Here is a 57,671-nt window from a genome sequence, read left to right on the forward strand (position 1 = left end):
CGGTGCAGCATCCCGGCTGCCGGTGTCCTCCGGGTCGGGAGCCGCAACGTCGATCAAGGCGATGGACCGTGCAGCGGGCGGGGCCGGGACGACGACGGTGAAAGCGCCAGTGGGCCGCTCCACCTGGACCCTGGTGATGGGCTCGCCCGGAGTTTCCGGGAACACCTCAGCGCTGTGAAGGTCACTGGTCCGCACCGGCACCCGGGTCAGGGGCGCGTCGTCGGCATCCCGCACCTCGGCGTAGCGGCCGGCTCTCACCTCCGGGTGTGCATCAAACCCGGTGACGGCGACATCGACGGGTTGCTGCAGAATCAGCCGGACGTCGTCGCCGTCGTACTCGAAGATCAGCCTGATCGCACTGGGCGTGGGCTGGGGGTTATCGGTCATGGCGGTCTTCTTCCGGTGGGTCTGGCCTTCGTCCTATCCTCCCGTCACGGGCGTTACTCGGCTGTTACCGTCAATCAGCGGTCCAGGCTGTTGCCGCCCGGTGCTTCTCGAGTAACGCCGCAGTAACGTCGGCGGCGTTACGTTGGGTCTTTATCCCATAGGAACCCAGAGGTAGAGTGCCACCATGATTGAATCTGAGTCCTCAGGTAGCCGACCCCGCGGTCAGGAACCGGAGACCACCGGTCGTTTCATAGTTGTTTTCGCCGACGCCGAGGAGAACGCTCCAGGGTTGCTTCGGTCTGCTGCTGGCATGTCCCATGTCGCTGATTCCCGCGACTTCGGCACCCGTGCCGCATCTCCAGCCGACACCGAGGGAGCGGATGCCACGTATTATTCCCACCTCGGGGTTGCTGTCGTGTCCGCGGATCCGCAACAGCAGCGGGCACTCAGCTCGTCGTCCGACGAGGGCACCGTCATCTCCGTCTCCCCGGAACTCATCCACCATGTGCTCACCGACGAGCCCGGGGGAGCCTCGTCGTCGTTCCAGGACAGCGCGCAGCTCACCTGGGGGCTTCAGGCCGTCGCCGCGGACACATCCCCCTTCAGCGGCGAGGGTATCCGGGTCGCGGTGCTGGACACCGGGTTCGACTCAAGCCACCCGGACTTCGCCGGCCGGCAAATCACCGTTGAGTCTTTTGTACCCGGTGAGACGGCCCAGGACGGGCACGGACACGGCACCCACTGCATCGGGACCTCCTGTGGCCCGCGGTCGCCATCCGAAGGCCCGGCGTATGGCGTGGCCTACGAGGCGGAAATTTTCGCGGGGAAGGTACTCGGCGACTCGGGGTCGGGCAGCGACGGCGGCATCATCGCCGGAATCGACTGGGCCATGGCGAACGGGTGCGCCGTGATTTCGATGTCGCTTGGGGCCGACATTCCGCAGGTGCACCCGCCGTATACGGCGGTCGGCCGCCGGGCGCTCGACCAGGGTCACCTGATCATCGCCGCCGCCGGGAACGGCGCGGACCGCCGGCAAGGGGACTTCGGCTTTGTCGGGGCGCCCGCAAACAGCCCGTTCATCATGGCGGTGGGCGCGCTGGACCAGCACCTCGAGATGGCCTTCTTCTCCGCGAGGACGCTCCCCATCCGGGGCGGGCAATTGGATGTGGCTGGCCCGGGTTTCCAGGTGCGTTCGTCCTGGCTGATGCCCGACCGGTACAACACCATCAGCGGCACTTCGATGGCCACGCCGCACGCTGCGGGAGTCGCAGCCCTCTGGGCGCAGGCATCAGGCTACCGGGGGCGGGAGCTGTGGTCCCTGATGGCTCAGGAGAGCCAACGGTTGCTGCAGGCGTCGGTCGACGTCGGCTCCGGTCTGGTGATGGCACCGCAGGAATGAGGGGTCATGATCTTCACCGTCACCGTTGATGACCTGCATCGTTCCGCGATCCAGGAGGTCGCGGAACAGTTGCGGTCCTGCGGGTTGGAGGTTGACCGGGTGCTCGACAACGTGGGCATGATCACCGGCTCAGCGCCGGAGAACTGCCGGCCGGATCTGGAAGCGGTCGAGGGGGTGTCCTCCGTGGACGGTGAGACCCGCTTCCTCCTACCTCCGCCCGACAGCGACATCCAGTAGCAGCGACGTCCAGTAGCAGCGGCGTCCGGGACCAGCGGCGTCCGGGACGCACTCCCGGCTGGCGCCGCGCAGTCGGCTACGGCCCGTTGGTGTTCGCGGTGCCACCGGTTTTGCCGCCGACGTCGTCGAGCACGTTTTGCGCCTGCCGGTCCACCAGCCCGGTGAACAACTGTTGGGCGGCGCCGAAGGTGATCGCCCAGGCCACGATCTGGGCGGGATTGTCCAGGTCGCTCAACCCGGGGACGAAGCCGCCGCGCATGAGCTGCAGTCCCAGTACTGCCGTCAGCGCACCTGCAGGGAGCTTCAGAATTGCCAGGGCCAGTGGGAGACCGAAGGGGGTCGAGGTACCCCTGACATGGCGGAGCGAAGCGGCACCTGAGACGGCCGCCGCTATCAGTCCGAACGATTCGATGAAGAACACATCCCAGGGCCGGGGCCTGTCGCCCGTGGGGCAGGCAACGCCCTCGGCTGGTTCGAAACACAGCCGCAGCTCCTCCGGCCGGATCCAGCCAGCGACGGCGAGGGCCGTCGCCAGTACGGTCAGGACGAGCGCGCCCATGATGAGCACGTTGCGGAAGCTGCGCACCCGCGAGAATTCCTCCCGGGACTCGAGGCAGGACGCCCTGAACGCAGCCACCAGGGTCATCCGCCCGGATTCATCCAGGGGGGTGCCAAGTGACGCTGCCACGACGTCTTCGACAGCGACCCGGTGCGGGTCTCCCCGCTTCAGGTGCTGCCGGGCGTGCGCCTGGATCCCCGGCAGTTGCGACTGGACGTAGTCCAACGGTGCCCGCAGCAGAAGTGCCACCTGAGCGGCGTCAAGTTGGCTGAGGACCCGTTCCACTACGGCTCCGTTGAATGAGGTCTGAATGGCCGGCGACTTCTGCTCCGCGACGGTGGACGCTTCGTTGAGGTGCCACGTGATTGCGTGGTCCAGGGCGGTCTTCGCGCTGGCCTGGCCTGGCGGCGCCCCCGCTGGGGGGTCGATGAGGCTGACCCATTCCGCGAGGGTCCGCAACTGGGCGGCGGTGGTGATCGCCTGTTCCCGCCAGGTGCGGTTCGTCGGTGGCGCGAGGGGAGGGGGTGACGGGGGTTGCGGGCCGGCAGCAGGCTCTGACATGGCTGGACCTACTCGAAGGACGGGTGCAGGATGGCGCTGAAGGTGGGCGCTGGTTCCGCGCGCACTGTGGGCTCCTGCGCCTGGAGCAGCGGACGGATGAGGTCCGTGATCCGGGTGGACGGCCTGACCCCGCACTCCCGGTTGAGGGTCGTCAGATAGGTGCGATAGCTGCGGATTGCCGAACCATGGTTGCCAGCCGCCAGATGAATCCGCAAGAGCGTCCGTTGCACGCTCTCCAGGAGCGGGTCCAACGCGACAGCGGCCGTCGCCGCGTCGAGGGCGGGCGAGAGCTGGCCCTGAGCCAGGTAGGCGTTGGCCAGGTCCTCCAGGGCGGCGAGCCGCTGCCTGAAGAGCCTGTCCTGATCTACCCGCAGCCAGTCTTCATCCCAGCCCGGCAGGAGGTCCGCCGTCTGAAGGTCGCCGGCCAGCCCCTCCCTTACCGGTGCACCGACGTCGAGCAGGCCCGGTCGGTTGACCCGATCCACGCGGACGAGCAGCTCGTCGACGTCGATCACAATTCCCGGGGCGAGGGCAAGCGGATCGCTGGCTGGCTGCAGGAGACCGGGAAGCTGGTGGGCAATGTTCCACAGGCAGGCACGCAGGCTTCCCGAGGCTTGCGCATCGGTACGGTCGGGCCACAGGAGCCCCGCGATGTAGCTTCGTCGGCGGCCGCCGCGCAGGGCCAGCGCAGCGATGAGGCGCTGCTGCCGGAACGCGACAGTGACCGGCTGGTGCTCTCGTTCTAGACGCCAGTACCGCAACAATTTCAAATTCCATTGGACCGGAATGCTCGTAGACATACCCGTCCCCACTTCCTGCATCATCGGGGAGAGGCGCCCCCTATCCGCTGAAACGGTGAACCGCTGTGAATGCCAGCATCCTCAGACTTTCGAACCTTGTCAATGCTCCCGGCAATAGTTCACCCACTCCGGGGTTGCGGGGCCCTTTCGCGCAGAAACGGGGGCCTTTTGGTGCAGAGACGGGGGCCCTTTCGCGCAGAAACGGCCCTCCGGGTCAGGACCGCCGCTTGCAACCGGCGGTCCTTCCTTCGGGGCCGTTTCAGGGGCCGGCTGGGCGGTCTACGGCCGGGGTCTGCAGGTTCGTCAGCGGAGGTCGCGGATGATGTTGGTGATCCGGGCGGTGGAGAGCCGGCGGCCGTCGTCGTCGGTCATCACCACTTCGTGGGTGGTCAGCGTGCGGCCCAGATGGACGGCTGTCGCGGTGCCGGTAACCAGGCCCGACGACGCCGACCGGTGATGGGTTGCACTGATCTCAATCCCCATCGCCTGGCGGTCCCGGCCAGCGTGCAGGCCTGCGGCGAAGGAGCCCAGCGTTTCGGCCAGGACCAGATGCGCGCCCCCGTGGAGGATTCCGGCAACCTGCTCGTTCCCTTCGACCGGCATGGTGGCAACCAGCCGGCCAGCGGTCATCTCGGTGAACACAATTCCCATTTTCGCGGCGAGGCGACCGATGCCGTGGCCGCTGAGCCAGTCGTGCATCTCTTCAGGCACACCGGCGGCGGCCAGCTCGGCAGCGAACGGGTTGGCGGGCGGTTCCTGTCCGGACGACTCCGGAGTGTAATTGTCGGTCATGGGAACTAGGCTGGCACCTGTGAGTCAAACAACCAAACCCGATGTTCCCGTAGCCGCCACGACTCTGACGGACGCCCCGCCGACGGCCACCGGGCCGGCCGACGGATCCCGTCAACGCCTCCTCGTCATTGATGGCCACTCGATGGCCTACCGGGCGTTCTACGCCCTGCCGGCCGAGAACTTCTCCACCGACACGGGGCAGCACACCAATGCCGTCTACGGGTTCACGGCGATGCTGATCAACCTGATCAGGGACCAGAAGCCCACCCATGTGGCGGTGGCACTGGACCTGAGCACCCCAACGTTCAGGACCGAGGAGTACACCGAGTACAAGGCGGGTCGCGCGAAGACGCCGACGGAATTCCATGGCCAGGTGGACCTCATCATCAAGGTGATGCAGGCGATGCACATCCCCACCCTGTCGATGGAGGGGTACGAGGCCGACGACATCATCGCCACCCTCTCGGTCCGGGCCGCCGCCGAAGGCTGGGACGTTCAGGTGGTCAGCGGTGACCGCGATGCCTTCCAGCTGGTCAACGACCGCGTCACCGTGCTGTACCCGAAGCAGGGTGTCACCAACATTCCGCAAATGGATGCGCAGGCTGTGGAGGAGAAGTACCTCGTCCCGCCGGACAAGTATTCCGACCTGGCCGCGCTGGTCGGGGAAACCGCCGACAACCTGCCGGGAGTCCCAGGAGTGGGCCCCAAGACTGCTGCCAAGTGGATCAAGCTGTACGGCGGACTGGACGGCATCCTCGAGAACCTCGACGCCATCAAGGGGAAGGTGGGGGACTCGCTCCGGGAGCACATCGAGCTGGTGAAGCGCAACCGCCGCCTGAACCAGTTGCACCTTGACCTGGACCTGCCGGTTGAGCTGGACACGATGGTGTCCAGGACCCCCGACCGCCCGGCCGTCGAGGAGCTGTTCGACTCCCTCCAGTTCAACGTCCTCCGCAAACGCCTCTTCGACCTGTTCGGGGAAGAAGACGCCGCCGAGTCCCACGACGAAATGACCCCGCCGGAGCACGTGGTCCTGACCAGCGCGGCCGACCTGACCGAATGGTTCAAAGCGACCAACCAGGCCATCGCAGCCGTCCAGCTGGTGACCCAGTCAACGACCGGGAACGACGACGTCGTCGGGCTGGCGATTGTCACCTCGACCGCCGCGGCGTACCTGGATCTGGAGACGCTCGACGCTGAGGCTGAGCAGGTGCTTGTCGGCTGGCTGGGTGACCTCAGTGCACCCAAGGTGGCCCACGACTTCAAAGCCGCCTACAAACTACTCGCCGCGCGCGGGCTGAAACTTGCCGGGGTGGTGGATGACACGGCCATCTCCGGGTACCTGATCCAGCCGGACCGTCGGGCCTACGATCTGGCGGACCTGAGCCAATCGCACCTGAAAATGTCGATCGCGCCCGCCGCAGGGACCACCGGGGGGCAGCTCGCGCTCCAGCTGGAAGACGAGGATGTCGCGTCCCCCGCCGTCGCCCGCGCCTTCGCCGCCCTGCAGCTCAGCGAGTACTTCGCCGGCCAACTGGTGGAGCGGGGCGCCAACCAGTTGCTCGGCGGGCTCGAACTGCCCCTGGCCGAGGTGCTGGCGGAAATGGAGCTCACCGGCGTATCCGTGGCGATGGACCGGTTGGACCAGTTGTTCGATGACTTTTCGGCGACCATGAGCACCACGAGCGCCGAGGCGTTCAGGATCATCGGCAAGGAAATCAACCTGGGGTCGCCCAAGCAGCTGCAGGCGGTCCTGTTCGACGAGCTTGAACTGCCCAAGACCAAGAAGATCAAGACCGGCTACTCAACCGACGCTGATGCGCTGACTGACCTGATCGTGAAGACCGGGCATCCGTTCCTTGAACAGCTCCTGGCTCACCGGGACGCCTCCAAACTCCGTCAGACGGTCGAGGGGCTGCGGAAGTCAGTGGCCGACGACGGCCGGATCCACACCACGTACGTCCAGACCATCGCGGCCACGGGACGGCTCTCCTCGACCAACCCGAACCTGCAGAACATCCCGGTGCGCTCCGACGAAGGCCGGCGGATCCGCGAGGTGTTCGTCGTCGGTGACGGCTTTGACTGCCTGATGACCGCCGACTACTCGCAGATTGAAATGCGCATCATGGCGCACCTGTCCGGGGATGAGGGCCTCATCCAGGCGTTCCGCGATGGGGAGGACCTGCACCGGTTTGTCGGTGCCCACATTTTCGGCGTCGCACCCGCCGAGGTCACCAGCGCGATGCGGTCCAAGGTGAAAGCGATGTCCTACGGCCTGGTCTACGGTCTGAGCTCGTTTGGACTCTCCAAGCAGCTCGCCATTTCGGTGGACGAGGCCCGCACCCTGATGGGCGACTACTTCGACCGGTTCGGCGCCGTCCGCGACTACCTGCGCGGTGTTGTGGAGCAGGCACGGGTCGACGGGTTCACGTCCACCATCGAGGGCCGCCGCCGGTACCTGCCGGATCTTTCCAGCGACAACCGGCAGTTGCGGGAAATGGCTGAACGGGCGGCGTTGAACGCGCCCATCCAGGGTTCGGCTGCCGACATCATCAAGAAGGCGATGCTCGGCGTCGACGCCGAACTGCGGCGGCAGGGTCTCTCCTCCCGCATGCTGCTCCAGGTACACGATGAGCTGGTGCTCGAGATTGCGCCCGGTGAGCGGGACACCATGGAGCTGCTGGTGCGCGAGCAGATGGGGGCTGCGGCTGACCTCACGGTTCCGTTGGACGTCTCGGTGGGTGTGGGAGCGAGCTGGCACGAGGCCGCGCACTAGCCCAGACCCGCTCTGGGCACCGGGCATACGCACTGGTGCCGGGGGTACGTACTGGCGCCGGGAGTTCACTGGTGCCGGCAGCTCACTGGTGCCGGGCGCTCCGCCACACTAGGCTGATGGATCGTGACCGCTACCCAAGACTCCGCCGCCCCATCCGCACTGCGCATCGACACCTTCACGGTGACAGCTGAGACAGATTCCTCATCCGACGGTGCCCTGGCCCACTGGTTCGAAGCGGTCCGGTTCGGCTTCCACGAAGCCCGCACCGAGCCGGAGGATCTAGCCACCTATGCTGCGGCGTTCACCTCCGACAGCCGGACCCTGTGGGGTGCCTACGACGACGCTGCCAGTGCACACGCGTGGGATGCCAGCATTCCGGTGGCCACCTACGCCACCATGGTCAACTCCCTCAACGTCGGCAACGGCCAGTTGCTTGACGCGCACCAGATCACTGCCGTCACCGTGCGCCCCACCCACCGCCGTCGTGGGCTGCTGCGCACCATGATGACCAGTGATCTGCAGTCCGCCGCGTCCAAAGGTCTCGCCATCGCAGCGCTGACCGCATCGGAGGCGACCATCTACGGCAGGTTCGGTTTCGGTGCTGCAACGTTCACCCGCAACATCGAGGTGGATGTGAAGGAGCGGTTCGCGTTGCGCGCGCCGGCGTTCGGTGTCACCGAGATCGTGGCACCGGCCTCCGCGGCAGCACTGTCCGAACAGATTTTCGCCAGGTTCCATCACGCCACCACCGGTTCGGTGGGACGCCAGTTCGCCTATCCGCAGCGTGCCTCCGGCCGCTGGGGCGAGGAACGGCCCGTCGAGGACAAGGGTGTGCGCGTCGCGGTGCATTACGACGACGACGGCCGGCCCGACGGGTTCGTGTCCTACAAATTCTCCGGCTGGGGGACCACCCCGTACACGATGAAGATTGTTGATCTGGTCGCCGTCTCCGACGCCGCCTACCTCGAGCTGTGGCGTTACCTTGGCGCAATCGACCTCGTCCAGCGCATCACCTTCGATCTGGCACCCGTGAACGACCCCCTGCCGTGGGCCCTGCAGGATCGTCGCTGCTACAAACTCATTGGCGACGAGGATGTCCTGTGGCTGCGCATCCTCGACCCCATTGCTGCCCTGGAAGCACGGGGTTACCAGGGTGCGGGAACGGTCAGCCTGGAAATCGTGGATCCTCTCGGCTATGCCGCGGGCCGGTTCCGGTTGACGGTCGAGAACGGCTCCGGGTCGGTGGCACGACTCGACGACGACGCCGACACGCAGCTCCGCGTCGATGTCACGGCGCTCGGGTCGATGTATCTGGGTGGCGTTCCAGCCCGGACCCTGGCCGCTGCCGGGCACCTCAGCGAACAGGGGTCCACAGGACAGGGGAGCCTCGCCGTCGTCGACCGGATCTTCCAGACCCCGACCGATCCGTACTGCATTACCCACTTCTGACCCGGCACCCGGCGCCGCCCGCCGCTTTGACCTGTGTTGGCGCAAACGGCTAGACTAGACGGGCGTGTAATGCGCACTGCGAAACGGGTTGCCAAGCAACATCAGGTAAGTCGTTTTCTCTCCAAAAGTCCACTTCCGGACGAGCTCCATCTGAATCAGCAGAGTTTCCTGTTGCCCAGGCGTCGCTCTCCGGATCAACTAATCATCCACAACGGAGTCCCAACTACATGACCATCACCACCACCGAGAAGCCAGGTGCACCGCAGGTCGCGATCAACGACATCGGCACCGCTGAGGACTTCCTCGCAGCCATTGACGCCACCATCAAGTACTTCAACGACGGAGACCTCGTTGAAGGAACGGTAGTCAAGGTTGACCGCGACGAAGTTCTGCTCGACATCGGTTACAAGACCGAGGGTGTTATCCCTTCCCGTGAGCTGTCCATCAAGCACGACGTTGATCCCGGAGACGTTGTCTCCGTTGGCGATCAGGTCGAAGCACTGGTGCTCACCAAAGAGGACAAAGAAGGCCGACTGATCCTGTCCAAGAAGCGCGCTCAGTACGAGCGTGCCTGGGGCGATATCGAGAAGGTCAAGGAAGAAGACGGCGTCGTCACCGGTACGGTCATCGAAGTTGTCAAGGGTGGACTCATCCTCGACATCGGCCTCCGCGGCTTCCTGCCCGCGTCCTTGGTTGAGATGCGTCGTGTACGCGATCTTGCTCCCTACATCGGTCAGAAGATCGAAGCGAAAATCATCGAGCTGGACAAGAACCGCAACAACGTGGTCCTGTCCCGCCGTGCCTGGCTCGAGCAGACCCAGTCCGAGGTGCGTTCCACGTTCCTCAACAAGCTGGAAAAGGGCCAGGTTCGTCCGGGCGTTGTCTCCTCGATCGTCAACTTCGGTGCCTTCGTGGACCTGGGCGGCGTCGACGGACTCGTTCACGTTTCCGAGCTGTCCTGGAAGCACATCGACCACCCGTCCGAGGTTGTCGAAGTTGGCCAGGAAGTCACCGTCGAGGTTCTCGAGGTGGACCTGGACCGCGAGCGTGTCTCACTGTCGCTCAAGGCCACCCAGGAAGATCCATGGCAGACCTTCGCCCGCACCCACGCCCTCGGGCAGGTTGTTCCGGGTAAGGTCACCAAGCTGGTTCCCTTCGGTGCGTTCGTTCGCGTCGAAGACGGCATCGAAGGCCTGGTCCACATCTCCGAGCTGGCTGTCCGCCACGTGGAGCTGGCAGAGCAGGTTGTCTCGGTTGGCGACGAACTGTTCGTCAAGGTCATCGACATCGACCTCGAACGTCGTCGGATCTCGCTCTCCCTCAAGCAGGCTAACGAGGGCGTCGACGCCGACAGCACCGAGTTCGACCCGGCTCTGTACGGTATGGCTGCCGAGTACGACGAAGAAGGCAACTACAAGTACCCAGAGGGCTTCGACCCAGACTCCAACGAATGGCTCGAGGGTTACGACTCTCAGCGCGCGACCTGGGAAGCTCAGTACGCTGAAGCCCAGTCACGCTGGGAAGCTCACAAGAAGCAGGTTGTGCAGCACGCATCTGACGATGCAGCTGCTGCCAACGAGCCAGTCGAGTCAAGCTCCACGAGCTACTCCTCTGAGCCAGCCGCCACTGAGAGCACGAACGCCAGCAGCAACAGCAACGTCGGCACGGGTACGCTCGCGTCAGACGAGGCACTTGCCGCACTGCGCGAAAAGCTGACCGGCAACTAAGGTCCAGCGCTAGCACCTGAAAAGGTCCCCACCGTAATGGTGGGGACCTTTTTTGCGCCCAATTCCGTTCAGTCTCGCGTTTTGCCTGCCGTGTTCGGGCGCACGCACCAGAGGGGGCTGCTCAGCGTGAGTCTGAACCCGGGAGCGCGTGGCCCGGTGCAACCCTGGCTTCGGCATAGGACGGTTCCCGGAGCGCCCGGGTCCAGGCATAGGTTTCGGATCCGGGCAGCGGGCGCCGGACCGGGTCAAAACGCAAACCCGCCGGATCACCGCCCCGTGCCACCAGCACCGGCTCAAGCTCTTCCGGGGTCAGCACCAGAGTGCCGAACCGGGTCCAATCACCCAGGGGACGGCTGAAGCACAGGGCCAGTTCCAGGGGACGCTTCGCCAACCCCACACGGAGCCCGGCAGGCGTGGCTGGCATCCGGCCACTCGGGTCAAGAGGAAAAGCCGCCAGCAGAACGGCTGACTTCCCGCCCTTGTACGGCATCATTGACGTGAATTTGGCGGCCTGGACATTCCGCTGCGGGAGCAGGACGAACCGGGCGGGAAATGACGCACCGGTGGATGCGAGCAGCACATCAAAGTGGTCAGACCCGTGGGGGACCCGCAAGGCCAGGCCGAGAATGTCAGGGCTCCAGCGCGGTAGCCCCACCGAGCGGGACAGCCGCGCCTGGATCGGGTCCTGGCCGGTGCCGTCGATCCAGGAAATTCCGCTGGAAACAGGTGGCCCGGTCCGGGTGAGTGTCCCGGTGAGCCAAACGCCGTCGGGGTGAATAGGACGCTGCGGCCTGACGGCTTTCATCGTAGCGAACAGGCTGGCGAACCCCTTGCCGAGTGCGGTCGTGACGCGCATCGGTCAGTGCTTCACTGCTCGGTCGGAGTCCGCGGTGCGGTCCGGGGCGGAGCGGCGGGTCGTGCTGTGTTGAATCGCATACAGCACCAGGCCAATAGCCACCAGGATTCCCGCGCGTAACCAGATGTCGGCGCTCTGCTGCGTCATGAGCAGGACACAGGACGCGATCGCCAGGTAGGGAAAGATCAGCGGAATCTGGAAGTGCTGGTGGTCCACCCGGTCCTTGCGAAGCACCAGCACGGCGATGTTGGTGCTGAGGAACACGAACAGCAGCAGCACCACGACCGTCTCCGCCAGCGATGCCAGATCACCGGTGCTGCTGAGGATCATCGCGGCAACGGTGGTCGCAATGATGGCGACCCACGGTGTGCGCCGGTTGGGGAGTACCCGGCCCAGCACCGATGGCAGCAGGCCTTGTTCGGCCATCCCATAGGTCAGCCGGCTTGCCATGATCATGGTGAGCAGCGACCCGTTGGCGACGGCGATGAGGGCCACCAGTCCGAAGATCCACTCGGGGATCCCGAACCCGGTGGCGTTGACGACGTCGAGCAGTGGCGACGTCGAACCCGCCAGGTCGGCTGCGGGCACAGCGGCGGAGGCTGCCAGGCCGATCAGGACGTAGACAACACCTGCAGTAAAGAGTGCGCCGAAGAGCGCGCGAGGGAACACCCGGCTGACATCCTTGACCTCCTCTGCGACATTCGCCGACACTTCGAACCCGACAAACGAGTAGTAGGCAATCAGGGTGGCAGCCAGTACCGCGGAAGCCGGCCCCACGCCGTCGGGAAACTGGGTGACCCTGCTGAGGTCGCCGTTGCCCTGCGCGAGGAAGAGGCCGACGACGACAATCACCAGGACGAGGCCCGAGACTTCGACGACCGTCATGACCACGTTGGTGCGCACTGACTCTCGGATGCCGCGGGCATTCAGGGCTGCGACCAGCAGGAGGAAGACCAGCGACGCCGGGCCCGCCGGGACGTCGATGAAGGCGGACAGGTACGCGCCGGAGAATGCCTGGGCCAGGCCGGCGGCACTGGTGACGCCGGCAGCCAGCATGCAGAAGCCCACCAGGAAAGAGATCAGGGGCTTCCGGTAGGCACGTTCGGCGAAAACGGCGGCGCCGCCCGCTTTCGGGTACTTGGTGACGAGTTCCGCGTAGGAACCCGCCGTGAGCAGTGCCAGCCCCAGAGCGACGAGCAGGGGCACCCAGAGGGCACCGCCCGCTTCACCTGCCACCACCCCGACCAGCACATAGATGCCCGCACCCAACACATCGCCGAGGATAAACAGGTAGAGCAACGGGCCGGTAATGCCCTGCTTTAGCTTGGACGGGGCTGACTGCTGAGCTGTGGACATTCCCGAAGTATATTCCAGAAAGTAAGTTCACTGATCATTGCGTGACGGGGCCGGTTTCCGGACCGGCCGCCTCAGCGCCCGGTGGAAACCGTGACGGTGAATTTTGGGTTCCTGGCGGCCTGCCGGGTAGGTCCAACCATGGAGGCGAGCGGGGTCCGATACTGGAGGTGGCTGTTCCAGACCGTCCAGAGTTCACCCCCCGGTTTGAGCACCCGGCCAGCATCGGCGAAAAGCTTCAGGGCAATCCCGGAATGAACGGTGCCCTCCATGTGAAAGGGCGGGTTCAGCACAATGAGCTCGGCTGATGAGGCGGGCATCGAGGACAGGGCATCATCCCGCACGACCGTGATCCGGTCGCCGACACCATTGGCATCGGCGGTCGCACGGGAAGACGCAACAGCTGACGCCGACTGGTCCGTTGCAACAACTTCCATCGCAGGCCGCGCGAGGGCGAGATAGGCGGCAATTGTGCCATTGCCCGACCCCAGATCGATTGCCTGCCCCGCGGCTCGGGCCGCGGAGAGGGCGGGGAGCAGGTACCGGGTCCCCGCATCCAGTTTGGCGCCACCGAAGGTGCTGCCGAAAGCCTTGAGGATCAGCGGTGCGGGCAGGCCGACGTCGTGCTTCTCCGCCACCGGAAACCCGCTGGCGGGGGTGGCCACGGGCGCCGACGCCGTCAGGATCCGGGACTTCTGGCGTGCCAGTCCGGCAGCCACCGTGGTGAAGTGGCGGGCCAGGATGCCGTTCATCGCGGTGGTCATGTGTTTGACCCGGCCGCCGGCGAACACAGTGACGTCCGGGCTTGCGTAGCGGGCGATCGTCCACGCGATCTCATCCAGCGCGGCCAGCGACCTGGGCAGCTGCAGCAGGACCGTGCGGGCGCCAGCCAGCAGGGCCTCGTTGAGCGGATAGTGGGAGAAGGCCGCGGCCAGGCCGGCGGTGTGCGCGTTGGCTGTCAACGCGAGCTCACCGGAGAGCGGGTCCTGGTGGGTGCGAATCGAGTGTGCCCCATGCAGCGCGGCGGCGCCGAGAGTGAGCGCACCGTAGTGGTCCCCAATGACGACGACGCCGTCCCGGTCGGCGGTGATCGCCGGGCCGGCGGTGTCGAGGAGGAGCCGATCGGTGGCGTCGAACGCAAAGAGGTTCGGGGCCTCGACGTCGGGAGCCCGTCGAAGGTTGTCGAAGGAAAAGTCAGTCACAGTCCACCCATTTCAGGTCGAGTAGTTGGGCGCCGGACTGGCCGGCGGTCAGTGAGGCGAGGCGGGCGCGAAACTCGTCGATCGATGCGTTCCCGGCCGGTATGGCCACCCGGATGGTGGCCCGTTCCGCCGGATAGTCGGTTCCCAGGACGTCGACGCCTGCGTTGCGGAGCTCGTTTTCGACCCGCCCCGCGTCGGTGTGAGCCACCGGGACCACCAGGAGCTGCAACAGTCGTCGTCGGACACGTGGCGCCGAGTCCAGCGCCTGGGAGACAGCGTCGGAATAGGCGCGCACCAGTCCGCCAGCACCAAGCAACACTCCACCGAAATAGCGGACCACCACCACCGCGACGTCGCTCAGGTCAGCCTCACCATCGGCATTGTCGCGTTTGAGGATGGCGTCCAACATGGGGGCACCGGCGGTGCCGGACGGTTCGCCGTCGTCGTTGGCGCGCTGGACCGACCGATCAGGACCCAGCACGACGGCGCTGCAATGGTGGCGCGCGTCGTGGAACTCCCGGCGCAGCTCGGTGAGAAGCAACCGCGCCTCGTCCTCGCTGGCAATCCGCCGGACGACAGTGATGAAGCGTGACCGGCGCACATCGGTCTCGTGGCGGTGCTCGCCCCGGACCGTTGTGTAGCCGATTATTCCACTGTCATTCACCGGCCCCAGTCTAGTGGGCGGGAGGTTGCGCCAGCGCAAATGCTCCAGTGACGAGCAGGCTCGGAGGGCAGGGACTGTCCTGCTCACCGGGCCTGCCAGCGGGGGAGCACCCGTACTCCGCCTGCCGTGGATGGCCGTGGATCCAGGCATCTGGAGGGCGGCGGGCACATCCCACGTATTAGGGTGGGGACATGCTCAGAATTGGCCTCACCGGCGGGATCGCAGCAGGGAAATCACTTGTCGCCTCAAGGCTGGAAGAGCTTGGTGCGGTGCTGGTCGACGCCGATGTGCTGGCCCGCGCGGCCGTGGAACCAGGATCGGCCGGGCTGGCAGCCGTGGCCGCCGAATTCGGTGAGGAGGTGCTGCTTCCGGACGGTAGCCTGGATCGGCCGGCGCTGGCGGCAGCCATTTTCGGTGACCCGTCCCGCCGGATGACGTTGAATTCGATCATCCACCCGTTGGTGCGGGAACGCGCCCGTGAGCTGACGGCGGCTGCGCCCCCGGACGCCGTCGTCGTGCAGGACATTCCCCTGCTGGTGGAGACCGGCCAGCAGCACCAGTTCCATTTGGTGGTGGTGGTCGACGCTCCCGACAGCGTCCGGATCGAGCGGCTGACCCGCCTCCGGGGAATGAGCGACGACGACGCGCGGGCCCGGATTGGTGCGCAAGCCACGCGTGCCGAGCGGAAGGCAGCCGCCGACGTCGTCCTCGTCAACGACAGCACCCCACAGGATCTGCTGGCCGCCGTCGACCGCCTCTGGGACGAACGACTGGTGCCCTTCAACCACAACCTGTTGCGCGGCGTCCAGGCCGCACGCGATGGTGGCCCGCAACTGGTGCCTTCCCGCGACGACTGGCCGGAACAGGCCGGACGGATCATGGGCAGGGTGCGTCTGGTTGATCCCCTGGTGCTGGCGGTCGACCATATCGGGTCGACCGCTGTGCCCGGGTTGGCCGCCAGGGATGTCCTCGACCTGCAGGTCACCGTCGCGACCCTTGCAGACGCCGACGCGATTGCCGGAAAGCTGGTCGCAGCAGGGTTTCCGCTGCTCGAAGGCATCACACGGGATGAACCCAAACAGGACGTTCCCGACCCCTCCCGATGGGGGAAGCGTCTGCACGCCAACGCCGACCCTGGTCGCGCGGTTAACCTTCATGTTCGGGTTGAGGGTTCGCCTGGATGGCGGTATGCCCTGTCGTTCAGGGACTGGCTGCGCTCCGACCCGGGCGCCGCGGCCCAGTACCAGGCGGAGAAGGAGCGGTGTGCGGCCCAGCACACCCGGGATGCGACTACCGAGGGCTACGCGGAGTGCAAGGAGAACTGGTTCACCACCGTCGCTGATCCGCTGCTGAAACGCTGGATTGCCGACACTGGCTGGACTCCTCAGCCCTCTTCTGCCGTCGGCTAAGTTGCCCCATTCAGGACGCTGATTGTCCGGGGGAGGGTCTAACGTATTTATATGAGCCTTGCGCAGGAAATTAAACGGGTGGTAGCCCCTTTCGAAGTGATCAGCGAATTCAAGCCTGCCGGTGACCAGCCTGCCGCGATTGCCGAACTCAGTGAACGCGTCAAGGCGGGCGAGAAGGACGTGGTGCTGCTGGGCGCCACCGGTACCGGCAAGAGCGCGACGACTGCGTGGCTGATCGAACAGGTCCAGCGGCCCACGCTCGTGATGGTGCAGAACAAGACCCTCGCGGCGCAGCTGGCGAATGAGTTCCGTGAGCTGCTGCCCAACAATGCCGTCGAATACTTCGTCTCGTATTACGACTACTACCAGCCGGAAGCCTACGTTCCCCAGACGGACACCTTCATCGAGAAGGACTCCTCGGTCAACGAGGAAGTGGAGCGGCTCCGGCATTCCGCCACCAACGCCCTGCTGACCCGCCGGGACGTGATCGTGGTGGCCACCGTGTCCTGCATCTATGGTCTGGGCACCCCCGAAGAATATGTTGCCGGGATGGTCACACTGGAAACCGGCCAGCAGATGAACCGCGACGATTTGCTGCGGAAGTTCGTGTCAATGCAGTACACCCGCAACGACATCGACTTCCACCGGGGCACCTTCAGGGTGCGTGGCGACACCGTCGAAATCATCCCCATGTATGAGGAACTGGCGCTTCGCATTGAGTTCTTCGGCGACGAGGTCGAGAAGATCTACACCCTGCACCCGCTGACCGGGGAAATCGTCAGGGAAGAGACCGAAATGTATGTGTTCCCGGCGTCGCACTATGTCGCGGGCCCCGAGCGCATGAACCGGGCGGTCAAGCAGATCGAGGATGAGCTCCAGGTCCGCCTGGACGAGCTGGAGTCGCAGAACAAACTGGTCGAAGCCCAGCGGTTGCGGATGCGGACCACCTATGACCTCGAAATGATGCAGCAGATGGGGTTCTGCAACGGCATCGAGAACTACTCCCGACACATCGACGGCCGCGGTCCGGGCTCGGCGTCGCACTGCCTGCTCGACTACTTCCCCGACGATTTCCTGCTGGTAGTCGACGAGTCGCACGTGACCATTCCGCAGATCGGTGCCATGTATGAGGGTGACATGTCCCGGAAGCGCACCCTGGTGGACCATGGGTTCCGGCTCCCCTCCGCGATGGACAACCGGCCGCTCAAATGGGACGAGTTCCTGGACCGGATCGGGCAGACCGTCTACCTCTCGGCAACCCCCGGGAAGTATGAGCTGGGCAAGTCGGATGGGTACGTGCAGCAGATCATCCGGCCGACCGGTCTGATCGACCCGGAGGTGGTGGTCAAGCCCAGCAAGGGCCAGATCGATGACCTGCTGGGGGAGATCCGTACCCGGGTGGAACTGAACGAGCGGGTGCTCGTCACCACCCTGACCAAGCGGATGGCCGAAGATTTGACCGGGTACCTGCTGGAACATGGGGTGAAGGTTGAGTACCTGCACTCAGACGTGGATACCCTGCGCCGGGTGGAGCTGTTGCGTGAGTTGAGGCTCGGGACTTTCGACGTTCTGGTGGGCATCAACCTGCTCCGTGAAGGCCTTGACCTTCCTGAAGTGTCGCTGGTCAGCATCCTCGACGCCGACAAGGAAGGGTTCCTGCGCAGCGCCACCTCCCTGATCCAGACCATCGGGCGTGCGGCCCGTAACGTCTCGGGTGAGGTGCACATGTACGCGGACCGGATCACCGATTCGATGGCCAAAGCCATCGACGAAACCAACCGACGTCGTGAGATCCAGGTGGCATACAACCTCAAGCACGGGGTTGATCCGCAGCCCCTGCGGAAGCGGATTGCTGACATCACCGATTCCATCGCCCAGGAGGACGCCGATACCCGGGCGCTCCTGGCGGAGTCGGGCAAGAAGCGCAAGGGCGGCAAGACGGCCAAGGGCGGCGCCCCTGTCCGGCATGACGGCCTTGCCGCAGTGCCGGCCGAGGACCTCACCGACCTGATCGGTCAGCTCACCGACCAGATGCACTCGGCGGCGGCTGACCTGCACTTCGAGCTCGCCGCGAGGCTACGCGACGAGGTGGGGGACCTGAAGAAAGAGCTGCGGCAGATGCAGACGGCGGGGCACGCCTAGCCCCAGCTCGTCGCTGGCGGGAGGGCTCGCGCAACTTACTGAGAGGTTGCGCGAGCCATTTCCTGATCCGGCTCGTACGGGGTTAGGATAAGCCGGACGTAGGGGAGTATCCCGAAGCGCTACGATCGTCAACACGCGGAGCATCGATGTTTCGCCGGGCGTAGCGGCCGGTGGCAAATGCCGCGGTGGAGAGACTTGCGGAATCCGCTGCACCCTTGAAAGGTCCCTCATGCCCGAACCCACGCTGGAACTGCCATTGGCGTTTGAGGTAGGCACATTCATTGTGCTGGGCCTCATCCTCCTGTTCGATTTGCTGCTGGTGGTTAAGCGCCCGCACGAGCCGTCAATGAAGGAAGCCGGCCTGTGGGTCACGTTCTACGTTTCTCTCGCGTTGATCTTCGCGGTCCTGATGTTTATCTTCACCGGCCCGGATTACGGGGGACAGTTTGTCGCCGGCTGGGTCACCGAATATAGCCTGAGCATTGACAACCTGTTCGTGTTCATCATCATCATGGCCCGGTTCTCGGTACCCCGTAAGTATCAGCAGGAAGTGTTGATGGTGGGCATCATCATCGCGCTGGTGCTCCGCGGAATCTTCATCCTGCTCGGCGCAGCCTTGATCAGCAACTTCAGCTGGATCTTCTACATCTTCGGTGTCTTCCTGCTCTACACGGCCTATCAGCAGGCCAAGGACACCGGCGAAGACGAGGAACACGGTAGCGAAAACAAGGTGATCGGCAAGCTGCGCAACGTCCTGCCGATGACCGACAAATACGACGGCAACAAGATCCGTACCGTCGTGGACGGCAAGAAGGTCTTCACCCCGATGCTGATCGTCTTCGTGACCATCGGCCTCACCGACCTGCTCTTCGCGGTGGATTCGATCCCGGCCATTTTCGGTCTGACCGAAAGCGCGTTCATCGTCTTCACCGCCAACATTTTTGCCCTGATGGGCCTGCGCCAGCTGTACTTCCTGCTCGGTGGCCTGATGACCCGGCTCATCTACCTGAAGCATGCGCTCTCGGCCATCCTGGCGTTCATTGGCATCAAACTGATCCTTCACGCCATGCATGAAAACGAGTTGCCGTTCATCAACGGGGGCCAGCACATTGAGTGGGCTCCGATCATCCCCACCTTCCTGTCCCTCGGCATCATCCTCGGCACCATTGTGGTCGCGGTTGTCCTGAGCCTGCTCAGCCCGAAGGCCAAGCAGGCCAGCATCGATGCCAAGCTTGAAGAGGACGCACGGAAGGCCCGCGGCACGGCCGACGTCGAGAAGTAGCCTTCTCCGACCGTCGGCGCTTCAGCGCTGGCTGACTACGCGGGCCAGCCGGTCATACCCAGCAACCGGTTGAAGATCGCTTCGCCGTCGTCGGAAATCCCGTCGTGGTGGAAGTCAGCTGTCTCCCATGCCTGTAAGCCTTGGACCGCGCGGGCTGTCCGCATGGACAGGTCATGGTCCACGTAGATGTCGTCCTGATAGACGGCAGCGGCCGCGGGGACAGTGTTGCGGGCGAGCTGGTCGGAGTCGTAGAGGCTGCCCCAATCCGCCTTTGCTGCGAGGAGGTCAGCGACGTCCCGCAGCGGAACCAGTGACGGGTCCTGATCGAAGTACCACCGATACACCATTTCGCCGGTCAGCAGCGGTTCCTCAGCCGTCGGGAGGAACTGGGGGTGCTCGGCCAACACCCGGTTGGCGGACCAGTCGGAAGCCTCGCCCTGGCAATAAATTGACTCGTGCAGTAGGGCGTAGAGGGGGTTGGATGACCGGCTGACCTGCGCCCAGACGGCGTCCAGGAACACCTGGGACAGCCGCTGACCATCGGCGGTACTCACGAAGGCGTCCTCGAGCAGGAAATGCAGGGCGTCTATCCGGGTGTTGCCACCAAGGAAGGATCCGATCATCTGCAGCCGTGCAACGGTGAGACGCTCACCGGTCGGTAGCCGCTCGTCGATTGCCTCGACGTGGTGTGCAATCCGGGTGAGGGTCGTCCGGTCCTCGGGATACTTGGCGAAGTATTCCCGGTTCCTGGCTTCGACGAGCCGATAGGTCGCGGAATAGACCTGATCCGGGGGGCCACTGAGTGGTGCCAGGCCACCGGTGATCAGCGCACGGTCCATGCCCTCGGGTGCGACAGAGAGGTACGTCAGGGTGCAGAAACCGCCAAAGCTCTGACCGAACACTGTCCAGGGCGCCCCGACGAGCTGGCGGCGGATCAGTTCGGCGTCAGCAACAATCGAGTCGGCCCTGAAGTGCGCGAGATACTCGGCCTGTGCGGCAGCGTCCCCGCGGAGGGGAAGGGTCGCGGCATCCGCTGGGGTGGAACGGCCGGTGCCCCGCTGATCCAGCATCAGAATTCTGAAGTGTCTGGCCGCAGCCTTCATCCAGCCGCCAAGCTGGGTGACCCTGCTGCCCCGGCCGCCGGGCCCACCTTGCAAAAACAGCAGCCATGGCAGGTCGGCAATGGCCTCGTCGTCGTACTCCAGCGAGCTGTACTCGCGGGCAAAGATGGTGATGGTTTCACCATCGGGCGTCCGATGGTCCAGGGGAACTGTGAAGTAATGGCCGGTGGTGCGTGCGCCGTACATCAGGTGGGTTGATTCGCGGCGGTGGGGGACGACGTCGGCGGCTGACTGGTCGCTCACGTAGCGGATCCGCTGGCCACTGCGGTGAGGGCGGGGCCGGTGAGGCGATAGGTGGTCCACTCGTCCTGGGGGAGGGCGCCGAGGCTGTCGTAGAAGTTGATTGAGGGTTCGTTCCAGTTCAGGACCGACCATTCCACCCGGGCGTAGCCCCGTTCCGCGGCGATGCGTGCAAGGTTCTGCAGGAGTGCTTTGCCGTGGCCTTCGCCCCGGGCTTCGGGGCGGACGTACAGGTCTTCCAGGTAGATCCCGTTGACACCCTCCCAGGTTGAGTAGTTCAGGAACCAGAGGGCAAAGCCCTGGATGACGCCGTCCGACTCGGCGACATGCGCGAACACGCTTGGCATGGGTCCAAAGAGGGCCTGATGCAGCTGTTCGGGAGTGTTCCTGACGGCGTCAGGTTCTTTCTCGTAGATGGCGAGGTCGTGGATGAGCTGGAGGATGGTGGCTACATCAGCCGGGCGGGCGTCGCGGATAGTCATGCACTCAACCCTATCTATTACATCCCCGGCGAGAGGGTAGCTGTGGCGGGTCTGGACGTGCCGGGGCCATCACAGCCAACCGCTCGGTGGCGAGTTTGAGAGTAGTCAGGCGAGTCCAGGGCTTACGAGGGCCGCTTTTGTGGGTGCCGAAAAAACTTCGAAAAAGTTTCTTCCGGGACCCCGTTTTCCCATCATACTGTCGGTGCTCGATGTTGGAATTGGGGTATGAAAAGCAGTGCAGCTTCTGCTCCCGGATCGGGAATCCCTTCCGAATCCGGCGCGAATTCCGCCTCGACCAGCGGGCCCGCGAACACGGCCACGGGTACTCCCGCCGGCGCTTCTGCCGGGTCTTCTGCTGGGTCTTCCGCTGGAACTCACGCCGGGGCTTCTGCTGGGTATGGTCCGGAGGGACCGCTAGGCGTGGACGCGGTGTGGACAGCACCCACTGTTGAACCTCACCCTGTTGACACTTCCTCTGTTGAACCGCCGGAGTCGGGGGCTGCGGGTTCGACCGATGCGGATGATGAGGCATCGGATTTTTGGGGAATGGCCTTCGTGCCCGGCGAGCGGGTGCGCTCCAGCGACGAACCTCCCGCCCTGACCGGCCAACTCGGGCTCGCCGCCCCGGCCGGCCTTGACTCGTCCCAGGTGGTAGATGCGTTGAATGACGTCGCCGAGGCGCGGTCATGGCTCGATGCCCAGGAAGCGAAACTGGTCACCCGAATCCTGGACCTGCAAACCGAGCAAACCCGTTGCGGCCGCGGGGCGTTCGGGTTCGAGAAAACCCTGGCCGCAGCCGAGATCGGCGCCACGTTGCACCTGCCGGAGCGGACCGCCGGGTTCCTGGTCGAACACAGCACCCTGCTGACCCGCCACTACCCGGCCACGTTGAACGCGTTAGAGGACGGCAGACTCTCACGCCGCCATGCCTGGGCCGTTGTCGAAGAAGCCACAGACATGCCCGACACCGACCCCGCTCTCGCCGCCGCCTATGAAACCAGGCTGATCGCGTTGGCCGGTCAGACCACCGTGACGAAGTTCTGCCGCCAGGCCCACCGGTTACGCGAAAAACTCCACCCCGAACCCATCAGTAGCCGGCACCGGAAAGCTCTCCGGGAACGCGAGGTGGTCCTGAACCCCGCCCACGACGGGATGGCCTGGCTCGCCGCGTACCTACCCACCGAACACGCGGCCGGGATTTTCCACCGGGTCGACACCGCAGCCCGGGCCTTGCAGGGCCCCGACGAGGCCAGGACTCTCACCCAGTTACGCGCCGATGTTCTGGTGGATGTCCTCACCAGTGCCGGACCCACCGGACACATGCATGAAGCACCCGACCCCGCTGACCCAGCTGCTGCCCCCGGCGCTGCCGCTGGGACCGACCCCGGATCCCGGACGAACACCAGCCCCAGTCAGCAGGGGGAGGCCAGCGTGTATTGGGGTGTGCAGGCGAAGGTGTTTGTCACCGTCCCGGTGATGACTCTCCTCGGTGGGGATGCCCCGGGTGAGTTGGAAGGTTACGGTCCGATTGATCCCGAGACGGCACGGAAGCTCGCCGGGCACGCACCATCGTTCACCAGGATCCTTACCCACCCCTTCACCGGGGCTAGGCTTGGCGCTGATGCGACCACGTATCGGGTCCCGCAGGACCTGAAGGATGCGGTCCGGGTCAGGGACGGGACGTGTCGGCATCCGGGATGTAACCGGTTGGCGGTGTTCTGCGAACTCGACCACACCACCCCCTGGTCCCAAGGAGGGACGACCAGCTACGGGAACTTGGCGGCCCTGTGTAAACGTCACCACATGTTCAAAACCGAAGGCTACTGGCACTACCAACAACCCGAGCCCGGGACGATCATCGCGATCTCGCCTGCCGGTGAAACCTACCTCACCACAGCCGACCCACCACCAGCACCACCAGCCGACATGCCCCCGCCCTTCTAGAAGCACCGCCCTTCTAGAAGCACCGCCCTGCTAGGCAGCAATCCCTTTTAGAAGCACCGCCCTGCTGGAATCACCATCTTTCCGGGAGAACCATATTTACAGCCAGCACCGCCGGACTAGGGCGCCCCGACGCTGGTCACGGTGACCACGGCTGTGCCGGCCTCATCGGAGGCGGCCAGGTCGATGACCGCATTGATACCCCAGTCATGGTTGCCGAACGGGTCCTTGAAGATCTGCCGGACCTTCCAGCTGCCGGGCACCTTCTCAATAATCAGCAGTGCGGGTCCGCGGGCCTCGGGCCCGTCGTCGATGTCCTCGTAGTCACCGAAGTAGCCGTCGAGGGCCTCCGTCCAGCGGTCCGCATCCCAACCGGAACCACCATCCAGCGCGCCAAGGGCGACATCGTCCTCGTCGGCGAAAAGTTTGACCCGCTGGAACATCTCGTTGCGGACCATTACGCGGAATGCCCGCTCGTTGGAGGTCACCGAATCGGGTTCCGGTGGCAGTTCGAGAGCGGTCCCGCTGTCGGCGCGGCCACCGGCGGCGAGCAGCTCCCATTCCTCCAGGAGGCTCGAATCGACCTGCCGGATCAGTTCGCCGAGCCACTCAATGATGTCGGTCAGATCCTCCCGCAGCGCCTCGGTAGGAACGGTCTGGCGTAATGCCTTATAGCAGTCGGCGAGATAGCGCAGCAGGATGCCCTCGGACCGGGTGAGCGAGTAGTAGGCAATGTACTCGCCGAAGTTCATGGCCCGCTCATACATATCCCGGACCACCGACTTGGGGGTCAGCTCGAAGTCGCCCAGCCAGGGCGCACCACTGCGGTAGACATCGAAGGCCTGGAACAGCAGTTCGGCCATCGGCTGCGGGTAGGTGACCTCCTCGAGGAGCGCCATCCGCTGGTCATAGTCGACCCCGTCGGCCTTCATGGCGCCAATCGCCTCGCCGCGCGCCTTTTTCTCCTGGGCGTTGAGGACCTGGCGGGGCTTTTCGAGGGTCGCTTCGATCACCGAGACGACGTCGAGCGCGTAGGTGGGGCTTTCGGGGTCCAGCAGTTCCAGGCTGGCCAGCGCGAAGGGGGAGAGCGGCTGGTTGAGGGCGAAGTTGGCCTGCAGGTGGACCTTCAGCCGGATGGTCCGGCCGTCGGCATCGGGCTCGGGGAGCCGCTCGACAATTCCAGCGGTGACCAGCGACCGGTAAATGCCAATGGCTTTACGGGTCAGCTGCAACTGGGAAGCCCGGGTCTCATGGTTTTCGTTGAGCAGACGTTGCGCCGCGGAGAACGGATTGCCGGGTCGTTCCAACAGGTTCAGGAGCATCGAGTGGCTGACGGCGAAACTCGACGTGAGCGCTTCGGGCGTGCCGGCGGCGAGCCGCTCGTAGGTTGGCTTACCCCACGACACAAACCCGGTGGGTGGTTTCTTCCTGACCACCTGGCGGAGCTTTTTCTGATCGTCGCCGAACTTCCCGACGGCCTTCGCCATGGCCCTCGTGTTCTCAACCACATGATCAGGTGCCTGCACGACGACGGTCCCCGCCGTGTCATAACCGGCCCGTCCCGCCCGGCCCGCGATCTGGTGGAACTCGCGGGCGTTGAGCAGCCGGGTGCGGACGCCGTCGTACTTGCTCAGTGCGGTCAGGAGCACCGTGCGGATGGGGACGTTGATCCCGACGCCGAGGGTGTCGGTGCCGCAGATGACCTTAAGTAGTCCCGCCTGCGCGAGCTGCTCCACCAGCCGACGGTACTTGGGGAGCATCCCGGCGTGGTGGACGCCGATGCCGTGCCGGACCAGTCGGTTGAGTGTCTTGCCGAACCCGGAGGAGAACCGGAAGGTCGCGATCAGGTCGGCGATCCTGTCCTTCTCCTCCCGGGAGCAGACGTTCACGCTCATCAGGTTCTGGGCGCGTTCAATCGCTTCGGCCTGGCTGAAGTGCACCACGTACACCGGCGCCTGCCGGGTACTGAGGAGTTCTTCCAGCGATTCCTGAACGGTGGTCTCTACGTAGTAGAAGTGCAGCGGGATGGGCCGTTCGGCGCTGCTGATCGTGGTGGTCGTGCGGCCGGTGCGCTCGGTCAGCTCCTCCTCGAAACGGGTCATATCGCCGAGGGTCGCTGACATCAGGAGGAACTGGGCCTGGGGGAGTTCAAGGAGGGGAACCTGCCACGCCCAGCCGCGCTGCGGGTCGGAGTAGAAGTGGAACTCGTCCATGATGACGGTGCCGACGTCGGCCAGCGCACCTTCACGAAGCGCGATGTTCGCCAGGATTTCTGCTGTGCAGCAGATGATCGGTGCGTCCTGGTTGACCCCTGAATCACCGGTGATCATCCCGACATTCTCGGCACCGAAGGTCTCGCAGAGGGCGAAAAACTTCTCGGACACCAGAGCCTTGATCGGAGCCGTGTAGTAGCTGCGTTTCCCGCGGGCGATCGCATCGAAATGGGCTGCGACCGCCACCAGCGACTTCCCCGATCCGGTGGGCGTCGCGAGGATCACGTTGTTCCCGGAGACCAGCTCCAGCACAGCTTCATCCTGCGCCGGATACAGGCTCATTCCCTCGCTGGTCGTCCACTCGAGGAAGGCGCCGTAAACGTCGTCGGGCTGATCCGTGCCTGCGGGGAGGTGTTCCTGAATTCTCATAGGACTCCAGCCTATCCGTAGCTGCCTCACCGCCGGATACGCTGGAGCAATGCGATGGGATCCCACCCAGTATTCTCTGTTCTCTGACCACCGGGGCAGGCCGTTCCTCGATCTGGTCGGTCGGGTCGACCATGCGGCGCCTCGCGTCGTCGTCGATCTCGGGTGCGGGCCGGGGGACCTCACCCGGCTGCTGGCCGAACGCTGGCCCGACGCCGGGGTGCTGGGCATCGACTCATCCGCCGACATGGTGCAGCGCGCCAATGACCAAGCCGACCCGCCGCCGAACCTGCGGTTCGAGACTGGTGATATCCGAGACTTCTCACCCGCAGACGACGTCGACGTCGTCGTCACCAACGCCGTCCTGCAGTGGGTGCCGGGTCAGGCCGAGCTGGTGCAGAAGTGGGCACGGGTGCTTCGTCCAGGTGCCTGGCTGGCCCTGCAGGTTCCTGGCAACTTCGGATCCCCGGCACACACGCTGCTGCGCGAACTGGCCGGATCGAACGCCTGGCGGGACAAGCTCGGGGGAGTGCTGAGGCATACCGATGTCGTGTCGGAGCCGGAGGAGTACCTGCGGATGCTCAGCGAGGCGGGCATGACCGCCGACGTCTGGGAGACCACCTACCAGCACGTCCTCACGGGACCCGATCCGGTGCTGCAATGGCTGAAGGGCACCGGATTGCGCCCCGTACTGAATGCGCTGTCCGACGACGACGGCGCGGCCTTCGTCGAACAGTATGCTGCCCTGCTGCGCGGAGCCTACCCCGAGGAACCTTGGGGGACAGTCTTCGGCTTCCGCCGGATCTTCGCCGTCGGCGTCAAGACCGGGCGAAGTAGGAGCAAGGACCCCGCGGGATAGTTCCCGCCAGCCCTGAGCCGGGGGCCAGTTAACGCACCTGCACACAGGTGGACGGGAAGGTGGGTTCCGACGGCGGTGAGCCCGCCGGACGGCCGGTTTTACCAGCCGCGGGCGCGCCATTCCTCAAGCTGCGGGCGTTCAGCCCCGACGGTGGTGCCCTTCCCATGGCCGGGATGCACGACGGTGTCGTCAGGCAGATAGTCGAAGATCCGCTCGGACACGTCGTTAAGCAACGACTCAAACCGGGCGGCGTCGCCCTGGGTGTTCCCGATGCCGCCGGGGAACAGCGAATCCCCCGTGAACAGGTGTGCCGGGCCGTGCGGGTCGCGGTACAACAGGGCAACGCTCCCCGGTGTGTGTCCGCGCAACTTGATGGTTTCGAGGTCGAAGCCCTCGAAAGTGGCAATATCCCCATGCTCCAGCCGAACATCCGCAGGCACCGCTATGTCGGTGACGTCTTCCGTGCCGGCCGCAGTGCGCGCTCCCGTCTGCCCGACGACGTCAGCCAGCGCCCGAACATGGTCCCAGTGCGAATGGGTGGTGACGATCAGCGCCAGTTTCGGCTCAGCCGTGGTGTCTGCGGCGCCCTCGGCAAGGAGCGCCATGATGGCGGGAGCGTCATCGGCGGCGTCAATCAGCACCTGTGCGCCCGTGGCCTTCGAGGTGAGCAGGTAGACGTTGTTGTCCATCTCGCTGACCGAGATCGAGCGGATGGTCAGATTCTGAAGAGTAAGCATGAACCCAGTCTAGGCACGCCGGTAAATGGGCAAGACTTTCGGGGCACAGGGGTGCATGGAACAATATGGGCATCAGCGGTCCGCCCGGGAAATGGCCGGACAACAGTGACGAGTGACAGAGACCGGAAAGGCCATAGTGAATCCAGGCGCAACAGGCAGCTCCGATGTCACCAGTTGGCTCCGCATTGACCAGGCAAGCTCTGTGCCACCCTACGAACAACTCCGCGTGCAGATCCTCGACGCCGCGAACAACGGATCCCTTCCCGTCGGGACCCGCCTGCCACCCGTGCGCACCCTCGCCGGCCACCTCGGAGTAGCAGTCAACACCGTTGCCAGGGCGTATCGGGAACTGGAGCAGGCCAACATTGTGGTCACCCGGTCGCGGGCAGGAACCGTTGTCGCGGCGGCAGGAGATGAAGCACGGCAACGGGCGGCCGCAGCCGCCGACAAATACGCGGATGTGATCAAGGCCAACGGCCTCACCGAGGACGAGGCCGTTGCCTATTTGCGGGCCGCTCTGCGCCGTCGGTGAACATCGGGGGCCAACGCGCCGACGACACGCTGAAAACCAGCCGATCGAATATGTATTCGAACACGGTTTCAATTAGAGTGAAAGGGTGTCTATTGCAACTTCGCTCGAATCTGAGTTTTCCGATCCCAAAATGTCGCAGGATCTTTCGCGTCTGATCGTCAAGGGAGCACGCGAGCACAACCTGCGCAACGTTGACCTCGACCTGCCGCGTGACGCGATGATCGTCTTCACCGGTCTCTCAGGGTCGGGGAAGTCATCCCTCGCGTTCGACACGATCTTCGCGGAAGGTCAGCGTCGCTACGTCGAGTCCCTGTCGGCCTACGCCAGGCAGTTCCTGGGTCAGGTGGACAAGCCTGACGTGGACTTTATTGAGGGTCTGTCGCCAGCGGTGTCCATCGACCAGAAGTCGACCAACAAGAACCCCCGGTCAACAGTTGGCACCATCACCGAGATTTACGACTACATGCGCCTCCTCTGGGCCCGCGTGGGACGCCCCCACTGCCCCACCTGTGGCGAACCGGTCGCCAAGCAGACCCCGCAGCAGATCGTCGACCAGTTGCTTGAACTCGAAGAGGGCACCCGATTCCAGATCCTCGCCCCCGTGGTGCGAGGCCGCAAGGGAGAGTTCGTCGACCTGTTCCAGGAGTTGACGGCCAAAGGCTACGCCCGCGCCCGTGTCGACGGCGACGTCGTCCAGCTGTCCGATCCACCCAAGCTCGGCAAACAGTACAAACACACCATCGAAGTGATTGTCGACCGGCTGGTGGTCAAGGACGGCATCAGTCAACGGCTCACCGACTCGGTGGAGACGGCGCTCAAGCTGGCCGACGGCCGGGTCCTCGCCGATTTCGTTGATCTGCCCGAAATAGACAGCAAACGCGTCAGGGCGTTCTCCGAGCACCTGGCCTGCCCCAATGAGCACCCCCTGGCCATCGATGAGATCGAGCCACGCTCGTTCTCCTTCAACAACCCCTTCGGCGCGTGCCCCGTCTGCACCGGGATCGGCACCAAGCTTGAGGTTGACGAAGAGCTGGTCGTCCCCAACCCGGACCTGAGTCTGGCGGAAGGCGCCATCGCCCCCTGGTCGCTGGGCACCGCAACCCTCGAGTACTGGACCCGGCTGCTTGAAGGTCTCTCGAAAGAGCTGAACTTCAAGATGGACGTACCCTGGCACAAGTTGCCGGACCGCGCCCGGGAAGCAGCCCTGTACGGCAAGGATCACAAGGTGGTGGTGCAGTACAAGAACAGGTTCGGCCGGGAGCGCAAGTACAGCACCGGCTTCGAAGGCGCTGTGCAGTACATCCACCGCAAGCATCTCGAAACCGAGTCCGACCACGCACGCGACCGCTACGAGGAGTACATGCGGCAGATCCCGTGCCCCGCGTGTGGCGGAGCACGGCTGAACCCGGCCTCACTCTCGGTCCTAATCAATGGCAAATCCATTGCGTCGGTCGCAGCCATGCCAATGCGCGACTGCAGCGACTTCCTCAACAACCTGGTGCTCACCGGCCGTGAAGCCCAGATTGCCAGCCAGGTCCTCAAGGAAATCCAGGCCCGGCTGCAGTTCCTGCTCGACGTCGGACTCGAGTACCTGAACCTCGAACGCGCCTCCGGGACCCTGTCCGGCGGAGAGGCACAGCGCATCCGGCTGGCAACCCAGATCGGTTCAGGACTTGTGGGCGTACTCTACGTTCTCGATGAACCGTCAATCGGGCTGCATCAGCGCGACAACCGGCGGCTGATCGAGACGCTCGCCCGCCTCCGTAACCTCGGCAATACCCTGATCGTCGTCGAGCATGACGAGGACACCATCCAGGAAGCCGACTGGATTGTTGACATCGGCCCCGGTGCCGGCGAGCACGGCGGCGAGGTGGTCCACTCCGGTCTGCTTGAAGACCTCCTCACCAATGAGCGTTCCATCACCGGTGACTACCTCTCCGGTCGGCGGAAGATCGAGATCCCGAAGAAGCGCCGCAAGATCGACAAGTCCCGGCAGCTCAAGGTGGTTGGTGCACGCGAACATAACCTGACGTCCTTCGACATTGCCTTCCCGCTGGGCGTCCTCACCGCGGTCACGGGTGTCAGCGGGTCAGGGAAGTCCACCCTGGTCAACGAGATCCTCTACAAGGTGCTGGCCAACAAGCTCAACGGCGCCAAGCAGGTTGCCGGCCGGCACAAGCGGATCGATGGCCTCGAGCACCTCGACAAAGTGGTCCACGTCGACCAGAGCCCGATCGGCCGGACACCCCGCTCCAACCCTGCCACCTACACCGGTGTCTTCGACAACATCCGGAAGCTGTTTGCCGAGACCACCGAGGCGAAGGTCCGGGGCTACCTCCCCGGCCGGTTCTCATTCAACGTGAAGGGCGGCCGCTGCGAAGCCTGCTCCGGCGACGGCACCCTGAAGATTGAAATGAACTTCCTCCCGGACGTATACGTGCCGTGCGAGGTATGTCACGGTCAGCGCTACAACCGGGAAACGCTCGAAGTCCACTACAAGGGCAAGACCATCGCCGATGTGCTGAACATGCCGATCGAAGAGGGCGCCGAATTCTTCGCTGCGTTCAGCCCGATCGCGCGTCACCTCAACACGCTCGTCGAAGTGGGTCTTGGCTATGTGCGGCTCGGACAGCCGGCCACCACCTTGTCCGGCGGTGAAGCACAGCGCGTGAAGCTGGCCAGCGAACTGCAGAAGCGGTCCAATGGTCGCAGTATCTACGTTTTGGACGAGCCGACCACAGGTCTGCACTTTGAAGACATCCGGAAGCTGCTGCTCGTCCTGCAGGGGCTGGTGGACAAGGGCAACACGGTAATCACCATCGAACACAACCTGGATGTGATCAAGAGCGCCGATTGGGTCATCGACCTCGGGCCCGACGGCGGTTCGGGCGGCGGACAGATCATCGCCACCGGAACGCCGGAGCAGGTGGCCAAGTCGACCACCAGCTACACGGGCACGTTCCTCGCCGAGACACTCGGACGATAGACAGCATCCAACATATTCCGTGGGAGGAATGCAGTTTTCTGCTGGGCACCGGCTGTGGGAAACTTGGCCGGTGATGAACTACCGCCTGCTCGTGCTCTTTGACCTGGATGGAACTCTCGTCGACCCCGCAGGCGCCATCACCGGAGGGATCATCGGGTCCCTGGAAGCCCACGGACTGCCTCGGCCGTCCGAAGACATGCTGCGGAAGATGGTTGGTCCGCCGCTCGTGACGTCCCTGCGGGAGATCGCCGGGGTAAGCGAGGGCCAACTGGCATCGGTGATCGCGCACTACCGGGAGGGCTATCGTACCCGGGGGATGGCCGCCAGCCGGCCCTACCCCGGCGTGGTCGGTGTGGTGGAGACGCTGCGCGCGGCGGGCCATCTGGTCGCCGTGGCGACCCAGAAGCCGCAGGGCCTCGCCCAGGAGCTCCTTGGCGTCCAACAGTTGGCCGGCCTGTTCCACTCCGTGCATGGGTCTCCCGATGAGGAACAGTCACCCGGTCCCGACGGCAAGACTCCAATCATCGCCGCAGCCCTGGCCCGGCATGAGGGCAGGTACGACGACGCCATCATGATCGGCGACCGGTCCCACGACATCTCCGGAGCGGTGGCCAATGGGTTGGACTGTATTCCGGTGACCTGGGGGTTCGGGTCAGTCGAGGAGTTCAGCGTGGTGGGCGCCACCACGCCAGCCACCACCGCCGACGCGCTGCTGGAACTGATCCTGAAAAGGGTGCCGCAGGGGGTGGGGCATGGGAATCTATGACCTCACCCGGAGCAGCACCCGCGGACTGATCGCCGGGCTCTGCCGGCCAACCGTCGAGGGGCTGGACCAGGTGCCTGCCGCTGGGCCACTGATCGTCGCGGCCAACCACCTGTCCTTCCTGGACAGCGTGCTGATCCAGGCACTCATGCCCCGCCCGGTCGCCTTCTTCGCCAAGGCCGAATACTTCACTGGCCGCGGGATCAAAGGCAAAGCCATGCGGTCCTTCTTCGAAGGAGTCGGCTCCATCCCGGTAGAGCGCGGGCAGCAAGCCGCAAGTGTCCAGGCGCTGAAAACCCTCCACGAACTACTGGAAGGCGGCAACGGGATCGGCATCTACCCGGAGGGAACCCGGTCCCGGGACGGGCTGCTTTACCGTGGGCGCACCGGTGTCGGCTGGCTTGCGCTCACCACCGGCGCGCCGGTGCTACCCCTCGGGTTGATCGGCACCGAGAATCTGCAGCCAGCAGGCCAGAAACGCATCAAACCCCAACACTTCACCATGAAGATCGGCACGCCCCTGTACTTCGAGAAAACCGGACCTGGACACTCACTGCCCGCACGCCGACAGGTCACCGACACCATCATGGACTCGATCGCGGCGCTCAGCGGTCAGCAGCGCTCCACCAGCTACAACCAGAGTCCGGTGCTTGAATAATGGCCGATCCCCGCAGCTACCGGCCCCAAACCGGTGAAATCCCGGTCGACCCGGGTGTCTACCGGTTCAGGGACGAACATTCCCGGGTGGTCTATGTTGGCAAAGCCAAAAACCTCCGCTCCAGGCTGAACTCCTACTTCGCCAACCCGCAGGGCCTGCTGCCCCGGACCCGGGCGATGGTGTTCACTGCCGCGAGTGTGGAATGGACCGTCGTCGGCAGCGAGCTCGAAGCGCTCCAGCTTGAGTACACCTGGATCAAAGAGTTCAACCCCCGGTTCAACGTCATGTTCCGCGACGACAAGTCCTATCCCTACCTCGCCGTCACGATGGGGGAGAAGTATCCCCGGGTCCAGGTGATGCGTGGCGACCGCAGGAAGGACACCAGATATTTCGGACCCTTCTACCCGGCCAAGGCAATCCGGGAAACCGTTGACACCCTCCTGCGCGTCTTTCCGGTCCGTACCTGCAGCAGCGGCGTGTTCAAGCGTGCCGAACGCACCGGCCGTCCCTGTCTTCTCGGGTACATTGACAAGTGCTCGGCCCCCTGCGTCGGCCGGATCAGTCCCGAGGAGCACCGCGACCTCGCGGCACAGTTCTGTGACTTCATGGGCGGCCAGGCCACCCGGTTCATCGTGGACCTGGAAAAGCGGATGGCCGCCGCCGTCGCCGAGCTCGATTACGAATCCGCAGCACGGACCCGGGACGACATTGCCGCCCTGAAACGGGTGTTCGAGCGCAACACCGTGGTCCTGTCCGAGGACACCGACGCCGACATTTTCGCTCTGAAGGAAGACGAGCTGGAGGCCGCCGTCCAGGTGTTCCACGTCCGCGGTGGCCGGATCCGCGGCCAGCGCGGCTGGATGGTGGAGAAGGTCGAGGACATGGGCACCGCCGATCTGGTGGAGCACCTGCTGCAGCAGGTCTACGGCGACGGCAGCAGCAGCAACAACCAGATCCCCCGCGAAGTGCTCGTCCCCGAGCTGCCCAGCAACGCCGACGAGATGTCCGTCTGGCTCGCCGGCCTCCGCGGCGCCCGGGTGGACCTGCGGGTTCCCCGCCGCGGCGACAAGGCAACCCTGCTCGGCACCGTCGAACAAAATGCTGCCGACGCCCTCCGACTCCACAAGAGCCGGCGGGCAGGTGACCTCACCACCCGCTCCGCGGCCCTTCAGGAACTACAGGAGGCCCTCGACCTGCCGCAACCCCTGATGCGGATCGAATGTTTCGACATATCCCACGTCCAGGGCACCAACGTGGTCGCGTCGATGGTCGTCGTCGAGGACGGGCTGCCCCGCAAGGCCGACTACCGCAGGTTCTCCATCACCGGCGACGCCGCCCGCGACGACACTGCCTCGATGTACGACGTGATCCAGCGCCGCTTCCGCAACTACCTCGCCGAGAAGACCGGTCCGGTGCCGCAGGGCATGAACTCCGAGGACGACGGCAGCGGCAACAACAGCAACAACAACGACGGCGTCAACGCTGGCGACAACGCCGGCAACAACAGTGGCAGCGCCACCGTGCCACGCGCCGACACCACCACTGCCACGACGAGGCAGAAATTCGCCTACCCACCGAACCTGGTGGTGGTCGACGGTGGCCAGCCGCAGGTCCACGCGGCCGCCCGTGCGTTGAAAGACTTGGGCATCGACGACGTCTTCGTGATCGGGTTGGCTAAACGCCTTGAAGAGGTCTGGCTGCCCGACAGCGACTTCCCGGTGATCCTGCCGCGCGCCTCGGAGGGCCTGTTCCTGCTGCAGCGCATCCGGGACGAGGCGCACCGATTCGCTATCGCCTTCCACCGGCAAAAGCGGGGCAAATCGATGACCGCCTCAGCACTCGACTCGGTTCCCGGCCTTGGTCCGTCGAAGAAAAAATCGCTGCTGGCGCACTTCGGGTCGGTCAAAAAAATTCGTGCCGCCTCCCTTGCAGAGCTGCAGGAGGTGCCGGGAGTGGGGCCGTCCCTTGCCGAAACATTGCAGCGTACTCTTGCGCTGGCCGCCACCGACGGCTCGACGGCGGCAGTCGCACCAGCGGTAAATATGGCCACCGGCGAAATCCTCGATTCTTAGCTAGGGTAGAGGGTGGGGAAGACCTGTTTGAGCCATGATTAACAGCCAGGATGGAAACACGCAATGACTGAGGGCGCCGACAGCCTTACTCCGATCAAGCCTGACGAATCGGAGCTGCTGGTGGTGACCGGAATGTCCGGCGCTGGCAGGAGCACCGCCGCCAACGCGCTGGAGGATCACGGTTGGTATGTGGTGGAAAATCTTCCCCCACAGATGCTGAGCACCCTGACCGACCTGGTCGCGCGGATGCCGCAATCCATTCCCAAGCTCGCCGTCGTCGTCGACGTCCGCAGCCAGGAGCTGTTCCATGACATTCGCGGCTCCCTCGAGGCGCTGCGCATCTCGGGAGTCAACTACCGGGTCCTCTTTCTTGACGCTGCCGATGACACACTGGTCCGCCGGTTCGAGCAGGGGCGCCGGCCCCACCCTCTCCAGGACGAGGGGCGGATCCTCGACGGGATTGCCGCCGAACGTGAGGTGCTCAAGCAGCTCCGGGAGGCATCCGACCTGGTGGTTGACACGTCGGAACTGAACGTGCATGCCCTCGCCACCACGATCACCGAACTTTTCTCCGAGTCCGGCCCAATCGTCCTGCGGATCAATGTGATGAGTTTCGGCTTCAAATACGGGCTGCCCGTCGACGCGAACTACGTGGCCGATGTGAGGTTCATTCCGAACCCGCACTGGGTGCCGGCGCTCAGGCCCCAGACCGGGCTCGACCAGCCTGTGAGCGATTATGTACTGGGTGCCACCGGTGCAGCGGACTTCGTGGACCGGTTTGTCCACGCCCTCGAACCCGTGCTTGAGGGCTACCGGCGCGAGAATAAGCACTACGCCACCATCGCCATCGGCTGCACCGGTGGAAAACACCGGTCGGTGGCCGTGACCGAAGAGATCGCGAAGCGGCTGGCGCAACAGCCCCGGCTGCAGGTCACAGCCCACCACCGCGATCTGGGTAGGGAATAGTGGCGCTGCTCACCGGGTCGCTTCCCATGCTGCCGGCAGCGGCCGCCAACCGACGCGGGTCGGGTCCGCAGGACAACGCGCCCTCGGTGGTTGCCCTCGGCGGCGGCCATGGACTGTCGTCGTCGCTCTCGGCGCTCCGCCTGCTCACCTCGGAACTCACCGCGGTGGTCACAGTGGCCGACGACGGCGGCTCCTCCGGCAAGCTGCGCGAGGAACTGGGGGTGCTGCCGCCCGGTGATCTCCGGATGGCACTGGCCGCCCTCTGCGATGACACCGACTGGGGCCGAACCTGGCGGGACGTCATGCAGCACCGGTTCACCTCCAAGCACGGCGCCGATGGATCCCTCGACAACCATGCCCTGGGCAACCTGTTGATCGTCACCCTGTGGGAACTCCTCGGGGACCCAGTGGCGGGCCTGCAATGGGCTGGTGCACTCCTCGGGGCCCGGGGGCGGGTCTTGCCGATGGCGAGCGTGCCGCTGACCATCGAAGGCGATGTGCTCTCGGAGGTGGACGGTTCACTGCGGTTGCGCACCGTCAGCGGCCAGTCCCAGCTGGCAGTGGCGGGCAGCGCCGGAAACGTCAACAATGTCCGGTTGCTCCCTGCCGGTGCGCCAGCCTGCGTTGACGCGCTCACCGCGGTCGAACTGGCCGACTGGGTAATTCTCGGGCCCGGCTCCTGGTACACCTCCGTCCTCCCACACCTGCTCCTGCCCGAACTCCGGGAAGCCCTGTGCAGCACCACCGCCAAGCGGTGCCTGACCATGAATCTCAGCAATGAGACGAAGGAAACCGTCGGCATGTCAGCGGTGGACCACCTTGAGGTCATCAGGCGGTACGCCCCCGAGTTCACGGTCGACGTTGTCATCGCCGACCCGACGGTCATTGGCAACCGCGACGAGTTCGTGGCCGCCGTCGCAGAGATGGGAGGCCGCGCAGTGTTGGGTAAGGTAGGTTCTTCAACGGGCAAACCTGTTCATGATCCCCTGCGTCTCGCGACTGCGTTTCATGACATGTTTGGTGAAAACTAATCGATCTGAGGTTGTATTTGTGGCGCTGACTGCGGACGTAAAAGAGGAGCTGTCGCACCTCTCTGTCAAGAAGTCATCGGTTCGCAAAGCCGAGGTGTCGGCTCTGCTGCGTTTTGCTGGCGGCCTGCACATCATCTCTGGCCGAATTGTCATCGAAGCCGAGGTTGACCTCGCTTCCACGGCCCGGCGGCTGCGCACCACCATCGCCGAGGTGTACGGGCACAACAGCGAAATCATCGTGGTCTCCGGCGGCGGCCTGCGTCGCGGCAACCGCTATGTGGTGCGGGTGGTGCGCGACGGCGAATCCCTCGCCCGGCAAACCGGGCTGCTCGACAACCGGGGCCGACCCGTGCGTGGTTTGCCCTCGGCTGTCGTAAACGGATCAACTGCCGACGCCGAAGCGGTCTGGCGGGGCGCGTTCCTGGCACACGGCTCGCTCACCGAACCGGGCCGCTCCTCGTCCCTGGAGGTCACCTGCCCGGGCCCCGAATCCGCGCTGGCCCTGGTGGGTGCCGCACGCCGCCTGGGTATCGCAGCCAAGGCACGCGAGGTCAGGGGAGTGGACCGGGTGGTGATCCGGGACGGAGACACCATCGCCGCTCTGCTGACCCGCATGGGTGCCCATGACGCGCTGATGGTCTGGGAGGAACGCCGGATGCGCAAGGAAGTCCGGGCCACCGCCAACCGCCTGGCGAACTTCGACGACGCCAACCTGCGGCGGTCGGCGCAGGCCGCCGTTGCCGCCGGCGCACGCGTTGAACGCGCCCTGGAGATCCTCGGCGAGGGTGTCCCCGATCACCTCAAGTATGCGGGCGAGCTGAGAGTCGCCCACAAGCAGGCGAGCCTTGACGAGCTGGGCGGCCTGGCCAACCCGCCCATGACCAAGGACGCCATCGCAGGCCGGATCCGGCGGTTGCTTGCGATGGCCGACAAGCGTGCCATCGAAATTGGAATACCGGGAACCGAAGCCAATGTGACAGCCGACATGCTGGACGAGTGAATCTCTGCATAGGATGGAAGCGGCACAGGAATTCCGCTGACAACGGCGGGGTTCCATGCCTTAGTGAACCAACTACGGTGTCTGACCGGCTGGAGTGCCAAATCACCCGCTGTGTCGGACCGACCTGGAGGAATTCGTGAGCGAGTACGTACTGCCCGAACTGAACTACGATTACGCTGCCCTGGAACCGCACATCTCCGCGCGCATCATGGAGCTCCACCACAGCAAGCACCACGCCGCCTACGTCAAGGGCGCCAACGACGCGATGGCCCAGCTGGCTGAGGCCCGCGAAAAGGGCGACTTCGGAAACATTTCGAAGCTCTCCAAGGACCTCGCCTTCCACACCGGCGGCCACATCAACCACTCAGTCTTCTGGAACAACCTCTCCCCTGACGGCGGTGACTCGCCGGAAGGTGAGCTCGCAGCCGCCATCGATGACGCCTTCGGTTCGTTTGACAAGTTCCGCGCCCAGTTCAGCGCCGCTGCCCTTGCCCTTCAGGGCTCCGGGTGGGCCTTCCTCGCCTACGAGCCGATCGGTGGCAACCTGGTCATCGAGCAGCTCTACGATCAGCAGGGCAACGTAGCGGTGGGCACCACGCCGCTGCTGATGCTGGACATGTGGGAGCACGCCTTCTACCTGGACTACGTCAACGTCAAGGCCGATTACGTCAAGGCCTTCTGGAACATTGTGAACTGGCCGGACGTCGCCAAGCGCTTCGCAGCAGCCCGCGCCTCGGCCACTTCCCTGATCGTGGTCGGCTAGCACCCAGGCACAGCGCCCCCTGGGGCGTAGTCGGGACGCCGCCCAGCGCGGCGGCGTCCCAAACCCCAATCCCCAATACAGTTCAAGGAGATACAACAAGTGACTACTCGTGTAGGAATCAACGGCTTCGGTCGAATCGGGCGCAATTTCTTCCGCGCTGCCCTGGAACAGGGTGCCGACCTGGAAATCGTTGCCGTCAACGACCTGACCAGCCCAGAGGCGCTCGCCCACCTCCTCAAGTACGACTCCGTCACCGGTCGCCTCGCCGCGACGGTCGAGGTCAAGGACGGCAACATTGTGGTGGACGGGAAGTCCATCAAGGTTCTCGCCGAGCGTGACCCCGCCAGCCTGCCGTGGAAGGACCTCGGAGTGGACATCGTCATCGAGTCCACCGGTTTCTTCACCAAGGCATCCGCAGCGCAGAAGCACATCGACGCCGGCGCCAAGAAGGTCATCATCTCGGCTCCCGCCACCGACGAAGACTTCACCGTTGTCCTGGGCGTCAACGACGACCAGTACGACGCCGAGAACCACCACATCATTTCCAACGCCTCCTGCACCACGAACTGCCTCGGCCCACTGGCCAAGGTGCTGAACGACAGCTTCGGTATCGAGCGCGGCCTGATGACCACCATCCACGCCTACACCGCGGACCAGAACCTGCAGGACGGTCCTCACAACGACCTGCGCCGTGCCCGCGCCGCAGCGATCAACATGGTCCCCACCTCGACCGGCGCCGCGAAGGCCATTGGCCTGGTGCTGCCCGAGTTGAAGGGGAAGCTCGACGGCTACGCCATCCGCGTTCCGGTCCCCACCGGCTCGGCCACCGACCTCACTGTTACGGTGTCGCGTGAGGTCACCGTTGAGGAAGTCAACGCCGCCTTCAAGGCAGCCGCCTCGGAGGGCAAGATGAAGGGCTACCTCACCTACACCGATGCACCGATCGTGTCCTCGGACATTGTGGGCGACCCGTCATCCTCGATCTTCGACTCAGGCTTGACGAAGGTCATCGGCAACCAGGTGAAGGTCGTGGGCTGGTACGACAACGAGTGGGGCTACTCAAGCCGCCTCGTTGACCTGACCAGCATCGTCGCCTCCAAGCTCTCCTAGCACCGAAGGACCGAAGTGGCCTCCTCTCTTGATGACCTCCTGCGTACCGGCGTCCGTGGACGCACAATCCTGGTCAGGTCGGACCTGAACGTCCCGCTTGACACCTCGGGGGCAACCCCACGGGTGACCGATGATGGCAGGCTTCAGGCCTCCCTACCGGTACTGCGGAAGTTGACGGGGGAGGGGGCCGCAGTCATTGTAATGGCTCACCTGGGCCGCCCCAAAGGCGCCCCTGACGAGCGGTATTCGCTGAAACCCGCGGTGGATCGGCTGGCGGAACTGGCTGATTTCACCGTCACCCTGGCCGCCGACACCACGGGGAAGAGCGCCGCGGAACACGCGGCCGCGTTGACCGGTGGAAGCGTTCTGGTGCTGGAGAACGTCCGCTTTGACGCGCGGGAAACCAGCAAGGACGACGCCGAACGGCAGGCGTTCGCAACCGAACTGGCAGCACTGACCGGCGACGACGGTGCCTATGTGAACGACGCGTTCGGTGCCGTGCACCGGAAGCACGCCAGTGTCTACGACATCGCGGCGCTGCTCCCGTCCTACCAGGGCGACCTGGTGAAGACCGAGGTTGACGTCCTGCAGCGCCTCACCGGGGAACCGGTGGCCCCGTTCGTCGTGGTGCTGGGCGGTTCCAAGGTGTCCGACAAGCTCGCAGTGATTGAAAACCTGCTGGGTACCGCGGACCGGATCCTCGTCGGCGGTGGCATGGTGTTTACCTTCCTCGCTGCGCAGGGGTATTCGGTCGGTGCGAGCCTGCTTGAGGACGACCAGATCGACGTCGTCAAGGGATACCTGGACCGTGCCGAGAAGGCCGGTACCGAGTTTGTCCTCCCCACCGACATTGTGGTGGCCGAACGGTTTGCTGCCGACGCCGCGAACGAGACCGTACCCGCCGACGCCATGGAGGAAAGCTCATTTGGTGCTGGTGGGCTGGGGCTCGACATCGGACCGGCTTCCGGTGCGGCTTTCGCCGCGTCAATCGCCACCGCCGGCACAGTGTTCTGGAACGGCCCCATGGGGGTCTTTGAGTTCGACGCGTTTTCTGCCGGTACGAAGGCCGTCGCGCAAGCACTCACCGAAGCCACCACCCGCGGTGCGCTGACGGTTGTCGGGGGCGGCGACTCCGCTGCGGCAGTCCGATCACTCGGCTTCACCGATAACCAGTTTGGCCACATTTCGACCGGCGGAGGTGCCAGCCTTGAGTACCTTGAAGGCAAGGAACTCCCCGGACTGACAGCCCTCGGGCAGTAGGAGAAGCACTCATGACTTCCTCAACCAACGGCAAGTACGACCGCCGCCCCCTGATTGCAGGCAATTGGAAAATGAACCTGGACCACGTCCAGGGCATCACGCTCCTGCAGAAGCTTGCCTGGACCCTCGACGACGCCAGCCATGACTATCAGCGGGCCGAGGTGGCTGTCTTCCCGCCGTTCACCGATCTGCGCGGGGTGCAGACCCTGGTCCGCGGCGACGACCTGCAGACCGTCTACGGTGGCCAGGACCTTTCCCCCCACGATTCCGGTGCCTACACGGGGGACATTTCCGGGCAGTTCCTGGAGAAGCTCGGCTGCACGTACGTCCTCGTGGGACACTCCGAGCGCCGGGCCATCCACCAGGAGAGCGATGAGCTGCTCAACAGCAAGGTGAAGGCGGCCTTCAGGCACAACCTCACCCCAATCCTGTGCGCCGGCGAAGGGCTTGAAGTCCGACAGGCCGGGAATCACGTGGAACACACCCTCAGCCAGCTGCGCGCCGGAATCGATGGGCTCACGGCGGAGCAGGTTGGCCAGCTGGTGGTCGCCTACGAACCAGTCTGGGCCATCGGCACCGGGGAAGTTGCCGGACCTGACGATGCGCAGGAGATGTGCGCCGCGCTGCGAGCCGAACTGGGCTCACTTTACGACGCCGAGACGGCTGGGAAGGTCCGGATGCTCTACGGCGGATCGGTCAAGGCCGCCAACGCCGGGGCCATCCTGAAGGGCAAGGACGTCGACGGCTTGCTGGTCGGTGGTGCCAGTCTGGACGCCGCCGAGTTTGCTAGTATTGTCAGGTTCGAACATCTCCTGGTCACTGACTAAGACCGCTTCGACCCGAGACTGCGCCCGGCGCAGGTCGACTACGCACGTCAGTTACCCCTGAAAGGCCACTGTGGACATTCTCCGAATCATTTTGTTGGTTCTCCTTGCCATCTCAAGCGCCCTGCTTGTCCTGCTCATCCTGCTGCACAAGGGTCGTGGGGGTGGCATGTCCGACATGTTCGGCGGCGGTATGACCACCAGCATGGGATCATCGGGCGTGGCGGAACGCAACCTCAACCGGTTCACCGTGGCGCTGGGACTGACCTGGGGCGTCGTCATCGTGGCGCTCGGCCTGATCCAGCGCTTCGCCGAGTAGCTAGCATTCCACGGCTGACCGGTCCACAGGGCAGCCCAACAGTATTGTGAATTCCCGCGTTAGCCGCCATACCCAGAGTTGAGCTTTGGGCGTAGACTGGCCCCGTTGTCGGAGCCTAGTCCAGGAGCAATCCATGGTTAACGCGGGAAACGCATTTAAAGGCACACGGATCGGAACTGAGTCATACGGGGGGATGGCCGGCTGGCAGGCCGAATCCGGAAGACGCCCTGCAGTGGTGGACCACACCGTGGTCAGCTATTGGTGTGTCGAGAACCACGAAACAAGACCGACCTTCGCGAAGCTGCACGACGACGAGATTCCCGAGGTTTGGGAATGCGGTCGCTGTGGGCGCGCGGCGGGCAGGCTGCCGGGGGTGGAACCGCTGGTGGACGGGGTAGAGCCGTACAAGAGCCACCTCCAATACGCCAAGGAGCGGCGCACCGAAGAGGAAGCAGCGAACGTCCTTGAGCAGGCGTTGCGCAACCTCAGGTCCCGCAGGGTTGGCCTGCGGGGCGGTCTGGCAACCTAAGCGGCACGCTTCTAGTCGACACGGTCCTAGTCGACACTGTCCTCGTCGTCGGGGTCGTTGCTTTCAATGAGCCGATCAGGAAGCTGCGCCGCGGCTTCCTGATCGATCAGCCAGAGTGTCTTACGCCGCCCCCGGGCTCCGGACGCGGGGACCTGTGCGGGGCCCGCGCCAGCCAGTGCAAGTCCGACAGCGCCAGCCTTGTCCTGGCCACCCGCAGCAATCCAGACCTCCTCGGCCGAATTGACCGCCTCAAGGGTTAGCGACATCCTCAGTGCCGGCGGTTTAGGTGCGTCAGCGACACCCACAACGGTCTGCTCCTTGGTGCGGATTCCGGGCATTTCAGGGAACAGCGACGCGATGTGAGCGTCCGGGCCCACGCCGAGGAGCAGCACATCGAACCGGGGGAGCCGGCCATCCTGACCGTCGGCGTCGCCCGCCTGGTCCTGTTCAGCCGCTGCGGCGTCGAGTAGCCGAGTCGCATAGTCGGCTGCAGCCGCATCCTGATCGGGGAAATCATCGCTGGAGCCGAACTCATGAATCTGGGATTCGGCGAGGCCCAACTTGCCCAGCAGCGCCTGCCGCGCCTGTACCGCGTTGCGGTCCGGGTCCGAGGCACTGAGGAACCGTTCGTCTCCCCACCAGAAATCGACCCTGCTCCAATCCACCGCCGAGCACGCCGGTGACGCAGCGACCGCGGCAAGTGTCGCAGTACCGAGGGACCCACCGGTCAGCACGACGGTGGCGGAGCCGCGTTCGTTTTGGACGTCAACCAGTCTGGTGATCAGACGGGCGGCAACGGTGGCCGCGAGCAGGGTTGAATCGGGGTGGATACTTACTTTGGGGTCAGCGTTCACTGGGACGCACACTCCTTAGGTTGGTCCGTGCGAGCCCCTCCGTGATGACCTCGCCGAATACCTCATCCGGGTCGAGTCGGCGGAGCTCTTCTGCGAGACAGTCTTGCAGGCTGCGCCGCGGCAACGAAATCCGCTGCACGGGCTGGCCAGGTTGGTACAGTTCAGCAATTGCGGCGTGGGGCCGGTTCAGTTCGACGTCCCCGGCGGGCCGGGAGAGCCTTACCCGGCGGAGTCCGGTCCCGGCGGGCCCCGCAGCGATGGTCACGGGGGAGTCGAGCGCCAGGGTGAGCCATGCCGCGAGGAGCACCGTGCTCGGCGAATCCTCCGCCCCCTCCACCGTGACCGCGGTGATGGGGGAGGCATCCAGCTGGTCGAGGACTGCCGCGAGCTGGATTCGCCAGTTGGTGAGCCGGGTCCAGGCCAGATCGGTGTCACCCGCCGTATAGGTTTCACGGATGGTTGACAGTGCGCCCACCGGATCTGGCTCATTGGCCGAATCCGTAATCCGGCGATGGGCGATGCTCCCGATCGAGGTGCGGGCCGCGTCGGCCGGAGCACCATGCGGCCACCAGGCCACGATGGGGGCGTCGGGCAGGAGCAGCGCTGAGACGAGGGACTCGTTCTCCTCGGCGAGTTGCCCATACCCCTTGAGGACGATCACCTCGGAGGCACCCGCGTCCCCGCCCACCCGGATCTGGGCGTCGAGTCGGGTAGCTTCGGCAGCGGATCCGAGGGCGAGCACGATGATCCGGCAAGGGTGTTCCCGGCTGGCCAGGTTCGCGGCGAGGATCGCATCCTCCTCGTTACCGGAGCTGGTCACCACCACCAGGGTGAGGACCCGGCCCAGGGCAACGACCCCGCCCTTGTCCCGCAGGGTCATGATCTCCTTGGACACTTTCGACGTGGTGGTGTCCGGCAGTTCAACGATCATGGCCTACGCCACGTCCTTCCATCACGCGCGAGGAGCTCGTCAGCCGACGCTGGGCCCCAACTTCCCGGGACATACTTTTCCGGTTGGTCCCCAAGGGCCGCCCAGTACTCCTCGAACGGGTCGAGGATCTTCCAGGACAGTTCGACTTCTTCGTGCCGCGGGAACAGTGGTGGCTCACCCAGCAGAACATCGAGGATGAGCCGCTCGTAGGCTTCAGGACTGGATTCGGTGAAGGAGTGGCCATAGCCAAAGTCCATCGTGACGTCCCTGACCTCCATTTGGGTGCCCGGCACCTTGGAGCCAAACCTGATCGTGGCCCCCTCATCCGGTTGCACCCTGATCACCACGGCGTTCTGGCCAAAGTCATCCTCCGCGTGGTCCCTGAACAGCAGGTTCGGTGCGCGCTTGAAGACGACGGCGATCTCGGTCACCCGGCGTCCCAGGCGCTTACCGGCGCGGAGGTAGAACGGTACGCCGCTCCACCTCCGGGTGTGAATGTCCAGCCGGATGGCCGCAAAACTTTCGGAAGTGGAGTGCTTCGGAATGCCCTCCTCCTCCAGGAAACCCTTGACCTGCTCCCCGCCCTGCCAGCCGGCGTCGTACTGACCGCGCGCCGAGGACCCAGACAGGTCGTCCGGCAACTTGACGGCTGCGAGGACCTTTTCCTTTTCGGCCCGCAGGTCATTGGCGTTGAAGGAAATCGGTTCTTCCATCGCGGTGAGCGCCAACAGCTGCAGCAGGTGGTTCTGGATGACGTCGCGGGCCGCCCCGACGCCGTCGTAATACCCGGCCCGGCTGCCGATGCCAATATCCTCGGCCATGGTGATCTGCACGTGGTCAACATATTTGGCGTTCCACAACGGTTCGAAGAGCTGGTTGGCGAACCGGAGAGCAAGGATGTTCTGGACCGTCTCCTTGCCAAGGTAATGGTCAATCCTGAACACGGCGTCCGGTGGGAACACCTGCTCAACAACCCTATTCAGCTCACGGGCCGACTGCAGGTTGTGGCCGAACGGCTTCTCGATCACCACCCGCCGCCACTGTCCCTCGCCGGGCTGCGCCAGGCCGTGCTCGGAGAGCTTCTGGCACACCAGCTCGAAGTCCTTCGGGGGGATGGACAGGTAGAACGCATGGTTGCCTCGGGTGCCGCGACTGGAGTCCAGTTCGGCCAGCGTCACTTCGAGGCGGCCGAAGGCGTCGTCGTCGTCGAAATTGCCCTGCACAAACCTGATGCCGGCCGAGAGCTGTTCCCAGACCGTCTCATCGAACGGGGTGCGCGAATACTGGGTGACGGCTTCCCGCACCTCCTCAATGAACCGCTCATCGTCCCACTCCCTGCGGCCGAACCCGATGAGGGCGAAACTGGGGGGCAGCAAGCCACGGTTGGCAAGATCGTAGATCGCCGGCATGAGCTTTTTACGGGCGAGGTCGCCGGTAACGCCGAAAAGCACCAGGGCGGATGGTCCGGCGATGCGGTTCAACCGCCGGTCGCGGGGATCCCGCAGCGGGTTAGCCGGCCGGGCCTCTGCAGAATCGTGCACTATGCGGTACCGCTTTCAGTGGTTGCCCGCTGGCCGGCAGCCCCGCCCGAAAGGTGGGTAATCACCTGGCTGAGCTGTTCAAGGCCCGCGGCGCGGTCAGCGAGATGGAGACGAAGGACGGGACGTCCCTTGCCGGCGAGAACCTGGGCGTCGCCCGCTGCCTGGGCGGTGATCAGTTCCCCGAAGGTGAACGGACGGTCCGGGATGGCCAGATCCTCGGCTGCTGCACCGGTAATGGACAGGAAAACGCCCTGTGCCGGGCCGCCCTTGTGGAACTGACCGGTGGAATGCAGGAAACGCGGGCCCCAGCCGAACGTGACCGGTCGGGAGGTGAGCGAGGCCAGCGGTGACCTGATGCCCTCCAACGAGGCCTGCTCGGACCGGTCCAGGTAAGCCTGGACCGACAAGTAGCCGTCCGGCGCCAGGCTGGAGAAGAGGCGCTGCAACGCATCACCGAGGGTGCTCGCCTCACCCAGCAGACCACTGTCGGCGCGAATCTCGACTGCGCCGTCGACGAAGTTGGCTAGCGCAGTTTCGGGCTGTTCGTCGAGCAACCCCCGCGCCGCAACCTTCGCCGCCTCAACATCGGGCTGGTCGAAGGGGTTGATGCCCAACAGTCGCCCTGCCACTGCTGTAGCGAACTCCCACACGAGAAGCTGGCTGCCGAGGCTCCCGCTCACGGTCACCTGGTTCCCAACCGGCTCCACGTCGGCGTCGGGCGCGGTCAGACGGACGGTGAGGACGTCGTCGGCGGCGGTAACAATCTCCGGAGCACCCTCCTCGGCGACGACCGGGAGCACCCCGGTGCCGAGCTTGCCGGTGGATTCCGCGATCAGCTGCTCGGCCCAGTCGGCCAGACCGGGAATGCCTGACGCCTCATCGGCGAAGACGATCTTGTCCCGCAACGGGTTGGTGGCGCCCAACACCGCGCCGAGCCGCAACCCAATGTTGGTCGGGTCGTCGTCGCCCAGGAACTCGGCGGTTTCCTCGGCTGCGTCGAGGAGGGCGTCGAGGTCGACGCCGGCTAGGCCCGATGGCACCAGACCGAAAGCGGTGAGCGCCGAATACCTGCCGCCAACATTCGGGTTGGCGTTGAAGACCGCGCGGTAGCCGGCCTCGCGGGCTGAACCGTCCAGCGGTGATCCCGGGTCGGTCACGATAACCACCCGGGTGAGCGGATCAATGCCGGCGGCAGTGAACGCTGCCTCGAAGATCCTCCGCTGCGAGTCAGTTTCGACGGTCGAACCCGACTTGGACGACACCACGACAGCCGTCTCGGCCAACCGGTCCTCCACCGTCCGGCGCACCTGATCCGGGTCGGTTGAGTCGAGCACTGTCAGCTCCACACCGGCGGTCCGGGTGATCACCTCGGGGGCGAGGGAGGATCCGCCCATCCCGCACAGGACGATCCGGCTGACACCCTCGGCGTGCAGGGTGGCCCGCAGTTCCATGATGCCCGGGACGAGGCCGCGGGAAGCCTCGACAAGGTCAACCCAGCCCAGCCTGACGGCCGCTTCCGACTCGGCGTCGTGACCCCACAGGGTGGGGTCCTTCGCCATCAGTCGTGATGCCACCTGATCCTCGACGAGGGTGCCGGTAACACGGTCAATCGCTTCGAGTGCAGCGCCAGCCGCTGCGAGCGTCATGGAACTCATTGTCATTAACCCCTTGCCGTATCCAGTGCGGTCTGAACTGTTTCGAGTAGCTCGTTCCAGCTGGTCACAAACTTCTCTAGGCCTTCGACCTCGAGCTGCTCGACTACCTCAAGATAGGAGATCCCGATGTTTTCGAGGCTGTTCAGCACTGAGTTGGCGTCGTCGTACGTTCCGGTGATCGTATCGCCGGTGATCACCCCGTGGTCCGCCGTCGCCTCAAGCGTTTTTTCGGGCATGGTGTTGACGACGCCGGGTGCCACCAGTTCGGTGACGTACAGGGTGTCAGGTAGTGCCGGGTCCTTGACCCCGGTGGATGCCCACAGGGGACGCTGCCGCCGGGCTCCGGCGGCCGCGAGAACTTCCCACCGCTCCGTCTCGAACAGCTCCTCGTACACCTGGTAGGCGAGCCGGGCGTTCGCCAACCCTGCCTTGCCTTTCAACGCTGCGGCTTCGTCGGTCCCGATGCCGTCCAGACGCTTGTCGATCTCGCTGTCCACGCGGGACACGAAGAAGGATGCGACCGAGTGGATGGTCGAGAGGTCGAACCCGTTTTCCTTCGCCTGCTCGATGCCGAGCATGAAGGCGTTGATCACAGCCCGGTAGCGCTCCAGGGAGAAGATCAGGGTGACGTTGACGCTGATCCCGGCGGCGAGGGTGCACGCAATTGCTTCGAGCCCCTCGACGGTGGCGGGGATCTTGATCAGGACATTTGATCGCTGCACCTTGGCGTGGAGGCGCTTAGCCTCGGCGATGGTGCCCTCGGTATCCCGGGACAACCGGGGGTCAACCTCGATGGACACGCGACCGTCGACGCCGCCGGTGCTCTTGGCTGCCGCGCCGAAAATGTCGCAGGCCTGGGCGACGTCGTGGGTGGTGATATCGAAGACAGCGTCATTGACGGGGATGTTGGCTGCAGCCAGGGCCTCAACCTGGGTCGCGTAGGACTCGCCCTGCTGCAGTGCCGCGGCGAAGATGCTGGGGTTGGTGGTGACGCCAACCACGTTGCGTTCCTCGATCAGGTGCTTGAAGGCGCCCGAGTTGATGCGCTCCCGTGAAAGGTCATCGAGCCAGATCGATACGCCGGCCGCGGAAAGGTCTGATGTGGGTGTTGAAGTCATGGTGGATCTCCTTGAATTGTCGGCTGTTACTGCTGGTCGCCGGTTTCGGATGATGCGGGGCCGGACCACGCCGGCGTGCCGTTGGGTGCCCGGTGGTCGCCTGCAACAGCGATGGAGTCGCGGGCTGCCTGGACGACGGCGTCGGCGGTGATGCCGAATTCGTTGAACAGCCGCTTGTAATCAGCGGATGCACCGAAGTGTTCCAGGGACACTGACCTGCCGGCGTCGCCAATGAGTTCGCGCCAGCCGAGGGCCACCCCGGCCTCCACGGAAACCCGCGCCTTGACGGTGCCGGGAAGCACCGATTCACGGTAGGCCTCGTCCTGGCGGTTGAACCATTCAAGGCTCGGCATCGAAACGACGCGGGCAGCGATGCCCTCCGCCTGCAGTGTTTCGCGTGCCTCAACAGCCAGCTGAACCTCCGAGCCGGTGCCGATCAGGATGACATCGGGGGTGCCGCCGGTCGCTTCGGCGAGGATGTAGGCACCCTTGGCTGCGCCTTCGGCTGAGCCGAAGGTGTCGCCGTCAGCTGCGCCGGTGCCGCGTGCATAGGTGGGAATGTTCTGCCGGGTCAGGACGATCCCCGCCGGGTTCTCGGTGTTCTCGAGGATGGTGCGCCAGGCGACGGCCACCTCGTTGGCATCACCCGGGCGGACGACGTCGAGCCCTGGAATTGCGCGCAGGGCGGCCAATTGCTCTACCGGCTGGTGGGTGGGACCGTCTTCGCCCAGACCGATGGAGTCGTGGGTCCAGACATAGATGGACGGGACCCCCATGAGTGCGCCCAACCGGACGGCCGGACGCTGGTAGTCGCTGAAGATCAGGAAGGTGCCGGAGAACGCCCGGGTGCTGCTGTGCATCACGATGCCGTTGACGATCGCGGCTGCCGCATGCTCGCGGATCCCGAAGTGCAGCACCCGGCCGTACGGGTTGCCCTGCCAGGTGTCGGTCTGCTTCCCCTCGGGGATGAACGACGGCGACCCCTCGATCGTCGTATTGTTCGATTCTGCGAGGTCGGCCGAGCCACCCCACAGTTCCGGGAGCACTGGGCCAATGGCTGAGAGCACTTTGCCGGATGCGGCCCGCGTGGACATGTCCTTGCCCGCCTCAAATTCGGGCAGGGCGTCATCCCAGTTGGCCGGGAGGGTCCGGGAGGCGATCCGGTCGAGGAGCTTGGCGTTCTCGGGGTTGGCCTGCTGCCAGGCGCCAAATGATTTGTCCCATTCGGAGCGCAGGGCCTGCCCGCGGTCGCTGACCTGCCGGGCGTGGTCCAACACCTCGGGGGCGACGTCGAAGTGCTTGGCCGGATCGAGGCCGAGGGTCTCCTTGAGGGCTGCCACCTCGTCTGCGCCGAGGGCCGAACCGTGGATCTTGCCGGTGTTCTGCTTCGTCGGTGCCGGCCAGCCAATGATGGTCCGCAGTGACACGATCGAGGGCCTGGACGTCTCGTCCCGTGCCGCTGTCAGGGCGTTGTACAGTTCCTGGACGTCTTCGACGTAGTCGCCGGTCTTGGTCCAGTCAACGCGCTGGACATGCCAGCCGTAGGCCTCGTAGCGCCCGAGTACGTCCTCAGTGAACGCGATGTCGGTGTCGTCTTCGATGGAGATGTGGTTCTCGTCGTAGAGGACCACCAGATTGCCGAGCTCCTGGTGTCCGGCCAGCGACGAGGCTTCAGCCGTGACACCCTCCTGGAGGTCGCCGTCGGACGCGATCACCCAGATGGTGTGGTCGAATGGGCTTTCGCCGGCGGCGGTATCGGGATCCATCATGCCGCGCATCCGGCGCTGTGCGAAGGCGAACCCGACTGCCGAGGCTAGGCCCTGACCCAGCGGCCCGGTGGTGATTTCGACGCCGGCGGTGTGGCGGTATTCCGGGTGGCCGGGGGTTTTCGAGCCCCAGGTCCGCAGGGACTGGAGGTCCTCGAGTTCCAGTCCGTACCCGGAGAGGAAGAGCTGGATGTAAAGGGTCAGGGAGGTGTGGCCCGGCGACAGCACAAACCGGTCGCGGCCGGTCCACTCAGGCTGGGAGGGGTCATGCCGGATTAGTTTCTGGAACAGCAGGTAGGCCGCGGGCGCCAGGCTCATAGCCGTGCCGGGGTGGCCGTTTCCCACCTTCTCCACAGCGTCTGCTGCCAACACCCGGACGGTATCCACCGCACGCGTGTCCAGTTCGGTCCAGGTCAGTTCTTGCATATCAAGCTGCGGCACGAAACCTCAGCCCCTCTCTGTGCTCCACGGCCAGCGCCGCGGCGCCCTGTGGGACTGGCGATCGCCGTCTTTGCGCACCGGAACAACTGGCCGTTCACCGTTGTAAAAACCTGCATTCTGGCTACCCACGCCCCGCGGCCACCATTTTACCGGCGGAAACGGGCTGGGCATTAGGGTCAACCCTATCGTCTTGGGCCGGTTTTCAAATTTGTGGTTCACATCGTGACGTGACGAGTCTCCGGGGCGCATCCGGCGAGGTTACTTCTACAGTCTGTAAAATCTGGGAGGGAGGGGACGGTATGATGAGAGAGGACTTTCCCCCCAGCAGAAACGGCAGTGTTACCTCGTGAAGACCGAGCAGGATCCGGGCCTTGCCAGCACAACGGGCACCAGTACGGGTTTCAAACGCAAGGCCAAGGCCTATCTCGCTCTGACCAAGCCTCGCGTGATCGAGCTGCTGCTGGTCACCACACTGCCAACCATGATCTTCGCCCAGGGCGGACTACCCGGTGTCTGGCTGATGATTTCGACCATGGTCGGTGGCGCACTGGCCGCCGGCAGCGCCGGTTCGTTCAACTGTTACATTGACCGCGACATCGACAAGGTGATGCACCGCACCGAGAAGCGGCCGCTGGTCACCGGTGAGGTTTCCCCCCGCGAAGCCCTGATCTTTTCCTGGGTGCTCGGCGTTGCCGCTATTACCCTGCTGTGGTTCGGCGCCAACCCCTTGACCGCTGGTCTCGGCGTGGTAGCCATCTTCTTCTATGTGGTCATCTACTCGCTGATTCTGAAACGCCGCACGCCGCAGAACATTGTCTGGGGCGGAGCTGCTGGCTGCATGCCGGTACTGATTGCCTGGGCCGCTGTCACGAACACCATTGAGTGGCCAGCCGTGGTCCTCTTCCTCATCATTTTCCTGTGGACGCCCCCGCACTACTGGCCGCTCTCCATGAAGTACAGCGACGATTACAACGCGGCCAAGGTGCCGATGCTGGGCGCGATCGCCGGTGCCCGCGTTGTGTCCGTCCAGGTGGTCCTCTACGCCTACGCGACGGTCGCCTGCTCACTGCTGCTCATCCCCGTGGGCGGGGCGGGCTGGGTATTCACCGTCGCGGCCCTCGCCGCCGGTATCTGGTTCCTGTCGGAAACCCACAAGCTCCACACCTCTGCGGTGCGCGGCACGGTCACTGACAAGGGTTCCATGAAGGTGTTCCACGGCTCGATCAGCTACCTCACCGTAGTGTTCCTCGCGCTGGCCATCGATCCGTTCATCGGCGGCCCGGTCTTCTAACCAGTGGGTACGACTAGCATGGGCACATGGTGTTCAACGGTCTAATCGCGTATCCAGTCACTCCCTTTCACGGGAACGGTGACATCAACTTCCCCGAGCTGGCGTCGCTGGTGTCCTCCCTCGCGTCCTCGGGGGTGGATGCCATCGCGGTGCTGGGCTCCTCGGGTAGTTTCGCCTACCTCAGCGCCGCTGAACGATCGCAGGTCGCCTCGACCGCCGTCGACGCCGCCCAGGAGTCCGGCGTTCCCGTCGTGGTGGGGATCAGCTCGGTGGGGACGAGGGAAGTGCTCGACGCCGCCCGGGACGCCGAGCGCGCCGGAGCCTCAGGTGTGGTGCTCTCACCGGTGTCTTATGTGCCGTTGAACAACGATGAGGTGGCGACCCAGACCGCTGCCGTCTGCGATGTCACGTCCTTGCCGATTTGCCTTTACAACAACCCCGGCACCACCCAGTTCCACTACGACCTGGAACTGGTCGCCGAACTCCTTGACCTCCCCAATGTGCAGGCGTTCAAGGACACTGCCACCGACGTGGTGTCCTTCCGGCAGCGCTACGACCGGTTGCGGTCACTGACCAGCCAGCCGTTCAGCCATGGGCTGAGCGGGGACCTGCTGATCGCCTCGGGCGATATCGCAGCGGACGCCTGGCATACCGGCCCCGCGGCGCTGCTTCCCCGCGCCTACACCGAGTTTCGGGCGGCGGTAGTCAGTGGGGATGGTGCCCGGATTGCTGAGTCGCGGAAGCTTCTGCTGCCGGTGGTGCAGGCCGTCCTGCGGCTGCGGAAGCTGAGCGGGCTTCATTCACTGGCGAAAGCGTGTGGCATCGACGCCGGGGACCCGCGGCTGCCGGTATTACCCGTGCCGGGTAGTGAGCAGCGCGACCTGGCACGCCTGATCGACGCGCTTGAGGTTACCGGTCGTCTCTGAAGCCCGCGGGCTCCGAGGCGACACCGTGGTCGTCGGATTCCAGGGTGGCCCGCTCCTGGCGGCTTGCCGCCAGATAGACGCTGTTGGCCATGGCCGCCGTCAGCACTGATGCTCCGAGCATATGCAGGGCCACCAGCACGACGGGCAGGTGCAGGAAGTGCTGCAGGTAGCCGAGGGCGCCCTGGGCAAGAACCACCGCGGCGAGGATCACCACCGATGTCCTGAGTCGTGACGCTGCCGACTCGCGGTACACCAGCACCAGCGCGACGGCGACCGTGAGTACCAGCAGATAGACCGGCGCCGCGTGGATCCGGGTCATGAGGTCGGGGTCGAGGTTGTTCCGGGCGGCGCCAGCGTCACCGGCGTGCGGGCCGGATCCGGTGACGATCACTCCGAGGAAGACCGTGATGGCTGTCAGCACTGCCGCAGCGGTCAGGATCTGACGCAGCAGCCGTGATCCCAGCGGCGCGGCCGACGTTGCCGCCTGCGCGGTGGTGATCCGTGCCCGGTTGACCAGCACCGTGGCAAGGACAATCAGAACCATCGAGACGATGAAATGCCAGCCGACCACCCAGGGGTTGAGCTGGGTCAGCACCGTGATGCCGCCGAGGATAGCCTGCGCGGGGATGCCTGCGGCCAGCGCGATGGCGAGCCGGAACAGGTCCTTGCGTTCCTTGCGCAGATTCCAGAGGGATACCACCATGGCGATGGCAATGGCTGTCAACACGAAGGTCAGCAGCCGGTTGCCGAACTCGATCACCCCGTGGATGCCCATCTCCGGTGTATTGACGATCGACGTGGCGGTGCACCTGGGCCACTCAGGGCAGCCCAATCCTGAGGCCGTGAGCCGCACGGCACCGCCGGTCACCACGATCATGATCTGGGAGATCAGCGAGGCGAGGGCCAGACCGCGAACGGACCGCGAGTTGGTGCGGGGGAGTTTCGCTGTGAGACGGCTCCAGCCGGTGGGTGCAGGGTGTGTCATGTGTGCTAACTCCATTTGAACCAGCGGATGGCGGCGAGGCTGGACAGGAAGGCCCACGCCGCGAGGATAAGGAACGCAGGAAGGTTGAAGGCCCCGTCGATGAGCGCCGACCGTAGTCCGTCGCCCAGCGCCGAGGACGGCAGGATGTCAACGAACGGCCGCATGGCATCGGGCAGCAGCGTCCCGGGGAGCACAATACCGCCGGCCACGGCCAGCAGGATCCACACCAGGTTGGTCACGGCAAGCGTCGCCTCCGGCCGGAGGGTTCCAGCCACCAGGAGGCCCAGGGCTGTAAATGCCGCAGCGCCGACGATCAGTTGCACCAGCCCAGGCAGCATCCCCGCAGCATCCGGGCGCCATCCCAGCAGGACCGCAACGGTACCGATGACCACCAGCTGGACTGCCAGGACAACGACGACGCCGAGCACCTTCCCCAGGATCAGCCCTGGTTTACCCAGGGGAGTAGTGGACAGGAACCGCAGCACGCCGTAGCGGCGGTCGAAGCCGGTAGCGATGCCCTGCCCGGTGAAGGCAGTGGACATGGCACAGAGCGCAATGATGCCCGGGGTGGCTGCGTCGATTCGGCTGTCCGCCATCCCGTCAAGGAATGGCGTCAGGACCAGGACCACCAGACCGAGCAGGGGCAACGCAATGGCCAGGACCAGTTGTTCCCCGTTGCGGAGCATGGACAGCGCCTCGTAGCGGCCCTGCAGGAGGATGCGTTTAGCCAGCGGGGCGGCAGTGCTCATCGGATTTCCCGTCCGGAGATGTCGAGGAACACGTCTTCGAGGGACCGGGGTTGCATGGTGATCGATAGGGGCAGGACGCCGGCCTCTTCCCACCACCGTGCAAGTCCTGCCAGGTCGGCGGGGGTGAAGCAGCCAGCCACCGAATAGCGGCCGGGATCGGTTTCCCTGAAGGTGAGCGCCGGAAACGCGCCGGCCGGGAGGCCGAGGCCTGGGGCGGCCTGGAAGCGGAGATCCCGGTACGTGTCGCCGGCGTCGTCGGCGGTCAGGTCAGCGACGGTGCCGTGGGTGACGGTGCGGCCCGTGTCGAGAATGTAGACATAATCGGCGAGCTTCTGGGCGTCGTCGAGCAGGTGGGTGGTGAGGATGATGGCCAGCCCCTCAGCGCGGAGTTCACGGATCAGGTCGAACACGATGGTGCGTGACTGCGGATCCAGTCCTGCGCTGGGCTCGTCCAGGAAAAGCACCTCGGGGTTGCCGATCAGCGCGCAGGCGAGGGCGAGCCGCTGTTTCTGGCCGCCGGAGAGCCGTCGGATGCCCGTGGTGGCGTAGGAGTTGATGCCCAACCGGTCGGCCAGCTCGGCCACCGGGCGGGGTGCGCCGTACATGGCCGCCACATGGTTGAGCAGGGCCAGCGGCCGGGCCGACGGCGGGAGCCCACCTTCCTGCAGCATCACTCCGACTCTGCTGCGAAGCGCCGCTCCGGCGTTGAACGGGTTCTCACCGAGTAGCCTCACCGTCCCACCGTTGGGGCGCTGCAAACCCTGCGCGCATTCGAGGGTGGTGGTCTTGCCGGCACCATTCGCGCCGAGGAGCGCCGTGACCTGCCCGGGGTAGGCTCGAAGGTGGACGCCGTCGAGCACCCTGACCATCTTGCCGTCGAGCGCGGAAACGGGTCCAAAGTCCTTGACGAGCGCTTCAACTTCCAGCGCGGGAGAGGGGTTTGGCACTCAATTATTCTACGGCATGTAGTAGCTGTGCCTTCCCGTGCGGAACCGCCCTTCGGATAGCCTCGCCTTACTGGCAGTGGGGAACAGATTAGGACATGATTGTGTTGTCTATTCTGTGGGCATAAATCTGTGCCGCGGATTCCGGAGGAGGCGACATGAGCAATTCATCCCCAGCCAGCACCTTCCCGGCTGAGGCGCGCCCAAATAGCTCCCAGCCAAATGACTCCCGACCCAACAGCTCCCGCCCCAACGGTTCCAGGCCCAACGGTTCCAGGCCCAGTGAGGTCGAGGACCGGACCCGCAGCAAGGTGCTCGCCGCGGTCCTCGAACACGGCCCGGTCAGCGCGGCTGAACTCGGTGAACGCCTGGGGTTCACCCCGGCGGCCGTCCGACGCCACCTTGATGCCCTGTCCCGCAAACAGCTCATCGAAGTGAAACTGGTCGGCAATCCCTCCTCAGGAGCGGGCCGGCCGGCCCGCAGGTACGTGCTGAGCCAGCGCGGGCAGACCGAGCTGGGCACCGACTACCTGTCCATCGCCAAGGCGGCTCTGACCCAGCTCCAACTGGTCGCCGGTCCCGACGCCGTCGACGAGTTCGCCCGGACCCGCTTCGCCGAGATGGAAACCCGGTACCGCCCCCTGGTGGAAGCCGCCGGCCCCGACCTCGAAGACCGCGCCCGTGCGCTGGCCGGAGCACTGACCGCGGACGGGTTCGTGGGGTCCACCACGGTTGTCGGGCGGAATGCCCCGAACGCTGCCATGCTGGCGGTCCAGCTCTGCCAGGGTCATTGCCCGGTGCAGGAGCTCGCCGCCGATTTTCCCTCGTTCTGTGACCAGGAGACCGAAGTATTCTCCCGGCTGCTCGGCGTCGACGTACGCCGGCTGTCCACGCTGGCGCGCGGCGGCCACGTCTGCACCACCCACATACCTGTGGGCCGGGTAACACCGGCCCCCGCCGGGACTGACATCCCCGGGCTAGAACCGACCGTATCCAACCATCAGCATGAAAGGCCGTGATGACGGATCAAGTAGACCAGAAGACAATGGCTGAGCCAGCCGTTCCGGAAGCAGTAATCAGTGACATCCTGGAGCGCAATCCGGAGCTCGAAGGCATCGGTAACTATGCTTTCGGCTGGTCGGATAAGAACGACGCCGGCGCCAACGCCAAGCGCGGACTCAGCGAAGAGGTTGTCCGCGACATCTCGGCCAAGAAGGACGAGCCCCAATGGATGCTTGACCTGCGCCTGAAGGGCCTCAAGTACTTCGACCGGAAGCCCATGCCCGCCTGGGGCGCCGACCTGTCGGGCATCGACTTCGACAACATCAAATACTTCGTGCGCTCCACCGAGAAGCAGGCTGGCAGCTGGGAAGAACTCCCCGAAGACATCAAGAACACCTACGAGAAGCTCGGTATCCCCGAGGCAGAGCGTAACCGTCTGGTCTCAGGCGTGGCGGCCCAGTACGAGTCCGAGGTGGTCTACCACCAGATCAACGAGGAGCTCGAACGGCAGGGTGTCATCTTCATGGACACCGACACTGCGCTGAAGGAACACCCCGAGTTCTTTGAGGAATACTTCGGCTCGATCATCCCGGTGGGCGACAACAAGTTCGCATCGCTGAATACGGCCGTCTGGTCCGGCGGCTCCTTCGTCTACGTGCCACCCGGCGTTCACGTTGAGATCCCACTGCAGGCCTACTTCCGGATCAACACGGAGAACATGGGCCAGTTCGAGCGGACCCTCATCATCGCCGACGAGGGCTCCTACGTGCACTACATCGAAGGTTGCACCGCCCCGATCTACACGTCGGACTCCCTGCACTCGGCTGTCGTCGAGATCGTGGTGAAGAAGGACGCCCGCGTCCGCTACACCACCATCCAGAACTGGTCGAACAACGTGTACAACCTGGTCACCAAGCGGGCTATCGCCCACGAGGGCGCCACCATGGAGTGGGTTGACGGCAACATCGGCTCGAAGGTCACCATGAAGTACCCGGCCGTCTACCTGGTAGGGGAGCACGCCAAGGGCGAGACCCTGTCCAT

49 protein-coding genes (2 of these 49 only partly in view) are annotated in these 57,671 nt (G+C 64.8%); 28 read left to right on the forward strand and 21 right to left on the reverse strand.

Features of this window, described 5'->3' with window-relative positions:
• A protein-coding gene (locus ACX80Z_RS11025; protein ID WP_459315911.1) for a hypothetical protein crosses the window boundary here: on the reverse strand, window positions 1-387 show its 5' portion. 93 nt of this gene lie to the left of the window's left edge; 387 of the gene's 480 nt are visible here — the first part of the coding sequence; it begins with the start codon at window positions 385-387; its stop codon lies off the left edge, out of view.
• 184 nt (window positions 388-571) lie between these two features.
• Here ACX80Z_RS11025 and ACX80Z_RS11030 point away from each other — a divergent pair, with 184 nt between their 5' ends.
• Complete coding sequence (locus ACX80Z_RS11030; protein ID WP_459303706.1) at window positions 572-1,786, forward strand: S8 family serine peptidase; 1,215 nt, start codon at window positions 572-574, stop codon at window positions 1,784-1,786.
• A 6-nt stretch (window positions 1,787-1,792) separates the two neighbouring features.
• Entirely contained in the window at window positions 1,793-2,023 is a 231-nt protein-coding gene (locus tag ACX80Z_RS11035) for a hypothetical protein (protein ID WP_019481436.1), read from the forward strand.
• A 76-nt stretch (window positions 2,024-2,099) separates the two neighbouring features.
• Here the strand turns inward: ACX80Z_RS11035 and ACX80Z_RS11040 are convergent, their stop codons facing one another.
• The 3 genes from ACX80Z_RS11040 to ACX80Z_RS11050 form a co-directional block, all read right to left on the reverse strand.
• Complete coding sequence (locus ACX80Z_RS11040; protein ID WP_459315912.1) at window positions 2,100-3,143, reverse strand: hypothetical protein; 1,044 nt, start codon at window positions 3,141-3,143, stop codon at window positions 2,100-2,102.
• Between the two features lie 8 nt (window positions 3,144-3,151).
• Window positions 3,152-3,943: an AfsR/SARP family transcriptional regulator gene (locus ACX80Z_RS11045; protein ID WP_459315913.1), complete on the reverse strand. Its 792-nt coding sequence runs from the start codon at window positions 3,941-3,943 to the stop codon at window positions 3,152-3,154.
• A gap of 303 nt (window positions 3,944-4,246) precedes the next feature.
• Window positions 4,247-4,735: a PaaI family thioesterase gene (locus ACX80Z_RS11050; protein ID WP_019481439.1), complete on the reverse strand. Its 489-nt coding sequence runs from the start codon at window positions 4,733-4,735 to the stop codon at window positions 4,247-4,249.
• On the opposite strand from ACX80Z_RS11050, the gene polA reads away from it, so the two are divergent.
• The 3 genes from polA to rpsA all read left to right on the forward strand — a co-directional run bounded on the left by polA (window position 4,734) and on the right by rpsA (window position 10,687).
• Window positions 4,734-7,511, forward strand: a complete 2,778-nt coding sequence (gene polA, locus ACX80Z_RS11055; RefSeq protein WP_459315914.1) for a DNA polymerase I — start codon at window positions 4,734-4,736, stop codon at window positions 7,509-7,511. The two genes, ACX80Z_RS11050 and polA, sit on opposite strands and share 2 nt — an antisense overlap.
• Window positions 7,512-7,634: 123 nt before the next feature.
• Complete coding sequence (locus ACX80Z_RS11060) at window positions 7,635-8,960, forward strand: GNAT family N-acetyltransferase (protein ID WP_459315915.1); 1,326 nt, start codon at window positions 7,635-7,637, stop codon at window positions 8,958-8,960.
• Window positions 8,961-9,187: 227 nt separating this feature from the next.
• Entirely contained in the window at window positions 9,188-10,687 is a 1,500-nt protein-coding gene (rpsA, locus tag ACX80Z_RS11065) for a 30S ribosomal protein S1 (RefSeq protein WP_459315916.1), read from the forward strand.
• Between the two features lie 121 nt (window positions 10,688-10,808).
• Here rpsA and ACX80Z_RS11070 read toward each other — a convergent pair whose 3' ends face one another.
• The 4 genes from ACX80Z_RS11070 to ACX80Z_RS11085 all read right to left on the reverse strand — a co-directional run bounded on the left by ACX80Z_RS11070 (window position 10,809) and on the right by ACX80Z_RS11085 (window position 14,762).
• Window positions 10,809-11,543, reverse strand: coding sequence for a hypothetical protein (locus ACX80Z_RS11070; protein ID WP_459315917.1), 735 nt, complete (start codon window positions 11,541-11,543; stop codon window positions 10,809-10,811).
• A 3-nt stretch (window positions 11,544-11,546) separates the two neighbouring features.
• Complete coding sequence (locus ACX80Z_RS11075) at window positions 11,547-12,899, reverse strand: APC family permease (protein WP_459315918.1); 1,353 nt, start codon at window positions 12,897-12,899, stop codon at window positions 11,547-11,549.
• 71 nt (window positions 12,900-12,970) lie between these two features.
• Complete coding sequence (locus ACX80Z_RS11080) at window positions 12,971-14,098, reverse strand: class I SAM-dependent methyltransferase (RefSeq protein WP_459315919.1); 1,128 nt, start codon at window positions 14,096-14,098, stop codon at window positions 12,971-12,973.
• Window positions 14,091-14,762 carry an IMPACT family protein gene (locus ACX80Z_RS11085; RefSeq protein ID WP_116778867.1) on the reverse strand — a complete coding sequence of 224 codons (672 nt, stop codon included), beginning with the start codon at window positions 14,760-14,762 and terminating at the stop codon, window positions 14,091-14,093. The genes ACX80Z_RS11080 and ACX80Z_RS11085 overlap by 8 nt, the downstream gene beginning before the upstream one ends.
• 191 nt (window positions 14,763-14,953) lie before the next feature.
• Here ACX80Z_RS11085 and coaE point away from each other — a divergent pair, with 191 nt between their 5' ends.
• From coaE to ACX80Z_RS11100, 3 genes are all read left to right on the forward strand, one after another.
• Window positions 14,954-16,171, forward strand: a complete 1,218-nt coding sequence (gene coaE / locus ACX80Z_RS11090; protein ID WP_459315920.1) for a dephospho-CoA kinase — start codon at window positions 14,954-14,956, stop codon at window positions 16,169-16,171.
• A 51-nt stretch (window positions 16,172-16,222) separates the two neighbouring features.
• Complete coding sequence (uvrB, locus tag ACX80Z_RS11095) at window positions 16,223-18,313, forward strand: excinuclease ABC subunit UvrB (RefSeq protein ID WP_026040891.1); 2,091 nt, start codon at window positions 16,223-16,225, stop codon at window positions 18,311-18,313.
• 229 nt (window positions 18,314-18,542) lie between these two features.
• Window positions 18,543-19,595, forward strand: coding sequence for a TerC family protein (locus ACX80Z_RS11100; RefSeq protein ID WP_165802626.1), 1,053 nt, complete (start codon window positions 18,543-18,545; stop codon window positions 19,593-19,595).
• A 35-nt stretch (window positions 19,596-19,630) separates the two neighbouring features.
• Here ACX80Z_RS11100 and ACX80Z_RS11105 read toward each other — a convergent pair whose 3' ends face one another.
• Window positions 19,631-20,959, reverse strand: coding sequence for an alpha/beta fold hydrolase (locus ACX80Z_RS11105; protein WP_459315921.1), 1,329 nt, complete (start codon window positions 20,957-20,959; stop codon window positions 19,631-19,633).
• On the reverse strand, window positions 20,956-21,438 hold the full coding sequence (locus ACX80Z_RS11110) for a GNAT family N-acetyltransferase (RefSeq protein ID WP_024475596.1): 483 nt from the start codon (window positions 21,436-21,438) through the stop codon (window positions 20,956-20,958). The genes ACX80Z_RS11105 and ACX80Z_RS11110 overlap by 4 nt, the downstream gene beginning before the upstream one ends.
• A 546-nt stretch (window positions 21,439-21,984) precedes the next feature.
• Between ACX80Z_RS11110 and ACX80Z_RS11115 the strand changes: the two genes are divergently transcribed.
• Window positions 21,985-23,382 (forward strand): HNH endonuclease signature motif containing protein, encoded by a 1,398-nt coding sequence (locus ACX80Z_RS11115; RefSeq protein ID WP_459315922.1) that lies wholly within the window; start codon window positions 21,985-21,987, stop codon window positions 23,380-23,382.
• A 116-nt stretch (window positions 23,383-23,498) separates the two neighbouring features.
• On the opposite strand, the gene ACX80Z_RS11120 is transcribed toward ACX80Z_RS11115, so the two are convergent.
• Window positions 23,499-26,021: a DEAD/DEAH box helicase gene (locus tag ACX80Z_RS11120; RefSeq protein ID WP_459315923.1), complete on the reverse strand. Its 2,523-nt coding sequence runs from the start codon at window positions 26,019-26,021 to the stop codon at window positions 23,499-23,501.
• Window positions 26,022-26,070: 49 nt separating this feature from the next.
• On the opposite strand from ACX80Z_RS11120, the gene ACX80Z_RS11125 reads away from it, so the two are divergent.
• Window positions 26,071-26,877, forward strand: coding sequence for a trans-aconitate 2-methyltransferase (locus ACX80Z_RS11125; RefSeq protein ID WP_459315924.1), 807 nt, complete (start codon window positions 26,071-26,073; stop codon window positions 26,875-26,877).
• A 98-nt stretch (window positions 26,878-26,975) separates the two neighbouring features.
• On the opposite strand, the gene ACX80Z_RS11130 is transcribed toward ACX80Z_RS11125, so the two are convergent.
• On the reverse strand, window positions 26,976-27,614 hold the full coding sequence (locus ACX80Z_RS11130) for an MBL fold metallo-hydrolase (protein ID WP_459315925.1): 639 nt from the start codon (window positions 27,612-27,614) through the stop codon (window positions 26,976-26,978).
• 136 nt (window positions 27,615-27,750) lie between these two features.
• Between ACX80Z_RS11130 and ACX80Z_RS11135 the strand changes: the two genes are divergently transcribed.
• From ACX80Z_RS11135 to ACX80Z_RS11200, 14 genes are all read left to right on the forward strand, one after another.
• Window positions 27,751-28,146: a GntR family transcriptional regulator gene (locus ACX80Z_RS11135; RefSeq protein ID WP_019483782.1), complete on the forward strand. Its 396-nt coding sequence runs from the start codon at window positions 27,751-27,753 to the stop codon at window positions 28,144-28,146.
• Window positions 28,147-28,276: 130 nt separating this feature from the next.
• Window positions 28,277-31,132, forward strand: coding sequence for an excinuclease ABC subunit UvrA (gene uvrA / locus ACX80Z_RS11140; RefSeq protein WP_459315961.1), 2,856 nt, complete (start codon window positions 28,277-28,279; stop codon window positions 31,130-31,132).
• Window positions 31,133-31,160: 28 nt separating this feature from the next.
• Window positions 31,161-31,898, forward strand: coding sequence for an HAD hydrolase-like protein (locus ACX80Z_RS11145; protein WP_459315926.1), 738 nt, complete (start codon window positions 31,161-31,163; stop codon window positions 31,896-31,898).
• Entirely contained in the window at window positions 31,885-32,553 is a 669-nt protein-coding gene (locus tag ACX80Z_RS11150) for a lysophospholipid acyltransferase family protein (RefSeq protein ID WP_459315927.1), read from the forward strand. Before ACX80Z_RS11145 ends, ACX80Z_RS11150 begins: the two co-directional genes overlap by 14 nt.
• Window positions 32,553-34,625 (forward strand): excinuclease ABC subunit UvrC, encoded by a 2,073-nt coding sequence (uvrC, locus tag ACX80Z_RS11155; protein ID WP_459315928.1) that lies wholly within the window; start codon window positions 32,553-32,555, stop codon window positions 34,623-34,625. Before ACX80Z_RS11150 ends, uvrC begins: the two co-directional genes overlap by 1 nt.
• Before the next feature lie 63 nt (window positions 34,626-34,688).
• On the forward strand, window positions 34,689-35,591 hold the full coding sequence (gene rapZ, locus ACX80Z_RS11160) for an RNase adapter RapZ (RefSeq protein WP_459315929.1): 903 nt from the start codon (window positions 34,689-34,691) through the stop codon (window positions 35,589-35,591).
• Entirely contained in the window at window positions 35,591-36,622 is a 1,032-nt protein-coding gene (locus tag ACX80Z_RS11165) for a gluconeogenesis factor YvcK family protein (protein ID WP_019483788.1), read from the forward strand. Before rapZ ends, ACX80Z_RS11165 begins: the two co-directional genes overlap by 1 nt.
• 19 nt (window positions 36,623-36,641) lie before the next feature.
• A complete protein-coding gene (gene whiA / locus ACX80Z_RS11170) occupies window positions 36,642-37,622 on the forward strand; it encodes a DNA-binding protein WhiA (protein ID WP_019483789.1) in 981 nt (326 codons plus the stop codon).
• Window positions 37,623-37,758: 136 nt separating this feature from the next.
• On the forward strand, window positions 37,759-38,385 hold the full coding sequence (locus ACX80Z_RS11175) for a superoxide dismutase (RefSeq protein ID WP_019483790.1): 627 nt from the start codon (window positions 37,759-37,761) through the stop codon (window positions 38,383-38,385).
• 99 nt (window positions 38,386-38,484) lie between these two features.
• Window positions 38,485-39,495, forward strand: coding sequence for a type I glyceraldehyde-3-phosphate dehydrogenase (gene gap / locus ACX80Z_RS11180; protein WP_019483791.1), 1,011 nt, complete (start codon window positions 38,485-38,487; stop codon window positions 39,493-39,495).
• A 15-nt stretch (window positions 39,496-39,510) separates the two neighbouring features.
• Window positions 39,511-40,755, forward strand: a complete 1,245-nt coding sequence (locus ACX80Z_RS11185; RefSeq protein ID WP_459315930.1) for a phosphoglycerate kinase — start codon at window positions 39,511-39,513, stop codon at window positions 40,753-40,755.
• Between the two features lie 11 nt (window positions 40,756-40,766).
• Window positions 40,767-41,582, forward strand: a complete 816-nt coding sequence (gene tpiA / locus ACX80Z_RS11190; protein ID WP_019483793.1) for a triose-phosphate isomerase — start codon at window positions 40,767-40,769, stop codon at window positions 41,580-41,582.
• A 70-nt stretch (window positions 41,583-41,652) separates the two neighbouring features.
• Complete coding sequence (gene secG, locus ACX80Z_RS11195) at window positions 41,653-41,898, forward strand: preprotein translocase subunit SecG (protein WP_019483794.1); 246 nt, start codon at window positions 41,653-41,655, stop codon at window positions 41,896-41,898.
• 133 nt (window positions 41,899-42,031) lie between these two features.
• A complete protein-coding gene (locus tag ACX80Z_RS11200; RefSeq protein WP_024476730.1) occupies window positions 42,032-42,427 on the forward strand; it encodes an RNA polymerase-binding protein RbpA in 396 nt (131 codons plus the stop codon).
• A gap of 26 nt (window positions 42,428-42,453) precedes the next feature.
• On the opposite strand, the gene pgl is transcribed toward ACX80Z_RS11200, so the two are convergent.
• From pgl to tkt, 6 genes are read right to left on the reverse strand one after another with little or no spacing between them, the layout of a single operon-like run.
• Entirely contained in the window at window positions 42,454-43,281 is an 828-nt protein-coding gene (pgl, locus tag ACX80Z_RS11205; protein WP_024476731.1) for a 6-phosphogluconolactonase, read from the reverse strand.
• Window positions 43,271-44,212, reverse strand: a complete 942-nt coding sequence (locus ACX80Z_RS11210; protein ID WP_024476732.1) for a glucose-6-phosphate dehydrogenase assembly protein OpcA — start codon at window positions 44,210-44,212, stop codon at window positions 43,271-43,273. Before ACX80Z_RS11210 ends, pgl begins: the two co-directional genes overlap by 11 nt.
• Complete coding sequence (gene zwf, locus ACX80Z_RS11215; protein ID WP_019483798.1) at window positions 44,209-45,753, reverse strand: glucose-6-phosphate dehydrogenase; 1,545 nt, start codon at window positions 45,751-45,753, stop codon at window positions 44,209-44,211. Before zwf ends, ACX80Z_RS11210 begins: the two co-directional genes overlap by 4 nt.
• Window positions 45,753-47,408 carry a glucose-6-phosphate isomerase gene (locus tag ACX80Z_RS11220; RefSeq protein ID WP_459315931.1) on the reverse strand — a complete coding sequence of 552 codons (1,656 nt, stop codon included), beginning with the start codon at window positions 47,406-47,408 and terminating at the stop codon, window positions 45,753-45,755. The genes zwf and ACX80Z_RS11220 overlap by 1 nt, the downstream gene beginning before the upstream one ends.
• 5 nt (window positions 47,409-47,413) lie before the next feature.
• Window positions 47,414-48,526 carry a transaldolase gene (gene tal, locus ACX80Z_RS11225; RefSeq protein ID WP_019483800.1) on the reverse strand — a complete coding sequence of 371 codons (1,113 nt, stop codon included), beginning with the start codon at window positions 48,524-48,526 and terminating at the stop codon, window positions 47,414-47,416.
• 26 nt (window positions 48,527-48,552) lie between these two features.
• A complete protein-coding gene (gene tkt / locus ACX80Z_RS11230) occupies window positions 48,553-50,718 on the reverse strand; it encodes a transketolase (protein ID WP_459315962.1) in 2,166 nt (721 codons plus the stop codon).
• Between the two features lie 361 nt (window positions 50,719-51,079).
• On the opposite strand from tkt, the gene ACX80Z_RS11235 reads away from it, so the two are divergent.
• Window positions 51,080-52,024, forward strand: a complete 945-nt coding sequence (locus ACX80Z_RS11235; protein ID WP_116777762.1) for a heme o synthase — start codon at window positions 51,080-51,082, stop codon at window positions 52,022-52,024.
• Between the two features lie 26 nt (window positions 52,025-52,050).
• Window positions 52,051-52,950, forward strand: a complete 900-nt coding sequence (locus tag ACX80Z_RS11240) for a dihydrodipicolinate synthase family protein (RefSeq protein WP_459315932.1) — start codon at window positions 52,051-52,053, stop codon at window positions 52,948-52,950.
• Here ACX80Z_RS11240 and ACX80Z_RS11245 read toward each other — a convergent pair.
• The 3 genes from ACX80Z_RS11245 to ACX80Z_RS11255 are packed head-to-tail and all read right to left on the reverse strand — an operon-like array spanning window position 52,934 to window position 55,631.
• Window positions 52,934-53,935 (reverse strand): COX15/CtaA family protein, encoded by a 1,002-nt coding sequence (locus tag ACX80Z_RS11245; RefSeq protein WP_019483804.1) that lies wholly within the window; start codon window positions 53,933-53,935, stop codon window positions 52,934-52,936. The genes ACX80Z_RS11240 and ACX80Z_RS11245 overlap by 17 nt on opposite strands.
• 5 nt (window positions 53,936-53,940) lie before the next feature.
• Window positions 53,941-54,684, reverse strand: coding sequence for an ABC transporter permease (locus ACX80Z_RS11250; protein ID WP_024477360.1), 744 nt, complete (start codon window positions 54,682-54,684; stop codon window positions 53,941-53,943).
• Window positions 54,681-55,631, reverse strand: a complete 951-nt coding sequence (locus ACX80Z_RS11255) for an ABC transporter ATP-binding protein (protein ID WP_459315933.1) — start codon at window positions 55,629-55,631, stop codon at window positions 54,681-54,683. Before ACX80Z_RS11255 ends, ACX80Z_RS11250 begins: the two co-directional genes overlap by 4 nt.
• A 155-nt stretch (window positions 55,632-55,786) precedes the next feature.
• Between ACX80Z_RS11255 and ACX80Z_RS11260 the strand changes: the two genes are divergently transcribed.
• Window positions 55,787-56,647 (forward strand): helix-turn-helix transcriptional regulator, encoded by an 861-nt coding sequence (locus ACX80Z_RS11260; protein ID WP_459315934.1) that lies wholly within the window; start codon window positions 55,787-55,789, stop codon window positions 56,645-56,647.
• On the forward strand, window positions 56,647-57,671 hold the 5' portion of the coding sequence (gene sufB, locus ACX80Z_RS11265) for a Fe-S cluster assembly protein SufB (protein WP_019483808.1). The gene runs 451 nt beyond the window's last position; only the first 1,025 of its 1,476 coding nucleotides appear in the window; it begins with the start codon at window positions 56,647-56,649; its stop codon lies beyond the right edge, outside the window. Before ACX80Z_RS11260 ends, sufB begins: the two co-directional genes overlap by 1 nt.

This window comes from Arthrobacter sp. TMT4-20, from assembly GCF_054510775.1.

Excerpts from the sequence above, each read along its gene's own strand:
- ACX80Z_RS11030 (WP_459303706.1), top strand. The coding sequence starts at position 572 with ATGATTGAATCTGAGTCCTCAGGTAGCCGACCCCGCGGTCAGGAACCG.
- ACX80Z_RS11035 (WP_019481436.1), top strand. The coding sequence starts at position 1,793 with ATGATCTTCACCGTCACCGTTGATGACCTGCATCGTTCCGCGATCCAG.
- ACX80Z_RS11040 (WP_459315912.1), bottom strand. The coding sequence starts at position 3,143 with ATGTCAGAGCCTGCTGCCGGCCCGCAACCCCCGTCACCCCCTCCCCTC.
- ACX80Z_RS11045 (WP_459315913.1), bottom strand. The coding sequence starts at position 3,943 with ATGTCTACGAGCATTCCGGTCCAATGGAATTTGAAATTGTTGCGGTAC.
- polA (WP_459315914.1), top strand. The coding sequence starts at position 4,734 with ATGGGAACTAGGCTGGCACCTGTGAGTCAAACAACCAAACCCGATGTT.
- ACX80Z_RS11050 (WP_019481439.1), bottom strand. The coding sequence starts at position 4,735 with ATGACCGACAATTACACTCCGGAGTCGTCCGGACAGGAACCGCCCGCC.
- rpsA (WP_459315916.1), top strand. The coding sequence starts at position 9,188 with ATGACCATCACCACCACCGAGAAGCCAGGTGCACCGCAGGTCGCGATC.
- ACX80Z_RS11070 (WP_459315917.1), bottom strand. The coding sequence starts at position 11,543 with ATGCGCGTCACGACCGCACTCGGCAAGGGGTTCGCCAGCCTGTTCGCT.
- ACX80Z_RS11075 (WP_459315918.1), bottom strand. The coding sequence starts at position 12,899 with ATGTCCACAGCTCAGCAGTCAGCCCCGTCCAAGCTAAAGCAGGGCATT.
- coaE (WP_459315920.1), top strand. The coding sequence starts at position 14,954 with ATGCTCAGAATTGGCCTCACCGGCGGGATCGCAGCAGGGAAATCACTT.
- uvrB (WP_026040891.1), top strand. The coding sequence starts at position 16,223 with ATGAGCCTTGCGCAGGAAATTAAACGGGTGGTAGCCCCTTTCGAAGTG.
- ACX80Z_RS11100 (WP_165802626.1), top strand. The coding sequence starts at position 18,543 with ATGCCCGAACCCACGCTGGAACTGCCATTGGCGTTTGAGGTAGGCACA.
- ACX80Z_RS11110 (WP_024475596.1), bottom strand. The coding sequence starts at position 21,438 with ATGACTATCCGCGACGCCCGCCCGGCTGATGTAGCCACCATCCTCCAG.
- ACX80Z_RS11115 (WP_459315922.1), top strand. The coding sequence starts at position 21,985 with ATGGCCTTCGTGCCCGGCGAGCGGGTGCGCTCCAGCGACGAACCTCCC.
- ACX80Z_RS11120 (WP_459315923.1), bottom strand. The coding sequence starts at position 26,021 with ATGAGAATTCAGGAACACCTCCCCGCAGGCACGGATCAGCCCGACGAC.
- ACX80Z_RS11125 (WP_459315924.1), top strand. The coding sequence starts at position 26,071 with ATGCGATGGGATCCCACCCAGTATTCTCTGTTCTCTGACCACCGGGGC.
- ACX80Z_RS11130 (WP_459315925.1), bottom strand. The coding sequence starts at position 27,614 with ATGCTTACTCTTCAGAATCTGACCATCCGCTCGATCTCGGTCAGCGAG.
- uvrA (WP_459315961.1), top strand. The coding sequence starts at position 28,277 with ATGTCGCAGGATCTTTCGCGTCTGATCGTCAAGGGAGCACGCGAGCAC.
- ACX80Z_RS11145 (WP_459315926.1), top strand. The coding sequence starts at position 31,161 with ATGCAGTTTTCTGCTGGGCACCGGCTGTGGGAAACTTGGCCGGTGATG.
- ACX80Z_RS11150 (WP_459315927.1), top strand. The coding sequence starts at position 31,885 with ATGGGAATCTATGACCTCACCCGGAGCAGCACCCGCGGACTGATCGCC.
- uvrC (WP_459315928.1), top strand. The coding sequence starts at position 32,553 with ATGGCCGATCCCCGCAGCTACCGGCCCCAAACCGGTGAAATCCCGGTC.
- rapZ (WP_459315929.1), top strand. The coding sequence starts at position 34,689 with ATGACTGAGGGCGCCGACAGCCTTACTCCGATCAAGCCTGACGAATCG.
- tpiA (WP_019483793.1), top strand. The coding sequence starts at position 40,767 with ATGACTTCCTCAACCAACGGCAAGTACGACCGCCGCCCCCTGATTGCA.
- ACX80Z_RS11200 (WP_024476730.1), top strand. The coding sequence starts at position 42,032 with ATGGTTAACGCGGGAAACGCATTTAAAGGCACACGGATCGGAACTGAG.
- ACX80Z_RS11210 (WP_024476732.1), bottom strand. The coding sequence starts at position 44,212 with ATGATCGTTGAACTGCCGGACACCACCACGTCGAAAGTGTCCAAGGAG.
- ACX80Z_RS11220 (WP_459315931.1), bottom strand. The coding sequence starts at position 47,408 with ATGAGTTCCATGACGCTCGCAGCGGCTGGCGCTGCACTCGAAGCGATT.
- tal (WP_019483800.1), bottom strand. The coding sequence starts at position 48,526 with ATGACTTCAACACCCACATCAGACCTTTCCGCGGCCGGCGTATCGATC.
- tkt (WP_459315962.1), bottom strand. The coding sequence starts at position 50,718 with ATGCAAGAACTGACCTGGACCGAACTGGACACGCGTGCGGTGGATACC.
- ACX80Z_RS11240 (WP_459315932.1), top strand. The coding sequence starts at position 52,051 with ATGGTGTTCAACGGTCTAATCGCGTATCCAGTCACTCCCTTTCACGGG.
- ACX80Z_RS11245 (WP_019483804.1), bottom strand. The coding sequence starts at position 53,935 with ATGACACACCCTGCACCCACCGGCTGGAGCCGTCTCACAGCGAAACTC.
- ACX80Z_RS11250 (WP_024477360.1), bottom strand. The coding sequence starts at position 54,684 with ATGAGCACTGCCGCCCCGCTGGCTAAACGCATCCTCCTGCAGGGCCGC.
- ACX80Z_RS11260 (WP_459315934.1), top strand. The coding sequence starts at position 55,787 with ATGAGCAATTCATCCCCAGCCAGCACCTTCCCGGCTGAGGCGCGCCCA.